51 protein-coding genes and 1 tRNA gene (2 of these 52 cut by a window edge) are annotated in these 57,671 nt (G+C 61.1%); 23 read left to right on the top strand and 29 right to left on the bottom strand.

Translation table 11 applies throughout. The features are described 5' to 3' along the window. The 3 genes in view from creB to creD are tightly spaced (at most 51 nt apart) and all read left to right on the top strand, a layout consistent with a single transcriptional unit that may run on beyond the window. On the top strand, nt 1-649 hold the 3' portion of the coding sequence (gene creB, locus HBR93_RS08715; RefSeq protein WP_057440276.1) for a two-component system response regulator CreB. Its footprint begins 29 nt before the window's first position; only the last 649 of its 678 coding nucleotides appear in the window; its start codon lies off the left edge, out of view; the stop codon is at nt 647-649. Further along, complete coding sequence (gene creC, locus HBR93_RS08720; protein WP_115129161.1) at nt 649-2,088, top strand: two-component system sensor histidine kinase CreC; 1,440 nt, start codon at nt 649-651, stop codon at nt 2,086-2,088. The genes creB and creC overlap by 1 nt, the downstream gene beginning before the upstream one ends. Nucleotides 2,089-2,139: 51 nt before the next feature. Next, on the top strand, nt 2,140-3,498 hold the full coding sequence (gene creD, locus HBR93_RS08725; protein WP_057440277.1) for a cell envelope integrity protein CreD: 1,359 nt from the start codon (nt 2,140-2,142) through the stop codon (nt 3,496-3,498). A gap of 170 nt (nt 3,499-3,668) precedes the next feature. Here creD and HBR93_RS08730 read toward each other — a convergent pair whose 3' ends face one another. The 8 genes from HBR93_RS08730 to HBR93_RS08765 all read right to left on the bottom strand — a co-directional run bounded on the left by HBR93_RS08730 (nt 3,669) and on the right by HBR93_RS08765 (nt 13,108). Further along, entirely contained in the window at nt 3,669-4,298 is a 630-nt protein-coding gene (locus tag HBR93_RS08730) for a glutathione S-transferase (RefSeq protein ID WP_057440279.1), read from the bottom strand. 449 nt (nt 4,299-4,747) lie between these two features. Then, entirely contained in the window at nt 4,748-4,927 is a 180-nt protein-coding gene (locus tag HBR93_RS08735; protein ID WP_057960823.1) for a hypothetical protein, read from the bottom strand. Continuing rightward, complete coding sequence (locus HBR93_RS08740) at nt 4,924-6,027, bottom strand: PepSY-associated TM helix domain-containing protein (protein WP_169960134.1); 1,104 nt, start codon at nt 6,025-6,027, stop codon at nt 4,924-4,926. Before HBR93_RS08740 ends, HBR93_RS08735 begins: the two co-directional genes overlap by 4 nt. 64 nt (nt 6,028-6,091) lie before the next feature. Further along, nucleotides 6,092-8,530, bottom strand: a complete 2,439-nt coding sequence (locus HBR93_RS08745) for a TonB-dependent siderophore receptor (protein WP_169960135.1) — start codon at nt 8,528-8,530, stop codon at nt 6,092-6,094. 236 nt (nt 8,531-8,766) lie between these two features. After that, nucleotides 8,767-9,762, bottom strand: coding sequence for a FecR family protein (locus HBR93_RS08750; protein WP_120734257.1), 996 nt, complete (start codon nt 9,760-9,762; stop codon nt 8,767-8,769). Then, nucleotides 9,759-10,277 carry an RNA polymerase sigma factor gene (locus HBR93_RS08755; RefSeq protein WP_057440283.1) on the bottom strand — a complete coding sequence of 173 codons (519 nt, stop codon included), beginning with the start codon at nt 10,275-10,277 and terminating at the stop codon, nt 9,759-9,761. The genes HBR93_RS08750 and HBR93_RS08755 overlap by 4 nt, the downstream gene beginning before the upstream one ends. 204 nt (nt 10,278-10,481) lie before the next feature. After that, the gene (locus tag HBR93_RS08760) at nt 10,482-11,189 is read right to left on the bottom strand and encodes a 3'-5' exonuclease (RefSeq protein WP_120734256.1); all 708 of its coding nucleotides are present in this window, start codon (nt 11,187-11,189) and stop codon (nt 10,482-10,484) included. Beyond that, nucleotides 11,186-13,108: a putative nucleotidyltransferase substrate binding domain-containing protein gene (locus tag HBR93_RS08765; RefSeq protein ID WP_057440285.1), complete on the bottom strand. Its 1,923-nt coding sequence runs from the start codon at nt 13,106-13,108 to the stop codon at nt 11,186-11,188. The genes HBR93_RS08760 and HBR93_RS08765 overlap by 4 nt, the downstream gene beginning before the upstream one ends. A gap of 247 nt (nt 13,109-13,355) precedes the next feature. Between HBR93_RS08765 and HBR93_RS08770 the strand changes: the two genes are divergently transcribed. Both HBR93_RS08770 and HBR93_RS08775 read left to right on the top strand, forming a co-directional pair. After that, nucleotides 13,356-13,802 carry a response regulator gene (locus tag HBR93_RS08770; protein WP_057440286.1) on the top strand — a complete coding sequence of 149 codons (447 nt, stop codon included), beginning with the start codon at nt 13,356-13,358 and terminating at the stop codon, nt 13,800-13,802. Nucleotides 13,803-13,932: 130 nt separating this feature from the next. Further along, nucleotides 13,933-14,319: a hypothetical protein gene (locus tag HBR93_RS08775; RefSeq protein WP_057960818.1), complete on the top strand. Its 387-nt coding sequence runs from the start codon at nt 13,933-13,935 to the stop codon at nt 14,317-14,319. Nucleotides 14,320-14,379: 60 nt separating this feature from the next. On the opposite strand, the gene HBR93_RS08780 is transcribed toward HBR93_RS08775, so the two are convergent. Then, entirely contained in the window at nt 14,380-16,557 is a 2,178-nt protein-coding gene (locus HBR93_RS08780) for a malate synthase G (RefSeq protein WP_169960136.1), read from the bottom strand. Nucleotides 16,558-17,077: 520 nt separating this feature from the next. Here HBR93_RS08780 and HBR93_RS08785 point away from each other — a divergent pair. Beyond that, nucleotides 17,078-17,596, top strand: a complete 519-nt coding sequence (locus HBR93_RS08785) for an ACT domain-containing protein (protein ID WP_057440288.1) — start codon at nt 17,078-17,080, stop codon at nt 17,594-17,596. Nucleotides 17,597-17,818: 222 nt separating this feature from the next. Here HBR93_RS08785 and rarD read toward each other — a convergent pair whose 3' ends face one another. The 4 genes from rarD to HBR93_RS08805 form a co-directional block, all read right to left on the bottom strand. Then, the gene (rarD, locus tag HBR93_RS08790; protein ID WP_057960816.1) at nt 17,819-18,703 is read right to left on the bottom strand and encodes an EamA family transporter RarD; all 885 of its coding nucleotides are present in this window, start codon (nt 18,701-18,703) and stop codon (nt 17,819-17,821) included. 115 nt (nt 18,704-18,818) lie between these two features. Beyond that, nucleotides 18,819-19,793, bottom strand: coding sequence for a serine/threonine protein kinase (locus tag HBR93_RS08795; protein WP_032858595.1), 975 nt, complete (start codon nt 19,791-19,793; stop codon nt 18,819-18,821). A gap of 172 nt (nt 19,794-19,965) precedes the next feature. After that, nucleotides 19,966-20,730: a TOBE domain-containing protein gene (locus tag HBR93_RS08800; protein ID WP_169960137.1), complete on the bottom strand. Its 765-nt coding sequence runs from the start codon at nt 20,728-20,730 to the stop codon at nt 19,966-19,968. A gap of 65 nt (nt 20,731-20,795) precedes the next feature. Then, nucleotides 20,796-21,533, bottom strand: a complete 738-nt coding sequence (locus HBR93_RS08805) for a ComF family protein (protein WP_169960138.1) — start codon at nt 21,531-21,533, stop codon at nt 20,796-20,798. A 92-nt stretch (nt 21,534-21,625) separates the two neighbouring features. Here HBR93_RS08805 and bioB point away from each other — a divergent pair, with 92 nt between their 5' ends. The 10 genes from bioB (at nt 21,626) to HBR93_RS08855 (ending at nt 33,970) form a co-directional block, all read left to right on the top strand. After that, complete coding sequence (gene bioB, locus HBR93_RS08810; protein ID WP_057440290.1) at nt 21,626-22,681, top strand: biotin synthase BioB; 1,056 nt, start codon at nt 21,626-21,628, stop codon at nt 22,679-22,681. Nucleotides 22,682-22,837: 156 nt separating this feature from the next. Next, nucleotides 22,838-24,016, top strand: a complete 1,179-nt coding sequence (gene bioF, locus HBR93_RS08815) for an 8-amino-7-oxononanoate synthase (RefSeq protein ID WP_057960813.1) — start codon at nt 22,838-22,840, stop codon at nt 24,014-24,016. Further along, the gene (locus HBR93_RS08820; RefSeq protein ID WP_169960139.1) at nt 24,009-24,740 is read left to right on the top strand and encodes an alpha/beta fold hydrolase; all 732 of its coding nucleotides are present in this window, start codon (nt 24,009-24,011) and stop codon (nt 24,738-24,740) included. The genes bioF and HBR93_RS08820 overlap by 8 nt, the downstream gene beginning before the upstream one ends. Next, entirely contained in the window at nt 24,733-25,545 is an 813-nt protein-coding gene (bioC, locus tag HBR93_RS08825) for a malonyl-ACP O-methyltransferase BioC (RefSeq protein ID WP_057444307.1), read from the top strand. Before HBR93_RS08820 ends, bioC begins: the two co-directional genes overlap by 8 nt. After that, the gene (bioD, locus tag HBR93_RS08830) at nt 25,542-26,222 is read left to right on the top strand and encodes a dethiobiotin synthase (protein WP_057440293.1); all 681 of its coding nucleotides are present in this window, start codon (nt 25,542-25,544) and stop codon (nt 26,220-26,222) included. The genes bioC and bioD overlap by 4 nt, the downstream gene beginning before the upstream one ends. Nucleotides 26,223-26,327: 105 nt before the next feature. Further along, on the top strand, nt 26,328-26,609 hold the full coding sequence (locus tag HBR93_RS08835; protein ID WP_057960810.1) for a hypothetical protein: 282 nt from the start codon (nt 26,328-26,330) through the stop codon (nt 26,607-26,609). 271 nt (nt 26,610-26,880) lie between these two features. Continuing rightward, a complete protein-coding gene (locus tag HBR93_RS08840; protein ID WP_057440295.1) occupies nt 26,881-28,686 on the top strand; it encodes a phenylacyl-CoA dehydrogenase in 1,806 nt (601 codons plus the stop codon). A gap of 206 nt (nt 28,687-28,892) precedes the next feature. After that, the gene (locus tag HBR93_RS08845) at nt 28,893-30,185 is read left to right on the top strand and encodes a GGDEF domain-containing protein (protein WP_057960809.1); all 1,293 of its coding nucleotides are present in this window, start codon (nt 28,893-28,895) and stop codon (nt 30,183-30,185) included. 90 nt (nt 30,186-30,275) lie between these two features. Further along, nucleotides 30,276-32,060, top strand: coding sequence for an acyl-CoA dehydrogenase C-terminal domain-containing protein (locus HBR93_RS08850; protein ID WP_115129147.1), 1,785 nt, complete (start codon nt 30,276-30,278; stop codon nt 32,058-32,060). A 131-nt stretch (nt 32,061-32,191) separates the two neighbouring features. Continuing rightward, on the top strand, nt 32,192-33,970 hold the full coding sequence (locus tag HBR93_RS08855; protein WP_057960807.1) for an acyl-CoA dehydrogenase C-terminal domain-containing protein: 1,779 nt from the start codon (nt 32,192-32,194) through the stop codon (nt 33,968-33,970). Nucleotides 33,971-34,197: 227 nt separating this feature from the next. Here HBR93_RS08855 and HBR93_RS08860 read toward each other — a convergent pair whose 3' ends face one another. After that, on the bottom strand, nt 34,198-35,118 hold the full coding sequence (locus HBR93_RS08860; protein ID WP_057960806.1) for a LysR family transcriptional regulator: 921 nt from the start codon (nt 35,116-35,118) through the stop codon (nt 34,198-34,200). A gap of 206 nt (nt 35,119-35,324) precedes the next feature. Here HBR93_RS08860 and HBR93_RS08865 point away from each other — a divergent pair, with 206 nt between their 5' ends. From HBR93_RS08865 to HBR93_RS08880, 4 genes are all read left to right on the top strand, one after another. Next, nucleotides 35,325-36,605, top strand: a complete 1,281-nt coding sequence (locus HBR93_RS08865) for an aminotransferase class III-fold pyridoxal phosphate-dependent enzyme (protein ID WP_169960140.1) — start codon at nt 35,325-35,327, stop codon at nt 36,603-36,605. 217 nt (nt 36,606-36,822) lie between these two features. Beyond that, entirely contained in the window at nt 36,823-37,203 is a 381-nt protein-coding gene (locus tag HBR93_RS08870) for a type II toxin-antitoxin system RelE/ParE family toxin (protein WP_346266847.1), read from the top strand. Beyond that, on the top strand, nt 37,187-37,507 hold the full coding sequence (locus HBR93_RS08875) for a DNA-binding transcriptional regulator (protein ID WP_169960142.1): 321 nt from the start codon (nt 37,187-37,189) through the stop codon (nt 37,505-37,507). Before HBR93_RS08870 ends, HBR93_RS08875 begins: the two co-directional genes overlap by 17 nt. 97 nt (nt 37,508-37,604) lie before the next feature. Then, complete coding sequence (locus HBR93_RS08880; RefSeq protein WP_081044318.1) at nt 37,605-37,763, top strand: YqaE/Pmp3 family membrane protein; 159 nt, start codon at nt 37,605-37,607, stop codon at nt 37,761-37,763. Between the two features lie 4 nt (nt 37,764-37,767). Here HBR93_RS08880 and pqqE read toward each other — a convergent pair whose 3' ends face one another. From pqqE to rpsU, 14 genes are all read right to left on the bottom strand, one after another. Then, a complete protein-coding gene (gene pqqE / locus HBR93_RS08885; protein WP_057440300.1) occupies nt 37,768-38,919 on the bottom strand; it encodes a pyrroloquinoline quinone biosynthesis protein PqqE in 1,152 nt (383 codons plus the stop codon). Continuing rightward, nucleotides 38,891-39,166: a pyrroloquinoline quinone biosynthesis peptide chaperone PqqD gene (gene pqqD / locus HBR93_RS08890; protein ID WP_032858571.1), complete on the bottom strand. Its 276-nt coding sequence runs from the start codon at nt 39,164-39,166 to the stop codon at nt 38,891-38,893. The genes pqqE and pqqD overlap by 29 nt, the downstream gene beginning before the upstream one ends. Further along, nucleotides 39,163-39,915 (bottom strand): pyrroloquinoline-quinone synthase PqqC, encoded by a 753-nt coding sequence (gene pqqC / locus HBR93_RS08895; protein ID WP_057960803.1) that lies wholly within the window; start codon nt 39,913-39,915, stop codon nt 39,163-39,165. Before pqqC ends, pqqD begins: the two co-directional genes overlap by 4 nt. 10 nt (nt 39,916-39,925) lie before the next feature. Next, on the bottom strand, nt 39,926-40,837 hold the full coding sequence (pqqB, locus tag HBR93_RS08900; RefSeq protein WP_057440302.1) for a pyrroloquinoline quinone biosynthesis protein PqqB: 912 nt from the start codon (nt 40,835-40,837) through the stop codon (nt 39,926-39,928). A gap of 70 nt (nt 40,838-40,907) precedes the next feature. Further along, the gene (pqqA, locus tag HBR93_RS08905; protein ID WP_003194766.1) at nt 40,908-40,982 is read right to left on the bottom strand and encodes a pyrroloquinoline quinone precursor peptide PqqA; all 75 of its coding nucleotides are present in this window, start codon (nt 40,980-40,982) and stop codon (nt 40,908-40,910) included. Between the two features lie 163 nt (nt 40,983-41,145). Beyond that, nucleotides 41,146-43,533, bottom strand: coding sequence for a pyrroloquinoline quinone biosynthesis protein PqqF (pqqF, locus tag HBR93_RS08910; protein WP_169960143.1), 2,388 nt, complete (start codon nt 43,531-43,533; stop codon nt 41,146-41,148). 50 nt (nt 43,534-43,583) lie between these two features. Next, nucleotides 43,584-44,378 (bottom strand): carbon-nitrogen hydrolase family protein, encoded by a 795-nt coding sequence (locus HBR93_RS08915; protein ID WP_169960144.1) that lies wholly within the window; start codon nt 44,376-44,378, stop codon nt 43,584-43,586. An 11-nt stretch (nt 44,379-44,389) separates the two neighbouring features. Next, nucleotides 44,390-46,081: an NAD(P)/FAD-dependent oxidoreductase gene (locus HBR93_RS08920; protein ID WP_057960801.1), complete on the bottom strand. Its 1,692-nt coding sequence runs from the start codon at nt 46,079-46,081 to the stop codon at nt 44,390-44,392. A gap of 146 nt (nt 46,082-46,227) precedes the next feature. After that, nucleotides 46,228-46,689 carry an Lrp/AsnC family transcriptional regulator gene (locus HBR93_RS08925; RefSeq protein ID WP_057440306.1) on the bottom strand — a complete coding sequence of 154 codons (462 nt, stop codon included), beginning with the start codon at nt 46,687-46,689 and terminating at the stop codon, nt 46,228-46,230. A gap of 112 nt (nt 46,690-46,801) precedes the next feature. Further along, nucleotides 46,802-46,878: transfer RNA gene (locus HBR93_RS08930), tRNA-Ile, on the bottom strand. Nucleotides 46,879-46,893: 15 nt separating this feature from the next. After that, a complete protein-coding gene (locus HBR93_RS08935; protein ID WP_169960145.1) occupies nt 46,894-50,637 on the bottom strand; it encodes a bifunctional diguanylate cyclase/phosphodiesterase in 3,744 nt (1,247 codons plus the stop codon). 124 nt (nt 50,638-50,761) lie between these two features. Then, on the bottom strand, nt 50,762-52,612 hold the full coding sequence (rpoD, locus tag HBR93_RS08940) for an RNA polymerase sigma factor RpoD (RefSeq protein WP_057444304.1): 1,851 nt from the start codon (nt 52,610-52,612) through the stop codon (nt 50,762-50,764). A 67-nt stretch (nt 52,613-52,679) separates the two neighbouring features. Continuing rightward, nucleotides 52,680-54,650, bottom strand: coding sequence for a DNA primase (gene dnaG, locus HBR93_RS08945; protein WP_115129134.1), 1,971 nt, complete (start codon nt 54,648-54,650; stop codon nt 52,680-52,682). Between the two features lie 445 nt (nt 54,651-55,095). Continuing rightward, the gene (gene rpsU / locus HBR93_RS08950; protein WP_002551877.1) at nt 55,096-55,311 is read right to left on the bottom strand and encodes a 30S ribosomal protein S21; all 216 of its coding nucleotides are present in this window, start codon (nt 55,309-55,311) and stop codon (nt 55,096-55,098) included. Nucleotides 55,312-55,514: 203 nt separating this feature from the next. On the opposite strand from rpsU, the gene tsaD reads away from it, so the two are divergent. Continuing rightward, entirely contained in the window at nt 55,515-56,540 is a 1,026-nt protein-coding gene (gene tsaD / locus HBR93_RS08955; protein ID WP_057960795.1) for a tRNA (adenosine(37)-N6)-threonylcarbamoyltransferase complex transferase subunit TsaD, read from the top strand. Nucleotides 56,541-56,573: 33 nt separating this feature from the next. Here the strand turns inward: tsaD and plsY are convergent, their stop codons facing one another. Next, the gene (gene plsY, locus HBR93_RS08960; protein WP_057440309.1) at nt 56,574-57,143 is read right to left on the bottom strand and encodes a glycerol-3-phosphate 1-O-acyltransferase PlsY; all 570 of its coding nucleotides are present in this window, start codon (nt 57,141-57,143) and stop codon (nt 56,574-56,576) included. A 74-nt stretch (nt 57,144-57,217) separates the two neighbouring features. Here plsY and folB point away from each other — a divergent pair, with 74 nt between their 5' ends. Next, nucleotides 57,218-57,571 carry a dihydroneopterin aldolase gene (folB, locus tag HBR93_RS08965; protein WP_057440310.1) on the top strand — a complete coding sequence of 118 codons (354 nt, stop codon included), beginning with the start codon at nt 57,218-57,220 and terminating at the stop codon, nt 57,569-57,571. Beyond that, nucleotides 57,562-57,671, top strand: partial view of a 2-amino-4-hydroxy-6-hydroxymethyldihydropteridine diphosphokinase gene (gene folK / locus HBR93_RS08970; protein WP_169960146.1) — the 5' end (the start) only. 409 nt of this gene lie beyond the right edge of the window; the window shows 110 of its 519 coding nt (coding positions 1-110); it begins with the start codon at nt 57,562-57,564; its stop codon lies off the right edge, out of view. Before folB ends, folK begins: the two co-directional genes overlap by 10 nt.

Raw genomic sequence — 57,671 nt, forward strand, 5'->3', positions numbered from 1 at the left:
AGCGGCGATAGCCGATACGCTGATTTTTGCCCTGCAGGGCGAAGGCTTCACCACCACCTGGCTGACCCTCGGCCAGGCCGCGCTGGAGCATCAGCGGCAGACCCCGGCCGATATGCTGATCCTCGACATCGGCCTGCCGGACATCAGCGGCTTTGAAACCTGCAAGCAACTGCGCCGCTTCAGCGAAGTGCCGGTGATGTTCCTCAGTGCCCGCGACGGCGAGATCGACCGCGTGGTGGGCCTGGAAATCGGCGCCGACGACTATGTGGTCAAACCCTTCAGCCCACGGGAAGTGGCGGCGCGGGTCAAGGCGATCCTCAAGCGCGTGGCGCCAGTGGCAGTGCCGGCCAGCGGCGGGCTGTTCCAGGTAGACCACGAGCGGGTGCAGATCCAGTATCGCGGCCAGTTGCTGGGCCTGACTCGCCATGAATTCCGCCTGCTCAATTGCCTGCTGGAACAGCCCGAACGGGTGTTCAGTCGCGAGCAGTTGCTGGATGCGGTCGGCGTGGCGGCCGATGCTGGCTACGAGCGCAATATCGACAGCCATATCAAAAGCCTGCGCAGCAAGCTGCGGGGCGTGGTTGCCGAGGCCGAGCCGATCCAGACCCATCGCGGCCTGGGCTACAGCTACAGCCCGAGCCACGCCTGATGCGCCTGGGGCTGCGGATTTTCCTGGTGTATGCGCTGTTTATCGGCCTGACCGGTTACTTTGTGCTCAACACCGTCATGAAGGAAATCCGCCCCGGCGTGCGTCAGTCCACTGAAGAAACCCTTGTGGACACCGCCAACCTGCTGGCGGAAATCCTGCGTGATGATGTGAAGAACGGCACCCTTGGCCAAAGCCACTGGCCCACCGTGCTCAAGGCCTACGGCGAGCGCCAGCCGGGGGCAACCATCTGGGGCCTGGCGAAAAACCAGGTCAACCACCGCATCTATGTGACGGACGCCAAGGGTGTCGTGTTGCTGGATTCCAGCGGTACGGCGGTGGGCCAGGACTACTCGAAATGGAACGATGTGTACCTGACCCTGCGCGGTGAGTACGGCGCCCGCTCGACCCGCAGCGATGCCGATGACCCGGCGTCCTCGGTGATGCACGTGGGCGCGCCGATCCGCGATAACGGGCAGATCATTGGCGTGGTCACGGTGGCCAAGCCCAACAGCTCGCTGCAGCCTTATGTCGACCGTACCGAACGCCGTCTGCTGTGGTACGGCGCCGGTCTGGTGGCGCTGGGCTTGCTGTTGGGGGCCCTGTTGTCCTGGTGGTTGAGCGCGGCGCTACGGCGCCTGACCACTTATGCCCAGGCGGTCAGCGAAGGGCGTCGCGCCGAGTTGCCGCATTATCGTGGCGGCGAGTTGGCGCAGTTATCCACCGCTGTGGAGCACATGCGCACGCAACTGGAAGGCAAGGCCTATGTCGAGCGTTATGTGCACACCCTGACCCACGAACTGAAAAGCCCGTTGGCGGCGATTCGCGGCGCGGCGGAACTGTTGCAGGGGGAAATGACAGTCGCCCAGCAGCAGCGGTTCGTCGGCAATATCGCCAGTGAAAGTGCGCGCTTGCAGCAGTTGATCGAACGCCTGCTGAACCTGGCCCAGGTCGAGCAGCGCCAGGGCTTGGAGCAGCAGATTTCGGTACCGTTGGCCGCCTTGGTCGATGAGGTCCTCAAGGCACAATGCGCGCGGATCGAGCAGGCCGGGTTGCAGGTCGAACGTCTGATCGAAGCCGACGTAAAGCTGTTTGGCGAGCCGTTTCTGCTGCGCCAGGCCCTGGGCAATCTGCTGGAAAATGCCCTGGACTTTACCCCGCCCGGCGGCACGCTGCGTTTCAGCGCCCAGGTGCGGCATCATGCTGTGGATGTGCGCCTGTTCAACCAGGCCGAACCGATCCCCGAATACGCCCTGCCACGCCTGAGCGAGCGTTTCTATTCCCTGCCGCGCCCGGTCAGTGGCCGCAAAAGCACCGGCCTGGGCCTGAACTTTGTCGAAGAAGTGATGAAGCTGCACGGCGGCTCATTGCAGATTGGCAACGTGCCGGGTGGCGTGGAAGTGGTGCTGCATCTCCACACAGTCTCCACATTGCCCTCATAAATCCCCCACAGGCTGCCGCCAGACTCTCCCCATCAAAACAGGGAGAGACCCATGAACCGCAGTCTGCTATTCAAACTGGGCGCCATCGCGCTGCTGATCCTGCTATTGCTGATTCCGTTGCTGATGATCAACGGCATCATCAACGAGCGCCAGGAACTGCGCGACGGCGTCGTGATGGACATTGCCCGCAGCTCCAGCTACAGCCAGCAGGTCAGCGGGCCATTGATGGTGGTGCCGTTTCGCAAGACCGTGCGTGAGTGGAAGCTCAACGAAAAACTCAACAAACGCTATGAAGTGCTCAGCGAAGAACAGGGCCGCCTGTACTTCCTGCCGGAGCAGTTCGAGCTCGATGGGCAGGTGCAAACCGAACTGCGGGCGCGAGGAATCTACCAGGCGCGGCTGTTCCATGCCGACAACCGCATCAGCGGCCGCTTTGTGCTGCCGGCGCAAATGGGCATCAAGGAGGACTTTGCCGATTACAAGTTTGGCCAGGCATTTTTGGCGGTCGGTATCAGCGATATCCGCGGCATTGAAAACGCCCTGAAACTGGAGCTGGGCAGCCAGCGCCTGGAGTTTGCCCCAGGCACCCAAGTGAGCTTTCTCGGCGCTGGCGTACACGTGATGTTGCCGACCCAGGACAGTAAGAACCCCGCGCCGCTGGATTTTGCCTTCGACCTGCGCCTGCAGGGCACCGAACAACTGCAGGTACTGCCGGTGGGCAAGACCAGCAAGGTCAAGCTGGCCTCCAACTGGCCCCATCCGAGCTTTGTCGGCAACTTCCTGCCGGCGCAGCGTGAGATCAACGACCAAGGCTTCAGCGCCAACTGGCAGACCTCGTTCTTCTCCACCAACCTTGAGGAATCGTTGTACGGCTGTGTGGTTGGCAGTCGCTGCGAGGACTTCAACGAACGTAGCTTTGGCGTGAACTTTATCGACCCGGTGGACCAGTACCTCAAGAGCGACCGCGCGATCAAATATGCGCTGCTGTTCATCGCCCTGACGTTCGCCGGTTTCTTCCTGTTTGAAGTGCTCAAGAGCCTGGCGGTGCACCCGATCCAGTATGCGTTGGTGGGGGTGGCCCTGGCGTTTTTCTACTTGCTGTTGCTGTCGTTGTCCGAGCATATCGGCTTTGCCCTGGCGTACCTGATCTCGGCCAGTGCCTGTGTGTTGTTGATCGGTTTTTACGTGTGCCATGTGCTGCGCAGCGTGGCCCATGGGCTGGGGTTTTCGACGGGGTTGGCGGCACTGTATGGCTTGCTGTACGGGTTGTTGAGTGCCGAGGACTACGCGCTGTTGATGGGCTCGCTGTTGCTGTTCGGGCTGCTGGGTACGGTGATGGTGCTGACACGCAAACTGGACTGGTATGGGGTGGGCAAGCGTAAGGCGGCCGAGTTGGAGGTGATGCAATGATCGGGCTACGGGAGGATCAGCGGGAGAAGGCACAACTGGTGGGGAAAATTAACGCGCTGTTTCCGGAGTGGCGCGACACCTTTGTGGCTAATGGCCTTGTTGTGGCGAGGAGGCTTGTCCCCTCGCCACAACAAGCCTCGCTTGCCACCCATAACGGGTTGCTACAGGAATCAGGCCGGCGGCTGGGTCGCCAACATTGACGGCCGCTGACTGACCTCGGCGTACCAGGCGGCCAGTTTGGGATTGCTTGAACGCCACTGCAGGTCGGGGTGGCGGAAGTCCACATACGCCAGGGCGCAGGCGACGCTGATCGCGGCGATGTCGAAATGGCTGGCCAGTTCAGCGATAGCGTCCTGTTCCAATTCGGCCAGGGCGCGGCGGATTTTGTTGCGCTGCTCCTGCAGCCAGCTATCCCAGTGTTTGTCGGCCGGGCGCATGGCGGTTTCATAGCGTACCAATACGGCCGCGTCCATGATCCCGTCGGCCATCGAGGCCAGGGTCAGGCGGCGCCAGCGGGCCGAACCGTCCCGGGGGATCAGCGGGTTGCCGACATGCTGGTGGTCGAAGTAGTCGAGGATCACCCGGCTGTCGTGCAACACATTGCCATCGGCCAGGCGCAGGGCCGGGATCTTGCCCAGCGGATTGCCCTCGTTCAACGCGGTGATCGGGTTGACCGGCGTGACCAGCACAGTCTCCAGGACAACGCGGTCTTGCTGGCCGGTTTCGTGGAGCAGCACCAGGACTTTGCGGACAAACGGCGAGGCAGGGTTGTGGAACAAGGTCATGCTGGGCGCGAACATGGGCAATCCTCGGAAAGGGTCGGCCATAGACTAGACAGTTGCGAGGTGACTGGCGAGGGGGATCTTGGTTGTTTTTGCGGGCCTCATCGCAGGCAAGCCAGCTCCCACATTTTGATGTGTGAACACTGCCAACTGTGGCAGCTGGCTTGCCTGCGATGGCGTCCTCACGGTCGCCGCAGCAACCCCCAGACCAACCCACACACATTTTGATGTGTGAACACTGCCAGCTGTGGCAGCTGGCTTGCCTGCGATGGCGCCCTCACGGTCGCCGCAGCAACCCCCAGACCAACCCACACACATTTTGATGTGTGAACACCGTCAACTGTGGGAGCTGGCTTGCCTGCGATGGCGCCCTTACGGCCGCCGCAGCAACCCCCAGACCAACCCACACACATTTTGATGTGTGAACACCGTCAACTGTGGGAGCTGGCTTGCCTGCGATGGCGTCCTCACGGTCGCCGCAGCAACCCCCAGACACCGATTGCCGCCGGGATCCCCAGCCCAACCCAGCTCAGGGAATCCCAACCCCCATCCCCCAGCAACGCCGCAAACAGTCCGGCAGCACTGAGCAGCCCGATCCCCAGCGGCACCCCGAACACCTTCCAGAAATTCGATTGCCTTGGCCTCATGGCTTGGCCGCCTTGCGCCGCACCAGCCACAGGTATACGCCGCTGCCCAGCACGATGATGGTCAGCACATCCAGCACCGCCCAGAGGATTTTCATCGGCATGCCGCCATAGTCGCCAAAGTGCAGGGGCTGGGACATGCCCATGGCGTCCATGTACCACGGCCGCCCGGCCACGGCGGTGACGCTCAGGTCGCTGGCGTCGATCAGCACCGGGGTCAGCAGGTGCGAGGTCAGGTGCGTGCTACCTTTCATAAACACTGCGTAATGGTGCTCGCTGGAAAAGCGCGTACCGGGGAACGCAATAAAGTCTGGGGTCATGCCCGGCGCGGCCTGCTCAGCAATCTTCAGCAGGTCGGTGGCCGGCGCCCGCGAGGTCAGCGGTGGCGCGTTCTTATAGGGTTCGATCATCGCGGTGAGGCTGTCACTGCGCCATGCGGCGATGATCAAGTCGGCACTGGCGCTGATCACCCCGGTGACGCCCACCACCAGGGCCCAGGTCAGGGTGACGACGCCGATCAGGTTATGCAGGTCCAGCCAGCGCAGGCGCGTGGACTTGTCCTGGCGCACCGTGGCGAACTTCAAGCGCCGCATAAAGGGCAGGTACAACACCGTGCCGGAAACAATCGCCAGCACAAACAGCACGCCCATAAAGGCCAGCAGCAACTTGCCCGGCAGGCCGGCGAACATATCCACATGCAGGCGCAGCAGGAACATCGTCAAGCCGCCATTGGCCGACGGCATCTCCACGCTTTCCCCGGTGCGCGCATCGAGCATAAAGGTGTGGGACGAATTGGGCTCGGTGCCGGCGGTGGCCGCCATGATCGCAACCACCCCGTTCTTGTCGTCCTCATCCCAGGCCAGGTACTGCATGGCTTCGCCCGGGCGATGGGCCTGGGCCTTGGACACCAGTTGCTCAAGGTTGAGCTGCGGAGTATCGGCCGGCATCTGCTTGAGCTCGGGTTCGTTGCCCAGCAGGTGATCGATCTCGTGGTGAAAGATCAACGGCAAGCCGGTCAGCGCCAGCATCAGCAGGAACACGGTGCAGATCAGGCTGGTCCAGGTGTGGATGAAGGACCAGCGGCGGATGGTTGTGCTTTTCATCACGGCTCCAAAAGGCAGAAGGGCCGCCATTGAGGCGGCCCTTCATCTGCGGTCTTTAACCGTCTTAGAATTTGTAGTTCACGCTGGCGACGACGTTACGTTGGTCGCCGTAGTAGCAGTAGAAACCATCGCAGGTGGCGAGGTAGTCCTTGTTGAAGATGTTCTTGGCATCGACCGCCACGGTGACACCTTTCAGAGAGCTGCTTACGCGGCCGAGATCGTAATGGGCTGAGGCGTCGTACACCGTATAGGAGCCCACATGGCCCCAGTCGGTATTGGCAGCGTTGCCGTAGGTATCGCCGACATAACGCACGCCTGCACCAACGCCAAAGCCGTCGAGCGGACCGCTGTGCCAGGTGTAGTCAGCCCAGGCGGTGGCTTGGTTACGAGGTACCTGATTCATGCGGTTGCCTTTTTCTCCGGCAGCGCCCTTGGTGATTTCGCTGTCGTTATAGGTGTACGAGCCTACGAGCTTGAGGCTTTCGGTGACGTCGGCGCTGGCTTCCAGCTCCAGGCCGCGCACACGTACCTCGCCCACTTGGCGAGTGATACCGCCCTCAGTCACTGAAGTGTTTGTCTGTGTTAGATCGAAGACGGCTGCGGTCAATAGAGCCTTGGTACCAGGTGGCTGGTATTTGATTCCTGCTTCGTACTGTTTGCCTTTGGTGGGTTTGAATGCACCAGTGCTGAGTACTTGTGTCCCCGAGCCCGCTTGGAACGATTCTGCGTAGGAGAGGTATGGAGTGACGCCATTGTCGAACACATAGCTTAGTGCCGCGTTACCGCTGAAGTTTTTGTCACGCTGGGTGTTGGTGGCGTCGTTCTGGTTGTGGAACGTGGTGCCGGTGTGCACCCAGTCTTCACGCCCGCCGAGAGTCAGGCGCCAGTTGTCGAGAGCCATTTGATCCTGTACGTACAGGCCGGTTTGCTGGGTCTTTTGGGTGTAGTCATACATGGTGAAGTATTGGACTTTGGAGAAGTCCTGCCCATACACCGGTCGATTGAAGTTGATGGTTGGAACACCGGCGGAACCCCATAACCAGCGCGCATCGGCATCAGAGCGCTGGTGGTCCAGGCCCAGCAGCAAGGTGTGGCTTACCGCACCGGTCTGGAAGTCGGCCTGGAAGTTGTTGTCGACGGCAAACTGCCCGATGTTTTCATCGACTTTGCCGGCTGAGCGTCTCACGTTGCCATCGGCGTCTACGGCCAACTCAGGCCCGTTTGGCCAAAAACTGCCACCTGCAGTGATGCCCTGGAACGACAGGTCATTTTTGGTATAGCGCAGGTTTTGGCGGAACTGCCAGGTGTCGTTCAGACGAGTTTCAAAGGCATAGCCGAGCGCATAGTAAGTGCGGTCGTAGAATTCCCAGTCCGGATCACCGAGGTTCTTGTGGTGGGAGATTTTGCCGGCAGGCGAAGACAATTTGGTGCCCTGTAGCGGCAAGAACTGACCAGTGATCCCGGTGTCATCGCGGGTGAACTGCGAGAGCAGGGTCAGCTTGGTGTCGTCGTTGATGTTCCATGTCAGGCTGGGCGCGACGTTGTAGCGTTTGTCAGGGATGTGATCGACCGCTGTATCGCTGTCACGCACTACGCCACCGATACGGTAGAGGAATTGTCCCTCGTCATCGATTTTCCCGGTGCTGTCGAAGTTGATCTGCTTGTGATTATTGGTGCCGGTTTGTACCTCGACCTCGTGACTGCTTTCAGCTTGTGGACGACGGCTGACCATATCCAGCAACCCACCGGGAGGCGTCTGGCCGTAGACGGACGAAGCCGGACCGCGCAGTACGGCGATACGCTCCAGGCTCCAAGTGTCGACTTTTGGCGTGGCATAGTTGCCCTTAGGCAAAGGCAGGCCGTCGAGGAATTGGGTCGGTACAAAACCGCGTACCAGTAACCAATCGCTGCGCGAGTCAGAACCATAGCCGCTGCTCTGCACCCCAGCGGTATAGCGCAGCGCGTCGTTGAGGTTGAGAACTGAGCGGTCTTCCATTTGTTTACGGGTGATCACTGTCACGGAGCGCGGCAATTCGGCAATCGGCGTATCAGTCTTGCTCCCCGCCGCCGTCCGCGTAGCAACATAACCCTCCACCGGCCCCCACGCGCTCTCGTAATTCCCCTGCCCGGTGATATTGGTCTCCGGCAGCGACACCACACCCTCTGGAATTGCCACCAGGGTGTAAGTGCCTGCGCTGCTCTGCTCCAACTGCAACCCCGTCCCACGCAGGGCCTCGCGCAGTGCGCCCGGTGCATCGAACTGGCCCTTGACCGGGGCCGAGGTCTTGCCGGCGGCCAGTGCCGGGCTGAGGGTCAGGGGGAGGCCGGCCTGGCTGGCGATCTGGTTCAGGGTGCTGGCCAATGGCGCAGCCGGCAGGTTGTAGGCGCGCACACTGGACGCCTGTTCGGCGGCGAACAGCGAGGTGCTGGTCAGCGGGGCGCTGAGGGCGATGGCCACGGCTAGCAGGCTGGGGCGCAACAAGGTGTCTAATGTGCGGGACATAGGGCGGCTCCGGAATGGAAATATTTCTCAATTGCCTAGGTGCCGGACGAGAATCAAAAAGTGATAGGGCCAAGTGAAAATAAATCTGTGAATGCTCACGCGCTCTTCGTAGCTTTTGCAGTCGGCGAAGCGATTGAGGTTGAGTGCACCGGCCACCCCGCAGCGCAGTCGGCATTCAGCGACCAGCGCCTCGGCAGCGGGGGCGCAGAGGGCTTTGTTTTCGACATTGCCTTTATTCAATTATTGCTAACGGAACCGTCTGGCACGGGCCTGGCGGCCACGTTAATCCACCACGGCGTATGTTGCTCGATCTGCACCGGCAGGGTCGGCAGCAGCGCGTTAAGCGCCAGCGTGGTGTCGTGCAGCGGGAAGCTGCCGGTGATGCGCAGGTCGGCGACGTTTTTATCCACACCCAGGTAGCCGGTGCGGTAGCGCGCCAGTTCCTCGACCACATCCCCCAGCCGCGCGTTGTCCACCACCAGCATGCCGCGGGTCCAGGCGTCGGCGCCGGGGGTTACGGCCAGCGACGGGCCGAGGCTGTTACGGCGCATCAGCACTTGCTGGCCTTCCTTGAACACCTGCTCCTGGTGCAACGCCTCGGGCTGCGCCGCAACCGCCGACTGCAACACGCTGAGCCGCGTGCCATCGTCCTCGCGCTTGACGATAAACCGCGTACCCAGGGCGCGCAGGCTGCCGTCGCGGGTCTCGACAACAAAGGGGCGCCCATCGTTGTGCCCGGTTTCGACGAAGATCTCACCTTCCTGCAGCACGATTACTCGGCGCTTTTCGTCAAAACGCACGTCAATGGCGCTGTGGGTGTTGAGGTTGATCAGGGTGCCATCTGCCAGTTTCAGCGTGCGCTGTTCACCGGTGGCGGTGCGTTGGTCGGCCAGCCAGTAGTTGATCGGCACGTAGCGCTGGCCGGCGAACACTGCCAGGCCGCAGACCAGCACCACACTGGCCAGGCCGCTGCCGAGCTTGCGCACCCGTTGCCGAATGCCTTCGCGCGATTGCAGCAGCGCCGCCCGTGCCGGGCCGCTGGCCACGCTGAAGCGCTGGTCGAGCATGCCCAGTTGGCGCCAGGCGCGGGCGTGTTCTTCGCTGCTGGCCAGCCATTTGTTGAATGCTTCATGCTCCACGGCGCTGCTGTCCCCGGAGTCCAGGGACAGTTGCCAGGCAATCGCCGCATCCAGCACCCGTGCGCTGACCGGTCTGGAACTGACCTGGCTCACAACGGCTGGCCATACAGGGCGATGTAGCACTGGCGGATCCCCTGGGCCAGATATTGCCGTACCCGGGGCACCGACACGCCGAGGCGCTGGGCGATTTCGGCGTGGCCCAGGCCGTCCAGGCGGTTATAGAGGAACGCGGCGCGGGCCTTGCTGGACAGCTTGCCGAGCAGGCGGTCGATGGCTTTGAGGTCTTCGAGGATCAGGTGCTGTTCTTCCGGGGAAGGCTGTTCGCTTTCCGGGATCAGCATCAGTTCGGTGAGGTAGGCCTGCTCCAGCGCGGCGCGGCGAAAGTAGTCGAACAACAGGCCCTTGGCGACAGCCACCAGAAACGCCCGGGGTTCGCGGGGTTCACGCAGTTCTTCACGGCCCAGCAGGCGCATGAAGGTGTCCTGGCTCAGGTCCTCGGCACGACTGGGGCAGGCCACGTTGCGCCGCAGCCACGCCAGCAGCCAGCCGCGATGGTCACGGTACAACGTGCCAACAAGCTCACTGTGGGGACTTTGGGCTGACGACAAGGCATCACCAATCGAGATGTTTAAACTAACGAGAATTATTCGCGATTGTGGCAGAGGTGGCGGATGGGTGCAATTGGCGTTGGTCGGGCGGGACGGATGTTGCTGAGGGGGCTTGCTCCCGTTTCAGGGCCGCTTCGCGCCCCAACGGGCGCAAGCTCCCTCGCCACAGGTTACCGATTGCCTCTCTTAACTGAGCGGCAGCCGTTAGAAGGAAGGGGCTTGTTTGCGACGTTTCCACTGGCTCAGGCGTTGTTGCAACGCGGCAGGGCTGTCCAGCCCTTGCTGGCGGGCACGGCTGAATAGAATCAACATCAATTCTGCGGTGGCCAGGGCATCGGCGCTGGCGTGATGGCGTTCGCCCACTTGCAGGTTGAAATGGGCAATCCAGTCATCCAGGCCGGCTTCGCGGATATGCGCCTGGGGGCACAGCATGGGTGCCAGGTCTGCCACGTCGAGGAACGGATGGGTCAGGCGATAACCCAGGCTGTCCTTGAGCGCTCGGCCAAGCATGTGCTGGTCGAATGGTGCGTGGAACGCCAGCAGCGGGCTGTCGCCGACAAAGTCCATGAAGTCCAGTAACGCTTCGGCTGGATCGCAACCGGCGGCGATCGCACTGGGGCCCAGGCCATGGATCAGCACGCTGGGGCTGATTTTGTTGTCGGCCCGTTGCAGGGTACGTTCGAACTGCTGGGAAAAGTCGACGGCGCCGTCTTCGATCACCACCGCGCCAATCGACAGCACCTGGTCGCGATTGAGGTTCAGGCCGCTGGTTTCCAGGTCCAGTACCACCCAGCGCTGCTCGCGCAGACTGTGTTCGCCGAGTGCCTTGGGGGCAGCCAGTTGTTGCAGGCGCGCCTGTTGCTGGGCATTCAGGCCTGGCCGGGCAGGGCGCAGCCAACTGAACAGGCTCACAGCTGATACCTCAGGGCCAGGCTGCTTTGCAGGCGTTGGGCCTGGCGCAGGGACTCACGCAGGATGCGCCGGTCCAGGTGGTTGAGGCTGTCGGGGTCGACCCGGTTGGAGTAGGGCTGGTTCTCGCGGGTTTGCAACTGGTGCTGCTGCATGCGGGTTTGCTGGATAAAGTGGTAGGCCTCTTCATAGGCCGCGCCGTCCAGGCGTTCGATCACCTCTTTATCCACCAACTGACGCAAGCGCTCCAGGGTGTTGTTGGTGGCGATGCCATTGGCCAGGGCCAGCAGGCGGGCACCGTCGACGAAGGGCGTGAGGCCCTGCACCTTGAGGTCGAGGGTGGCCTTGTCCGAGCCTTTACGCGTCAGCACGAAGTCACGGAAGCGCCCCACCGGCGGACGCTGGCGCAAGGCGTTCTCGGCCATCATCCGTTGGAACAGGCGATTGTCCGCCACTTGCTCAAGCATGCCCTGGCGCAGTTGCTCGCAGCCTTGCTCATCGCCCCACACCACCCGCAGGTCGAAATAGATGCTGGACTTGAGCAGGTTCTCTGGCGTCGCTTCGCGGATAAATGCGGCAAAGCGCCGGGCCCATTCGGCACGGGACAGGCACAGCTCGGGGTTGCCGGCCATGATATTGCCCTTGCACAGGGTGAAACCGCACAGCGCCAGGCTTTGATTGATTTGCTGCGCCAGGGGCAACAGCAGGCCACGAATCTCGGCGGCGTGGGCGGCGTCCCGGGCATCGAACAGGATGCCGTTGTCCTGGTCGGTGTGCAGCGTCTGCTCACGGCGGCCTTCGCTGCCAAAACACAGCCAACTGAATGGCACGCCGGGGTCGCCCTTGTCTGCGATGCTCAGCTCGATGACCCGGCATACCGTGTGATCGTTGAGCAGGGTGATGATATGGGTGATCTGGGTCGAGGACGCGCCGTGGGCCAGCATGCGCTCCACCAATTGGCTGATCTCGCCACGGATCGCCACCAGGTTTTCCACCCGTGGTGCATTGCGGATGGTGCGTGCCAGGTGGACCAGGTCAACCCGTTGCAGGGAAAACAGATCGCGCTCGGACACCACTCCACACAGGCGCCGGTCCTTGACCAGGCACACATGGGCGATATGCCGCTCGGTCATGGCAATCGCTGCGTCGAAGGCGCTGTGATCCGGGCTGAGGAAGAAGGGCGCCTGGGTCATATGCTGTTCGATGGCCTGGGTGAAATCGCTGGTGCCTTCGGCCACGACATGGCGCAGGTCACGCAGGGTGAAAATCCCCAGGGGCGCCTTGTGTTCATCGACCACCACAATGCTGCCGACCTGCTGCTCATGCATCAGTGTGACCGCCTCACGCAGCGGCGTCCGCGGGCTGCAGGTCACGGGGTGACGCATGGCCAGCTCGCCCAGGCGGGTGTTCAACGAATACTGGGTGCCGAGGGTTTCCACGGCCTTTTGCTGGACTTGCTGGTTGACCTGGTCCAACAGGCTGCTGACCCCACGCAAGGCAAAGTCGCGAAACGGCCCGGACAGGGCAAACAACTTGATAAACGCCGGCTTGTTCAATTGCAGGCAGAACGTGTCTTCGGCGGCCTTGTGCTCAGTTCGCGTCGCCCGTTCCCCCAGTAGCGCGGCCAGGGGGAAGCATTCGCCGGTGGTGATTTCGAAGGTGGTTTGCGCCGAATCCGGCCGCTCGCCGATCACCCGCCCCTGTTTGACGATGTAGAAGTGCTCCACAGGGCCTGCCGACGGTTTGAGAATGCTCTCGCCGGGGCCGTAGAAGCGCAACTGGCACTGCTCCACCAGAAACGCCAGGTGGGCGTTTTCCATCTGATTGAACGGAGGGAAGCGTTGCAGGAATTGCAGGGTGCCGTGAATGTTCTGCAATACCGCAGTTTTCCCTGCCTGGGTGAAAGCATCAGCTTTACTCATAACCATGACCGCAGTTTTTTTGTCGTTATCGTCCCTCATGGTCGACCCCCACGCGGCGGGTGCCCATTGGACGTAAGTCTAGGTAGCTATCCGGCCTTCAATGACTAGGGAAAAACCTTACATGAATATCGTCCAGACCCCGTAGAACGCCCACTAGGAAAACTATCCGACGAAGTGCACATTGTTCGCCCTTCCGGTGATGTCTGACTTCTGTGCTGGGAGATTGAGTGCAACTGCTGAGAAATATATGCCCGACCAAGATATTTTGAGCGATGCCGAGCGCGAGGCGCTAAGCGCCGTGATGCTGGAGCCTGATCTACCGCCGCAGCGGGTACTGATCGTTGATGACGATAAAGATGCCCGTGAACTGTTGGCGGAGATTCTTGGGCTGGATGGCATTCGCTGCATGACGGCAGACAGCGGCGAGGCGGCCTGGGAACTCTTGAATGCCAGCACATCCATTGGTTTGTTGATCACCGATTTGCGCATGGCGCCCAGCAACGGCCTGGAACTGATTCGCAAAGTACGCGAGTCCACCCGGGCTGCGTTGCCGATCATCATCATGTCGGGGGATGCCGAGGCACCGGACGTGATCGACGCGATGCACCTGAGCGTGGTGGACTTTTTGCTCAAGCCGATTGATAGCGTGAAGTTAGCGAAGATGGTCAAACGCGAGCTGGGGATGGCGCAGTAGGGGGTGTTTTTACCGTTGGTCAGTACTGTCAGATTTCACAGTATCGGCGGTTTGAGTGGCGCTTGTTTAATCGTTGGGAGGGAGCTGGTTTGGGATCAGCGCCTCTAAATGACGCGAACAGGAGTTCATTATGAGTACTGAAAAAAACAACCCGCAACACAGCGCTAATATTCACGCCTCTATCAATGGTCAGCAGGAGGTTTTTTCTCCGAATCAGTTTTTTGGTATCCCTTCCCAGGTCAGAATGGACACAGATATTACTACCCACCTGACAATTAATTACGGGCAGGACCTGAAGAACGGGACTCATACCCTGACGCATACTCAGTTTGGAATTGAATATTTAGATGCAACCGGAAGCACATTCACTCATCCAGTTGCAGGCACCATCGTTGTGAAAGTCGTCGGTAATAACCATACCGGTCAGTTGATCGGCTTGAAGGTTGACGGAACGGGCTCAGGGCAAGGCAGTAAGTTGGAGCTGTCGGGTAGTTACCTGATTGTAGTTTCAGGTTAAGCCTTGCAACATAAAAAAGCCCCGGTCATAGGACCGGGGCTTTTTCATTTCAATGACCAGTTACAAACCATTCTTGGCCTTGAACTCCCTACGCCGACGATGCAGCACCGGCTCGGTATAACCATTGGGCTGCTTGGTCCCTTCAATCACCAACTCCACCGCGGCCTGGAACGCGATATTGCTGTCGAAATCCGGTGCCAGCGGGCGGTACAGCGCATCACCGGCATTCTGCCGATCCACCACCGGCGCCATGCGCTTGAGGCTTTCCATGACCTGGGCTTCGCTGACCACGCCATGGCGCAGCCAGTTGGCAATGTGCTGGCTGGAAATACGCAGGGTGGCGCGGTCTTCCATCAGGCCCACATCGTTGATGTCTGGTACTTTCGAGCAACCCACACCCTGGTCGATCCAGCGCACCACATAGCCGAGGATGCCCTGGGCGTTGTTGTCCAGTTCGTTGCGGATTTCTTCCTCGGACCAGTCGGTATTCTGCGCCAGGGGGATGGTCAGGATGTCGTCCACCGACGCGCGTTCGCGCTTGGCCAGTTCGGCCTGGCGGGCGAATACATCGACCTTGTGGTAATGCAGCGCGTGCAATGCCGCGGCGGTCGGCGACGGCACCCAAGCGGTGTTGGCACCGGCCAGCGGGTGCGCGATTTTCTGCTCGAGCATGGCCGCCATCAGGTCGGGCATGGCCCACATGCCTTTACCGATCTGCGCACGGCCTTGCAGGCCGGTGCTCAGGCCGATATCGACGTTCCAGTTCTCGTAGGCGCCGATCCATTTTTCGGCCTTCATGGCAGCTTTGCGCACCATCGCGCCCGCTTCCATGGAGGTGTGGATTTCGTCGCCGGTACGGTCGAGGAAGCCGGTGTTGATAAACACCACGCGCTCGCTGGCCGCCTTGATGCAGGCCTTGAGGTTGACCGTGGTACGGCGCTCCTCGTCCATGATCCCGACCTTGAGGGTGTTGCGCGGCAGGTTCAGTACGTCTTCGATGCGGCCGAACAGCTCGTTGGTGAACGCCGCTTCTTCCGGGCCGTGCATCTTCGGTTTAACGATGTACACGGAGCCGGTGCGGCTGTTCTTGCGGCTGTTGTTGCCATTGAGGCTGTGGATCGCCGCCAGGCTGGTGATCAAGCCATCGAGGATGCCTTCGGGCACTTCATTGCCCTGGGCGTCGAGGATCGCGTCGATGGTCATCAGGTGGCCAACGTTGCGCACGAACAACAGCGAACGACCATGCAAGGTCACGGCATTACCATCGACACCGGTGTAGGTGCGGTCGGCGTTCATGGTGCGGGTGAAGGTCTTGCCGCCCTTGGCCACTTCTTCGGCCAGGTCGCCCTTCATCAGGCCGAGCCAGTTGCGGTAGATCACCACTTTGTCATCGGCATCGACGGCGGCAACGGAGTCTTCGCAGTCCATGATGGTGGTCAGCGCGGCTTCCATCAGGATGTCTTTGACGCCGGCGTCGTCGGTCTGGCCGACCGGGGTGCTGGCGTCAACCTGGATTTCGAAATGCAGGCCGTTGTGCTTCAACAAGAGTGCGATGGGCTGGGCGGCGTCGCCCTGGTAGCCGATCAACTGGGCGTCGCTGCGCAGGCCGCTGTTGCTGCCGCCCTTGAGGCTGACCACCAGCTTGCCGTCGACGATCTTGTAACCGGTGGAGTCAACGTGGCTGCCGGCGGTCAGCGGTGCGGCTTCGTCGAGGAAGGCACGGGCGAAGGCGATGACTTTGTCGCCACGCACCTTGTTGTAGCCCTGGCCTTTCTCGGCGCCGTTGGCTTCGCTGATGGCGTCGGTGCCATACAGTGCGTCGTACAGCGAGCCCCAGCGCGCGTTGGAGGCGTTGAGGGCGAACCGCGCATTCATCACCGGCACCACCAGCTGCGGGCCGGCCATGCGGGCGATTTCGTCATCGACGTTTTGGGTGGTCGCCTGGAAATCCGCCGCTTCTGGCAGCAGGTAGCCGATATCTTGCAGGAAGGCTTTGTAGGCCACCGCGTCGTGGGCCTGGCCGGCATGGGTCTGGTGCCAGGTATCGATTCGCGCTTGGAAATCGTCGCGTTTGGCGAGTAGGGCTTTGTTCTTCGGTGCCAGGTCGTGGATGACCTTGTCGGCACCGGCCCAGAACTGGTCGGCGGTCAGGCCGGTACCGGGAATGGCTTCGTTGTTCACGAAGTCGAACAGGACTTTGGCGACCTGCAGGCCACCGACTTGAACGTGTTCAGTCATTGCTTGCCTCACTCTGCGGAGCTAATTCGCTTTTCAGCTTTTCAATTTACCAATGAAGCCTCTGGCCATTTAAACCACAAACCCGGCACCAGTACATGCCATCACGGCGGCTGGGTGGTTCCAATCAACGGCGCAAGGCTTGCTGACGGGGTGTTCGGGGTTACGACGGCGCCTGGGCAGACATCGACCTAACGTTATGTAGTGCGCGCCGAGGCATACTACATGATGAGTTGCGGTTGTGAAAATTAGACTAAATACGTCGTTTAGCGACCCACTTTGGTTGTACGGTCACAGCGGGGTATGGGATGTTCTCAAAAAACCAATGGATTGTTCCAGATAAATATAAAAATGGTACACGATTTGTTTTTCCTCACCGCCATGCGATCAATGTGGGAGCTGGCTTGCCTGCGATGGCCTCTACACCGCAGCACCCGCATCGCCGGCAAGCCAACTGCCACATGAGCCAACCGATACCCGTATCTGCCTATACTGGCTAATCCACAACAAGAGGGCTGTTGCCATGGACCATCTCGTACTCACCGTGATCGCCGCCGACAAACCCGGCGTGGTCGAACGTGTTGCCCACTGCATTGCCGAGCGCGGCGGCAACTGGCTGGAAAGTCGCATGGCCCATATGGCCGGGCAATTTGCCGGGATCCTGCGGGTCAGTGTGCCGATGGAAAACCGCAGTGAGTTGGTCAGCGCCCTGGAGGACCTGTCCACCCATGGCATCCGCGTGCTGGTGGGCGAGAGCAGCGGCGCGCAAGCCTCGGCGAGCAAACCGATCCTGATGACCCTGGTGGGCAATGACCGGCCGGGGATCGTGCGCGAGATCACCGCGCTGTTGAGCAAGCAAGGGGTCAACCTGGAACGCCTGAGCACCGACGTGCGTCCGGCGCCCATGAGCAGTGACCCGTTGTTTCACGCCGAGGCCGCGTTGGCGGTGCCGTCCAGTCTGGCACTGGACACGCTGCAAGCCGCCCTGGAAACCCTGGCCGATGATTTGATGGTGGAACTGCAACTGCGCAGCGAGGAATAACCGTCCACAGGGTTGTTCATCTAAATCTTGCATGGGCCTGTGGATAAGCTGTAGAGACCCGGCGCCAGGCCACGCCGGCCGTGGCGTGTAGTGTATTGAGCAAAAAACGAGCAATTTCAACGGCTTGTGCACAAACGCCGGGGATCAGGTTGTGGATAACCTTGGGGTGAAACCCTGTAAGCCACGCCGGCCGTGGTCTACAGGGTTTTGTACGTTATTTGATCAGCGTTTGCGCAGGCTCAGCCATGCATCAACGCTATACACCGCCAGCCCGGCCCAGATAAACACGAACGCCACCAGGCTGGCGGGGCTCATGTGTTCGTCGAACAACAGCACCGCTTGCAGCAGCACCAGGGTCGGCGCCAGGTACTGCAAAAAGCCCAGGGTGGTGTAGGGCAGATGCCGTGCCGCAGCGTTGAAGCAGACCAGGGGAATCAATGTCACCGGGCCTGCGGCCACCAGCCACCAGGCCTCGGAAGTACTCCAGAATGCCAGGTTGGCGCTATGGGCTGTGGGGTTGAGCAGCAGCCACGCCAGGGCAATCGGCACCAGCATCCAGGTTTCCACCACCAACCCGGGTAGCGCCTTGACCGGCGCTTGCTTGCGGATCAAACCATAGAAACCAAAGGTCAGCGCCAGCACCAGCGACACCCACGGCAAGCTGCCGACCTGCCACACCTGTTGTGCAACGCCCACGGCGGCCAGCCCGACGGCCACCCACTGCAAGCGCCGCAGGCGTTCGCCGAGGAGCAGCATGCCCAGTAGCACGTTGACCAGCGGGTTGATGTAGTAACCCAGGCTGGCCTCCAGCATGCGCCCGCTGTTGACCGACCACACATAGGTCAGCCAGTTGCCCGCGATCAATGAGCCGCTCAACGCCAGGATCGCCAGGCGCTTGGGGTTGTCCCGCAGTTCGCGCCACCAGCCGGGGTGTTTCCACACCAGCAACAGCAAACCGCCGAACAGCGCCGACCACAGTACGCGGTGGACGATGATTTCGGCCGCCGGGACGCTGGCGATGGCTTTGAAGTAGAGCGGGAACAGGCCCCAGATGACGTAGGCACTCAGGCCCAGAATGTACCCGCGACGCGGGTTGGCGGCTTGCATGCAGAATCCTTGCTTAGGCAGCTAACAATGCCGCAATTGTAAGGATGTTTGTCAGGAAATGCGTGCTGACTTTTTGTGGCGAGGGCACAAGCCCCTCGCCACAGCGAGGCCAGTGTCAGAACAGTTTCAGGGGCTCTTCGTTGAGCGCCGACAATTGCTCGCGCAGCGCCAGCACCTGGTCGCCCCAATACCGCTCGCTGCCAAACCACGGGAAGCTGTGCGGAAATGCCGGGTCATCCCAGCGCCGTGCCAGCCACGCGCTGTAGTGCATCAGGCGCAGGGCACGTAGCGGCTCGATCAGCGCCAGTTCGCGGGGATCGAAGTCGTGGAATTCCTGGTAGCCATCCATCAGTTCCGACAACTGCCCCAGGCATTCCTGACGATCACCAGCAAGCATCATCCACAAATCCTGCACCGCCGGGCCCATGCGACAGTCATCGAGGTCGACGATATGGAACATCTCGTCGCGGCACATCATGTTGCCGGGGTGGCAGTCGCCATGCATGCGGATGTTCTTGTGCGGCGTGGCGCTGTACACATCCTCCACACGCTTGAGCAGGTCACGGGCCACGGATTCGTAGGCAGGCAACAGGCTCTTGGGGATGAAATTGCCTTCAAGCAAGGTGTTCAGGGAGTCGTGACCGAAGTTCTTCACGCCCAGGGCTTCGCGGTGCTCGAAAGGGCGGGTGGCGCCGACCGCATGCAAGCGCCCGAGCAACTGCCCGAGGCGGTACAGCTGATCGAGATTGCCCGGCTCCGGCGCCCGGCCGCCACGACGGGGGAACAGGGTGAAACGAAAGCCCGCGTGTTCGAACAGGCTTTCACCGTTATGGATCATCGGGGCGACGACCGGGACTTCGCACTCGGCCAGTTCGAAAGTAAAGCGGTGTTCTTCGAGGATCGCCTCGTTGGTCCAGCGCTGGGGGCGATAGAACTTGGCGATCAATGGCTCGGAGTCTTCGATGCCGACCTGATAGACGCGATTTTCGTAGCTGTTGAGCGCCAATACGCGAGCATCGCTGAGGAAACCGATGCTTTCGACAGCATCGAGAACCAGATCGGGGGTCAATGTTTCAAACGGGTGGGCCATGCGAACTCCTGCGCGCAGCAGGTCGCCGCGTCCGGCCGGGTATGGTATCGCACCGGGCCTTGGATAGGTGGCGCGTGTGCCATTGCTATCGCAGGCAAGCCCACACAATGTTTCTGTGTACACCGCTCAAATGTGGGAGCGGGCTTGCCCGCGATGAGGCCCTAAAGATCGCCTAAACCGGCGTACCCAACAGCACATTGCTCGGCGCAAACTGCACCTGAACCCGCGTGCCTTCATCCGCCCCCAGCGCCTTGAGCTGCTCGGGCGCCGCCAGCGCACACAGCACCAGGCCATTGGGCAAGGCAATGCGCACCTCACTGGGACCATCCTCTGCATCAAGAACCGCCTCGACCTGGCCGCCAAAGCAGTTAAACCCAGGCACCGGCGCCTGGTCGGCAGCGATCAGCTCCAGCCAACCGGCCTTGATCAATGCCACCACTTCAGTGCCGATTTCCAGCTCCAGGCGCAGCGTGCTGTCGTGGGTGATCTGTGCATCGAGGGTCAAGCCGCCAGCCAGCTCCAGGCGCACCCGGTCATTGCGACCATGGCTATCCATGGCGATCACCTGGCCATGCAATTGGTTACGCGCACTGGTGCGCAGCATCAGGCGGCCCAGCAGATTGAAGTCGCTGGCGTCTTCGGCGGCCTCCAGCACCTGGGCTTGCAGGGTTTGCAGGCGCTGATACAGGCGCAACACCCGCTCGCCCTCTGCCGAGAGTCGCGCACCGCCGCCGCCCTTGCCGCCGACGCTACGTTCGACCAGCGGTTTTTGCGCCAGGTTGTTCAGTTCATCAATGGCGTCCCACGCGGCCTTGTAACTCAAACCCGCGCTTTTCGCCGCCCGGGTGATGGAGCCCTGTTCGGCGATGTGTTGCAGCAAGGCGATGCGTTGCGGGCGACGGACAATATGTTGGCTCAACAGCGATGGTAAAGGCATGGAGAACGGCTGCACACTGATTTGGAATGCACCGGACGTTGCGGGCAGGCGGCGCCAGAGTCAAGTCATGTGCCGGGCTTGGGCGTGCGCGCCAGGCAGTACACGTCGACCTGGCGCGCGCCGGCGTGTAGCAGCAGGCGGGCCAGGCTGTGGGCGGTGGCGCCGGTGGTCAGCACATCGTCCACCAGCGCCAGGTGCTGGCCGCGCACCTGTGCGTCGGGGGCCAGGGCAAACGCCTTGAGCAAGTTGCGCTGGCGTTGTTTGGCAGCCAATTGTTGCTGGGCGATGGTGTCTTGAGGGCGCAACAGCACGTGTTCATCCAAGGCCAGGTCGAGGTCTTGGCTTAGCCAGCGGGCGAGCATGGCGGCTTGGTTATAGCCGCGCTGGCGCAGGCGTTTGGCGGCCATCGGTACGGGAAGCAGGCGGTCGGGGCGGGTCAGTTCGGCGTTGTCGAAGCCGTCTTGCAGACATTGCCCCAATAGATTGGCCAACAGATGGCCCAGAGGCCATTTGCCCTGATGCTTGAAGCGGCTGATCAGGCTGTCCACCGGGAAGCCGTAGGTCCAAGGTGCGGTCACCTGATGGAACGCCGGCGGTGAGCGCTGGCATTCGCCGCAGATCAGCCCGCTCATCGGCAGCGGCAGGGCACACACGCGACAGCCGTCCGTCAGCCACGGCAGATCGAGTTCGCAGGCGTTGCACACCGTTGAGGGCGAGTCGGTGGCTTCATCACAGATCAAGCAGGTTTGGTTGCTTTTTGACCAGATGTAAACTTCGTGTTTGTGCCTGGGTTGACAGTGCATGAATCTTCCTTAAATATGCCGAGCATCCGTGTCGTGCCTGTGGGTATTGCCCTGCCCACAGCGCTTGCCCAAGCATAAACAAGGAATCGCCCATGAGCGCCAGCCTCACTGCCACTCTGCGTCACGACTGGTCTTTGGCCGAAGTCAAAGCCCTGTTCGTCCAGCCGTTCAATGACTTGTTGTTCCAGGCGCAGACCGTGCACCGCGCGCATTTCGATGCCAATCGGGTGCAGGTGTCGACGTTGCTGTCGATTAAAACCGGTGCCTGCCCGGAAGATTGCAAATATTGTCCGCAGTCGGGCCACTACAACACCGGCCTGGAAAAAGAAAAACTGATGGAAGTGCAGAAAGTCCTCGAAGAGGCTGCACGCGCCAAGGCCATCGGTTCGACCCGTTTCTGCATGGGTGCGGCCTGGAAGCACCCGTCGGCCAAAGACATGCCTTATGTGTTGCAGATGGTCAAAGGCGTGAAGGCCATGGGCCTGGAAACCTGCATGACCCTTGGCCGTCTCGACCAGGACCAGACCGAGGCCCTGGCCCAGGCCGGCCTCGACTACTACAACCACAACCTGGACACCTCGCCGGAGTTCTACGGCTCGATCATCACCACCCGCACCTACAGCGAGCGCCTGCAAACCCTGGCTTATGTGCGTGATTCGGGGATGAAGATCTGCTCGGGCGGCATCCTCGGCATGGGCGAATCCCTGGATGATCGCGCCAACCTGCTGATCCAACTGGCCAACCTGCCGGAGCATCCGGAGTCGGTGCCGATCAACATGCTGGTCAAGGTGGCCGGTACGCCCCTGGAAAATGCCGAGGATATCGACCCGTTCGACTTTATCCGCATGCTCGCCGTGGCGCGTATCCTGATGCCGAAATCCCACGTGCGCCTGTCCGCCGGCCGCGAGGCAATGAATGAGCAGATGCAGGCCCTGGCGTTCTTTGCCGGTGCCAACTCGATTTTCTACGGTGACAAATTGCTGACCACCGCCAACCCGCAGGCGGACAAGGACATGCAACTGTTCTCGCGCTTGGGCATCCTGCCGGAAGCCCGCGAAGAGCATGCCGATGAAGTGCACCAGGCGGCGATTGAGCAGGCGTTGGTCGAGCAGAAAAGCAGCGAGCAGTTCTACAACGCCGCCGTCTGACCCCCATCTCCCTATTGGAATGCAATCCAAATGTGGGCGCTGGCTTGCCTGGGATAGCGATCTATCAGTCACCTGATGTATTGACTGACCCTGCGCTATCGCAGGCAAGCCGGCCCCTACAGTGGGTCGAGTTCAACCTGATCTACCGAGGCCAGCATGTCTTTCGATCTCGCCGCGCGCCTCGCTGCCCGCCGTACAGACCATCTCTATCGCCAGCGCCCACTGCTGCAAAGCCCCCAGGGGCCGCAGGTGGTGGTAGACGGCAAGCCGCTATTGGCCTTTTGCAATAACGACTACCTGGGCCTGGCCAATCATCCGCAAGTCATCGAAGCCTGGCAGGCCGGGGCTTCCCGCTGGGGCGTCGGCGGGGGGGCTTCGCACCTGGTGGTCGGCCATAGCACCCCGCATCATGAGTTGGAGGAGGCCCTGGCCGAGTTCACCGGGCGCCCGCGTGCCTTGCTGTTCACCACCGGGTATATGGCCAACCTCGGCACCGTCACCGCATTGGTGGGGCAGGGCGATACGGTGCTCGAAGACCGCCTCAACCACGCGTCCCTGCTGGATGCGGGTTTGCTCTCCGGGGCACGATTCAATCGCTATCTGCACAACGATGCGCTCAGCCTGGCCAAGCGCCTGGAAAAAGCCAGCGGCAATACCCTGGTGGTCACCGACGGTGTGTTCAGCATGGACGGCGACCTGGCGGACCTGCCGGCGCTGGCCCGCGAAACCCGGGCCAAGGGCGCCTGGCTGATGGTGGATGACGCCCATGGCTTCGGTCCGTTGGGCGCCACGGGGGGCGGGATTGTCGAGCATTTCGGCCTGAGCCAGGAGGATGTGCCGGTGTTGGTCGGCACCCTGGGCAAGGCCTTCGGCACCGCCGGGGCGTTTGTGGCTGGCAGTGAGGAACTGATCGAAAGCCTGATCCAGTTCGCCCGCCCATACATCTACACCACCAGCCAACCGCCGGCGCTGGCCTGTGCGACCCTGAAAAGTCTGGAGCTGCTGCGCAGCGAGCACTGGCGACGCGAGCATCTGCGCACGCTGATCCGCCAGTTCCGCCAGGGCGCCGAGCAGATCGGCCTGGAGCTGATGGACAGCTTCACGCCGATCCAGCCAATCATGATTGGCGACAGTGCCCGGGCGATGCGCCTGTCTCAGATGCTGCGCGAACGCGGGATCATGGTCACGGCCATCCGCCCGCCCACGGTGCCGGCCGGCAGCGCGCGCTTGCGCGTGACCTTGACCGCCGCCCACAGCGAGGCGCAGGTACGACTATTGTTAGACGCATTGGACACGTGTTTGCGTTTGTCAGGCCGGGAGTCCGACCATGCGTGATCGACTGATATTGCTCCCCGGCTGGGGCCTGGGTGTCTCGCCGCTGGAGCCTTTGGCCGCCGCCTTGCGCGGTTTGGACGAGCACCTGCGGGTAGCTATCGAACCGTTGCCGGCGCTGGCGGGCAGCGACCTCGACGAATGGCTCGACGAACTCGACGCCACCTTGCCCGATAACGCCTGGCTGGGCGGCTGGTCGTTGGGCGGGATGCTCGCCTCTGAGTTGGCGGCACGGCGTGGCGAGCGCTGCTGCGGCCTGCTGACTTTGGCCAGCAACCCATGTTTTGTGGCGCATGAGGACTGGCCCAGCGCGATGCAGGCGCAGACTTTCGATGCATTCCTGGCCGGTTGCCATGCCGACTCACAAGTCACCCTCAAACGTTTCGGCCTGCTGTGCGCCAAGGGCACGCAAGACCCACGGGGCATTGCGCGCTTGCTGGTCAGCAGCGCGCCGGCTACCCCCTCCAGTGTGCTGATGACCGGCCTTGAACTGCTCGCGCAACTGGATACTCGCGAGGCCTTGCAGGCCTTTCGTGGCCCGCAGTTGCATTTGTTTGCCGGCCTGGATGAGTTGGTGCCCTGTGAGGCGGCTATTGAGTTGTTGAAGTTGCTGCCAGATGTCGAAGTCGGTCTGATTGAACAGGCTGGCCACGCTTTCCTACTGGACAACCCCCACGGAGTGGCGGGGGCGATCCAGGCCTTTTTGCATGAGTGCGGTGATGACTGATTTGTCCCATCCTCCACTGCCGGGCGCCTTGCCCGACAAGCGCCAGGTCGCGGCGTCGTTTTCCAGGGCGGCGGCCAGTTATGACAGCGTGGCTGCGTTGCAGCGTGATGTGGGCGGCGAACTGCTGTCCCGTCTGCCGCCAGCCTTGCTTCCCCAGCACTGGCTGGACCTGGGGTGCGGCACCGGGTATTTCAGCCGCGCATTAAACAGTGTATTCCCCGAGGGCCAGGGCCTGGCGCTGGATATCGCCGAAGGCATGCTTAATCACGCCCGGCCATTGGGCGGTGCTGAGTACTTTATTGCCGGGGATGCCGAGCGCTTGCCGTTACAGGATGCAAGCTGCGAGTTGATCTTCTCCAGCCTGGCAGTGCAGTGGTGTGCCGATTTTGCCGCGGTGCTCAGTGAAGCCCGGCGCGTGCTGCAGCCTGGCGGTGTGCTGGCGTTTGCCAGCCTGTGCGTCGGCACCCTGGACGAACTGCGCGAAAGCTGGCGGGCGGCGGATGGGATGGTGCACGTCAATCGCTTCCGCCCGTTCAGTACTTATCAACAGCTGTGTGCGGACAGTGGCTTGCGTGTGGTCAGCCTGGAGCAACGTGCCCATGTGTTGCATTACCCGGATGTGCGCAGCCTGACCCACGAATTGAAAGCATTGGGCGCGCACAATCTGAACCCGGGGCGCCCCGGTGGCTTGACGGGCCGGGCACGGGTTGTTGCACTGGTGCAGGCCTACGAGCAGTTTCGCCAGACCCAGGGGCTGCCGGCAACCTATCAAGTCGTGTACGCCGTATTGGAGAAACCATTATGAGCGCCGCCTATTTCATTACCGGCACGGACACCGATGTCGGCAAGACCACCGTCGCCGCAGGCCTGCTGCATGCCGCACGGCAAGCGGGCAAGAGCACGGCTGCCGGCAAGCCGGTGGCCTCGGGCTGCGAAGTGACCTCCCGTGGCTTGCGCAACGCCGATGCCCTGGCCTTGCTGGCCGAGTGCTCGTTGCCGCTGGCTTATGCCGAGGTCAATCCACTGGCCTTCGAGCCCGCCATCGCGCCGCACCTGGCGGCCCGTGAAGCCGGTGTGGCGTTGACCGTGCAAGCGCTGCTCAAGCCAATGCGGCACATCCTCGATAAACACGCGGACTTCACCTTGATCGAAGGCGCAGGCGGCTGGCGCGTGCCGCTGGCCGATCAGCACAACCTGTCCGACCTGGCCAAGGCCTTGGGGCTGCCGGTGATCCTGGTGGTGGGCGTGCGTCTGGGCTGCATCAATCATGCATTGTTGAGCGCCGAAGCCATCGCCCGGGACGGTTTACCGCTGGCGGGGTGGGTGGCCAATATCATCGACCCGAAGACCTCCCGTCTGGAAGAAAACCTCGCCACCTTGGCCGAACGCCTGCCGGCGCCCTGCCTGGGCCGAGTGCCAAGGCTCAAGCAGCCCACGGCGGAAGCAGTGGCCGGGTACCTGCAACTGGACTTGCTTGATTAGTTTTTCCTAGCGATAAGGCATTATGCCATTAGTGTTATTGACGGGCCTTTTGCCAGATTGTCTGCTTCAATAAGGGTTCACGATTTATTGCAAGGCAGGTTCGCCATGGAAATCTCTGGAAGCAGTGCGTTTTATTCAGGCCTGAGCACTATTCAGGCCGGGCAGAACCGCGTCGACCAGGCCGCCGGAAAAATCGCCAGTGCCGCCACCGGCCAGCCTTCGGATGCCCAGAATGATCGCTTGCAGGCGGTCAATCGCGGCCAGCCGACCGACTCGGCGAGCAATATGGTGGAACTGGCCGAAGGCAAGTTTCAGGTGGAGCTGGGCGCGAAAGTCGCCAAGGCTTCCGACGAAATGCTCGGCACGTTGATCGACACCTACGCTTGATCCCCCCCTCGCCATATGGCGGGTGCTTTTCCTGTGGCGAGCCCGTTCGCCACAACCGCCTGATTCTCCCATCTTCTTCTCGTTGAAACGTTGTGCGGCATCACGCTGCAGGCCTCGTCGCGCCTGGCGTTGACCTACGTCATGACAAACGGCATCCGCTGGGCGCTTGACAAGGATTGGGCGTAAACGTATGTTTCAAACAACTGTTTGACCGCTACAACAAATCCACGCGGTTGTTCATTCCAGGATTCATCAGCAGAGGTTTATCGCTATGCCTGACTACAAGGCCCCCTTGCGTGATATTCGCTTCGTTCGTGACGAACTGCTCGGCTACGAAGCGCACTATCAGAGTCTGCCGGCTTGCCAGGACGCTACCCCAGACATGGTTGACGCCATTCTCGAAGAAGGCGCCAAGTTTTGCGAGCAAGTGCTGGCCCCGTTGAACCGCGTCGGTGACATCGAAGGGTGCACCTGGAGCGAGTCAGGCGTTAAAACCCCTACTGGTTTCAAAGAAGCCTACAAGCAATTCGTCGAAGGCGGCTGGCCGAGCCTGGCCCACGACGTCGCGCACGGCGGCCAAGGCCTGCCGGAATCCCTGGGCCTGGCCGTTAGCGAGATGGTCGGTGAAGCCAACTGGTCGTGGGGCATGTACCCAGGCCTGTCCCATGGCGCGATGAACACCATTTCCGAGCACGGTACCCCCGAGCAGCAGGATGCCTACCTGACCAAACTGGTCTCGGGCGAGTGGACCGGCACCATGTGCCTGACCGAACCGCACTGCGGCACCGACCTGGGCATGCTGCGCACCAAGGCCGAGCCTCAGGCCGACGGTTCCTACAAAGTCTCCGGGACCAAGATCTTCATCTCGGCCGGTGAACACGACATGGCCGATAACATCGTCCACATCGTACTGGCCCGCCTGCCGGATGCTCCGGCTGGCACCAAAGGCATTTCGCTGTTTATCGTGCCTAAGTTCCTGCCCAACGCCGATGGTTCGGTGGGTGAGCGCAACGCGGTGTCCTGTGGTTCCCTGGAACACAAGATGGGCATCCATGGCAACGCCACCTGCGTAATGAACTTCGACGCGGCCACCGGCTACCTGATTGGCCCGGCGAACAAAGGCCTGAACTGCATGTTCACCTTTATGAACACCGCTCGTCTGGGTACCGCACTGCAAGGCCTGGCCCACGCCGAGATTGGTTTTCAGGGTGGCCTGAAATATGCGCGTGACCGTCTGCAGATGCGCTCCCTGACTGGCCCGAAAGCGCCGGACAAGGCCGCTGACCCGATCATCGTGCACCCTGATGTGCGCCGCATGCTGCTGACCATGAAAGCCTTCGCCGAAGGCAACCGTGCGATGGTGTACTTCACCGCCAAGCAAGTGGATATCGTCAAGTACGGCACCGACGACGAAGCCAAGAAACAGGCAGATGGCCTGCTGGCGTTCATGACCCCGATCGCCAAGGCGTTCATGACCGAAGTCGGTTTTGAGTCCGCCAACCACGGCGTACAGATCTACGGCGGCCACGGTTTCATCGCCGAGTGGGGCATGGAGCAGAACGTTCGCGACAGCCGCATTTCGATGCTGTACGAAGGCACCACGGGCATCCAGGCCCTGGACCTGCTCGGCCGTAAAGTGCTGATGACCCAGGGCGAAGCGCTCAAGGGCTTCACCAAGATCGTGCACAAGTTCTGCCAGGCCAACGAAGGCAACGCAGCGGTCAGCGAGTTTGTCGCACCGTTGGCTGCCCTGAACAAGGAATGGGGCGAGTTGACCATGAAGGTCGGCATGGCTGCCATGAAGGACCGTGAAGAAGTCGGTGCCGCGTCCGTGGACTACCTGATGTACTCCGGTTATGCCTGCCTGGCGTACTTCTGGGCCGAGATGGCGCGCCTGGCTGCTGAAAAACTGGCTGCCGGCACCAGCGAAGAAGGCTTCTACACCGCCAAGCTGCAGACTGCGCGCTTCTACTTCCAGCGCATCCTGCCGCGCACCCGCACCCACGTAGCCACCATGCTGTCGGGCGCCAACAACCTGATGGACATGAAAGAAGAGAACTTCGACCTGGGCTACTAAGCCCCGGCGGGTTCCCTGCCAAGCCGCCGCTCTTCCGGGAGCGGCGGCTTTTTTGTGGGCGCATGAAAAAACCTGAGTAGCGCGCTCAGGGATTGCGCCTGGCTGCCGTTACAGTGGTGGCAATGTGATACAGGTCACATTGAGTGTGCTTAACTGTGTTCAGTGAAGGCACTATGCCATCTTTTTTGTGGGTCGGAGCTTTACCCTTGTCGCGCGCGTCTGCTGTACGTTTCAGTCATTTCCTACCGTCGTTGCTGTTATTGCTGGCGGGGTTGTCGGCTGCTTACGTCAAGGACCTCAACGTCTTCTTCACCTCCTTGTTCAATGTCCTGCCGACCTTGGTGCTGTTGCTCGGGGGGGCCTATTGCACGGTGTACCGTCGCCAGCGTGAGCTGTTCTTGATGGTGACGGTGTATGTCGCCTACTTCCTGCTGGACACCCAGACCGATTTCTACCGCGACCATGGCCGTGTGCGCGAAGACGCCGCCGTGGTGTTCCATCTGGTGTGCCTGCTGTTGCCGATGCTGTTCAGCATTTATGCCCTGTGGCAGGAGAAAACCCACCTGTTCCGCGACTTTGTCGCACGCTGCGCGGTGCTGCTCGCCGTAGGCAGCGTGGCCCTGGGCCTGGAGCAGAGTTACCCGGGGCCGTTGCTCAACTGGCTGGCGGAAATTCGCTGGCCGGCATTGCATGGCGCGTGGATGAGCTTGATCCAACTGTCGTACCCGATGTTCCTGCTGGGCTTTGTCGCACTGGCGGCCCAGTACTGGCGCGAACCGCGGCCGTTGCATGCGGCACAGCTGGTGGGATTGCTGGGGATGTTCTGGATGTTGCCGCAGACCTTTATCCTGCCGTTCACCCTGAACATCATGTGCAGCCAGGTGATGTTGATGATTGCTGCAGGTGTGTCCCACGAGGCCTATCAGATGGCCTTTCGCGATGAACTCACCGGCCTGCCCGGACGCCGCGCCCTCAACGAGCGTATGCAGCGCCTGGGGCGCAACTATGTGCTGGCGATGAGCGACGTCGACCACTTCAAGCGATTCAACGACACCCATGGCCACGACGTCGGTGACCAGGTGCTGCGGCTGGTCGCCAGCAAACTGTCGAAAGTCAGCGGCGGCGGCCGGGCCTATCGGTATGGCGGCGAAGAGTTTGCCGTGGTGTTTGCCGGCAAGACCCTGGATGAATGCCTGCCGCACCTGGAAGAAATCCGCGAGATCATTGCCAACTACCACATCAAGTTGCGTAACCCCGACAGCCGCCCCCAGGACGATCACCAGGGGCGCCAGCGCCGTTCGGGCACGGGGGCGAATAGTGTGTCGGTGACCGTGAGCATCGGCGTCGCCGAGCGCCAGGCCGAGCAGCGCACCCCCGAAGAAGTGCTCAAGTCCGCCGACCAGGCGCTGTACAACGCCAAGGGCGCCGGGCGCAACTGTGTGGTGGCGGCCGGCCAGAACCGCCGTGGCGCGGTGCGCATGCAGGGCGCTGCCGGTTGAGTGATGGTGGTGTATTCAGCGTCTGTACAGTGATTGTCCGGGGCTCCTGGCGGCAGTAGGTTTGAGTCATCTGCCGCCGGAGACATCACCATGCCTGCCTATAAAGCTCCCCTGCGCGATATGCGCTTTCTGATTGATCACGTGTTTGATTTCCCCGCTCACTACGCTGCTTTGGGCGCCACCGAGGCCAGCCCGGACATGGTCAGCGCAATCCTCGAAGAAGGCGCGAGGTTCTGCGAGAACGTGCTGGCGCCGTTGAACCGTCCGGGGGACGAAGAGGGCTGCCATTTCGACAATGGCGTGGTGACCACACCCAAAGGTTTCAAGGAAGCGTTCGCGCAATACGTCGAAGGCGGCTGGCACGGCCTGGCGGCGGATCCGGCCTACGGCGGGCAGGGCTTGCCGTCTTCCCTGGGCTTGGTGCTCAGCGAGATGATCGGCTCCAGCAACACCTCCTGGGGCATGTACCCCGGCCTGACCCACGGCGCCATGTCGGCGATCCACGCCCATGGCACTCAAGAGCAGAAAGACACCTACCTGACCAAGCTCACCGCCGGCCAGTGGACGGGCACCATGTGCCTGACCGAAGCCCACTGCGGCACTGACCTTGGCATCATCAAGACCCGCGCCGTGCCCCAGGCCAATGGCAGCTACGCGGTGACCGGCAGCAAGATCTTCATCTCGGCCGGCGAGCACGACATGAGTGAAAACATCATCCACCTGGTGTTGGCCAAGTTGCCGGATGCGCCTGCTGGCACCAAGGGTATTTCGCTGTTTATCGTGCCCAAGTTCCTCGCCGATAGCGGGGCGCGTAATGGCGTCAGTTGCGGCTCCATCGAGCACAAGATGGGGATCAAGGCTTCGGCCACCTGCGTGCTGAATTTCGATGGTGCCGAGGGCTACCTGATCGGCGAGGCCAATAAAGGCCTCAATTGCATGTTCACCATGATGAACCACGCGCGCCTGGGCACCGGCATGCAGGGGCTGTGCCTGGGTGAAGCGAGCTTCCAGGGCGCGATCAAGTACGCCAACGACCGCCTGCAGATGCGCGCCCTGACCGGCGCCAAGGCCCCGGACAAACCGGCGGACCCGATCATCGTGCATCCCGATGTGCGGCGCATGTTGCTGACCATGAAAGCCTTCAACGAAGGCAACCGCGCCCTGACGTACTTCACCGCGCAACTGCTGGACACCGCACACCTGAGCGACGACCCGCAGCAACGCCAGGAAGCCGAGGATTTGCTGGCGTTCCTCACCCCGATCTGCAAAGCCTTTATGACCGAGACCGGCCTGGAAGTGACCAACCACGGCATGCAGGTGTTCGGCGGCCACGGTTTTATCCGCGAGTGGGGCATGGAACAGTTGGTGCGCGATTGTCGCATCGCGCCGATCTATGAAGGCACCAACGGCATCCAGGCCCTGGATTTGCTGGGGCGTAAGGTGCTGGGCAGCCAGGGCAAGTTGCTGCGCGGCTTTACCAAGATTGTGCATAAGTTCTGTGCGGCGAATGCCGAGCACCCGCAACTCAAGGCCCAGGTTGCACAGCTCAACGAGCTGAACCAGCAATGGGGCGAGTTGACCACCAAGGTCGGCATGGCCGCGATGAAAAACCCTGATGAAGTCGGCGCCGCCGCCCTGGATTATTTGATGTACAGCGGTTACATCATCCATGCCTACCTGTGGTTGCGCATGGCCCTGGTGGCCCAGGCGCAATTGGATGCGGGCAGTGGCGATGGGGATTACGCCCGGGGCAAGCTGGTGACCTGTGAGTTTTATTTCAAGCGCCTGTTGCCGCGCACCAGTGCCCATCGTGCGGCGGTGGAGGCGGGCAGTGATTGCCTGATGAGTTTGCCCGCCGAATTGTTCGCCTTATAACTGTTGGCGTGACTGTAAAATACCAATTGGTCACAAGCAGACCCTATGTGTCACAAAAGTTGTTCGGTTACACTCTGGGTCTGTGAAACCGATCCTACCGAATCACTTTTAACGTTCTCACGAGGTTTGCCATGGCTGACTACAAAGCGCCGCTGCGCGATATGCGCTTCGTCCTCAACGAAGTATTCGAGGTTGCCAAGCTGTGGGCGCAATTGCCGGCCCTGGCCGAGACCGTGGATGCTGAAACCGTCGAGGCGATCCTTGAGGAGGCCGGTAAAGTCACCGCCAAGACCATCGCCCCGTTGAGCCGGAATGGCGACGAGGAAGGTTGCCGCTGGGACAACGGCGTGGTCACCACCCCGGCCGGGTTCCCCGAGGCCTACAAGACCTACGCCGAAGGCGGCTGGGTGGGCGTTGGTGGCGATCCTGCCTACGGCGGCATGGGCATGCCCAAGGCGGTCTCGGCCCAGGTCGAAGAGATGATCAACTCCTCGGGCCTGGCGTTTGGCCTGTACCCGATGCTGACGTCCGGCGCCTGCGTGTCGATCAACACCCACGCCAGTGACGAACTGAAAGCCACTTATCTGCCGAATATGTACTCGGGTGTGTGGGCCGGTTCCATGTGCCTGACCGAGCCCCATGCCGGTACCGATCTGGGGATTATTCGTACCAAGGCCGAGCCGCAGGCGGACGGTTCCTACAAGGTCAGCGGCACCAAGATCTTTATCACCGGTGGCGAACACGACCTCACCGAAAACATCATCCACCTGGTGCTGGCCAAGCTGCCGGACGCCCCGGCCGGGCCGAAGGGCATCTCGTTGTTCCTGGTGCCCAAGTTCATGGTCAATGCCGATGGCAGCCTGGGCGCGCGCAACCCGGTGACCTGTGGCTCGATCGAGCACAAGATGGGGATCCAGGCCTCCGCGACCTGTGTAATGAACTTCGACGAAGCCGTTGGCTATCTGGTTGGCGAGCCGAACCGTGGCTTGGCGGCGATGTTCACCATGATGAACTATGAGCGCCTGGGTGTCGGTATCCAGGGCCTGGCGACCGGCGAGCGCTCTTACCAGAACGCGGTCGAATATGCGCGTGACCGCCTGCAAAGCCGCTCGCCGACCGGCCCCAAGGCCAAGGACAAGATCGCCGACCCGATCATCAACCACCCTGACGTGCGTCGCATGTTGCTGACCATGAAGGCCGCGAACGAAGGCGGCCGGGCGTTCTCCACTTACGTGGCGATGCAACTGGACACCGCCAAGTTCAGCGAAGACGCCGCGACCCGCAAGCGCGCAGATGACCTGGTGGCGCTGCTGACCCCGGTTTCCAAGGCGTTCCTCACCGACCTGGGCCTGGAAACCACCGTGCACGGCCAGCAGATTTTCGGTGGTCATGGCTATATTCGCGAGTGGGGTCAGGAGCAGTTGGTGCGGGATGTGCGCATCACTCAGATCTACGAAGGCACTAACGGCATCCAGGCGCTGGACTTGATGGGGCGCAAGATCGTTGGCAGCGGCGGGGCGTTCTACACCCTGTTCGCCGATGAGATCCGCCATTTCATCGCCACTGCCAACAGTGACCTGGCCGAGTTCATTCAGCCGCTGAGTGCTGCGGTGGACGAACTCGACACCTTGACTGCCTGGGTCCTGGACCGCGCCAAGAGCAACCCGAATGAAATCGGTGCGGCCTCGGTGGAGTATCTGCACGCCTTTGGCTACATGGCCTACGCCTACATGTGGGCGCTGATGGCCAAGGCCGCCTTGGGCAAAGAGGCCGAGGAGGACTTCTACGCCAGCAAACTGGGGACGGCGCGCTTCTACTTTGCCCGCCTGCTGCCGCGTATCCACTCTTTGAGTGCTTCGGTGAAGGCCGGCAGTGAATCGCTGTTCCTGCTGGACGAAGCGCAGTTCTAAGCCGAAGAGGGCGTGTAAGCATTCTCTTACATGACGTGCTGCTAATCGTCCTCTATCGCCAGATTGGATCCACAGCTAATCTACTTCACATGGACGTCGCGCAGGAAGCGCAAAGCAACAACAGGGACACGTAGGATTCTGCCAGGATGGCGGAGTGAAATGGATGTCAGGGAAACAGTCTGCAAAGCCCCGCTTCGGCGGGGTTTTCTTATTGCCCGCGAAAAAGTTCAGGCCAGCCCGTCTACCGTGGCCGTCGGCCCATGTGGACCATTCATCACGTCTTCGAGCAAGGTGCGCAGCAATGCCAACGTTGCCTGCTGACGTTGTACATCCCGGCACACCAACCCCACCTTCAGCGGTACCCGTGGCTCACTCAAGGGCTTCCATAGCAGCGCCTGGCTGCTGTGTTCGTCCTGTGATCGGCCGGGCAGTACCGTCGCCAGTTTGGTATGAGGCAGGCTGTCGAGAATCCCCACCATAGTGTTCAGCTCGGCTTGCACCTGGGGCCGACGCCCCAGGTTCGCCAGTTGCGCTTGCCAGATCTGCCTGACCTGGAACTCTTCGCCCAACAACAGCATGGGCAACTCCGCCGCCTGCTTGAGGGAGACCTTCTTGAATTCACGCAAGGGATGGTCGGCCGGGATGACCACTTTCAGTTCATCTTCATACAGCAGCACACCGTGCAAACCGGGCTGGCGTGCCGGCAGGTAGCTGATGCCAATGTCCAGCGAGCCATTGAGCAGGCGGCGTTCGATCTCAAGGCCCGTCAGCTCGTAGATCTGCACCACCAGGTGCGGCTGGGCCTTGCGTACCCGCTCCAGCATCTGCGGCACCAGGCTGGTATGCACGGTTTGCAGCACGCCGATGGCCAGGGTGCGCAGCGCCTGGCCCTTGAAATGCCGCAGGGCCTCGACGGCTTGCTGCATACCATCGAGCAGCGGCAGGGCGTGGTTGTACAAGGTGTGGGCGGCCAGGGTTGGCAACAGGCGCTTGCTGCTGCGTTCGAACAGGCTCACATCCAGGTGCTGCTCCAACTGGCGGATCTGCTGCGACAGCGCCGGCTGGGAGATCGACAGGCGCTCGGCAGCCCGGCCTACATGGCCCTCTTCGTACACCGCGACGAAATAACGCAGTTGCTTGAAATCCATAAGTAACGCTTATCGAAAAAGCTGGAAAATCGAAATGGCTGTACGCCCCCAAGGCGCCTAGTCTAGCGCCTATTCACAAGGCTTACAGGGCCAGAAAGCGCGATGAATACCGTTTACAGCGATGGTGTTTACATAGGCAAGGCAAAAAACGACTTGCCGGGCTTCCGTCAATCGAGGGTTGCCAACAGCCTGCGGGGTGTGCAGGCATGAATCTGTTCAACCTGCGCCGCCCGGCACCGAGTCTGGATGACCTGTTACTGGACGCGAAAAAACCGATGCTGCGCGATGAGCTTTCCAGCCAATCCCTGATGCCCACCGTGGCCCGTCCGCCACAGGTTTTCGTACGCGGCCAGGGCTCCTGGCTGTGGGACAGTGAAGACCGTGCCTACCTGGACTTTACCCAGGGCGGCGCAGCCAACAGTCTCGGCCATAGCCCCTCGGTACTGGTGCGTGCGCTGGCTGACCAGGCGCAAGCGCTGCTCAACCCTGGCATCGGGCTGCACAACCGCAGCCAACTGAACCTGGTGGACCGCCTGTGCCACAGCACCGGTAGCGACCAGGCCTACCTGCTCAACAGCGGTGCAGAAGCCTGCGAAGCGGCCATCAAGTTGGCGCGCAAGTGGGGCCAACTGCATCGTGGCGGCGCCTACCGCATCATCACCGCCAGCAACGCTTGCCACGGCCGCAGCCTGGCGACACTGGCGGCCTCGGCAGGTGCTGGCGACAATCGTTTCGAGCCGCAACTGCCGGGCTTCTGCCACGTACCGTTCAACGATCTGCCGGCCTTGCATGCCGCCGTTGATGCGCAAACCGTGGCGATCATGCTGGAGCCGATCCAGAGCGACGCCGGCGTCGTTCCGGCCACCGAGCATTACCTCAAGGGGGTGGAGCGGCTGTGCCGGGAGCTGGGGATCCTGCTGATCCTCGACGAAGTGCAGACCGGGATCGGGCGTTGCGGCACCTTGCTGGCCGAACAGCGCTACGGTGTGCGCGCCGATATCGTCGCCCTGGGTAAAGGCCTTGGGGGCGGAGTGCCATTGGCGGCGTTGCTGGCCCGTGGCAAAGCCTGTTGTTTTGAACTGGGTGAGCTCGAAGGCACCCACCACGGCAATGCGCTGATGGCTGCGGCCGGCGTCGCCGTGCTCGATAGCGTGTTGGGGCACGGCTTCCTCGAACACGTACGTGATACCGCGCAGTACCTGGGCGAAGGCCTGGCCCGTGTTGCTCACCGCTATGGACAGGGCGAACTGCGAGGCCAGGGCCTGTTGTGGGGCCTGACCTTGTCGGATGATTCGGCAGATGCCGTGGTAAAGGCGGCACTGTATGAAGGCTTGATCCTCAATGCCCCACGACCCGACTGCCTGCGCTTTACCCCGGCGCTGACGCTAAGCAAGAGCAATATTGACGAAATGCTGCTGCGTCTGGCCCGCGCGTTTTCCCGCGTGCACACCGCCCAACTGCAATGCCGCAAGGGCATCGCTGTTTAACCCTTATTCCTGAACCGTCTCGCGTTATACGCGGCGCCTCCAGCCTGATTTTTTTGGCTGGGGGCGTTTTTTTGTGTGTCATTTTTGGATTGAAAAGGAGGCTTGAGATCCGTCGAAAAAAATGGCTTTTTTGCGGGCGCCGGCAGGGAGTGCCGGTAGGGGGCTGAGATTTTTGTGCGTGCCCTATTTTTAATGTCTACCACTGGGTGGTATGTTTGTGGGAAGGGATGCCTATGAATCTCAGACTGTTCAAAGCCGGCATTTTGCTGATGCCGCCAGCAAAGCCTGGACCTGCGATTCGGAATTGGGGGAGGCATTTGGCGAAATGCTCAGGGGCCAGGCGGATAACTTGGGTGGTGGAGTCTGGAAGAAACGCCTCAATCACAACCGGCATCGTTCCATCGTTTTGGCAAAGGGCAGGCATTACTGGGTTTATCAGTTTCTGTTCGCCAAGCAAGGTCAAAGCAATATCCGCCACAAGGAATTGGCTGGGTTTAGGGCATTGGCAAAGGCCTATGAAGGCTTAAACGAAATACAGATCCAGCAATTACTGGATCTCAGGGAGTTTGTGGAGATAGATCATGCGCAAAAAATATGAAACTGAAGCGCTGGAGTCCATTCACCAATCGGCCAGCGCGCGGCATTCGATTGGCGCCATCAGCAAGACCACCCTTCGGCAGTTCGATGAGCTATGCATTGCGCCTGTGCCGGCGCAGATACCTGCCGCCCAGATCAAGCAGCTGCGCGAACGTAGCCATGTCAGCCAGCCGGTGTTCGCCCGCTACCTGAACACCAGCGCCTCGACAGTCAAGCAATGGGAATCCGGCGAGAAGCAACCCAGTGGTATGGCGCTCAAGCTATTGAGCATTGTGCAAAAGCACGGGTTGGACATCCTCGCCTGAGGAGGATGGCCCGGTGCCAGATTCCACTGAACCCTCACGCGCGGCCAGGGTCGATTAGCTGTACGGCTCACACGAGCCGATTTTTTGGAGCTGACCCATGGACTTCATTCGTATCATCATCGCCATTCTGTTGCCGCCCTTGGGTGTGTTCCTGCAAGTGGGCTTCGCCGGCGCATTCTGGCTGAATCTCCTGTTGACCCTGTGCGGCTACATCCCAGGTATCGTGCATGCGGTGTACATCATCGCCAAGCGCTGAGCCGTCAGCCTTTGGCGATCAGCCGTGAGTTTCGCTCATTGCGAAAAGCCAATTGCTCGATGGTCTGCGTGGCGTGCTCGGCTTCGAGGCGGGCATTAAGGATGATGCCGTGATCGGCAGACTTGCTGCACACAGGGTCGGCGTTGCTGGCGTCACCGGTCAGCATGAACGCCTGGCAGCGGCAGCCGCCGAAGTCCTTTTCTTTCTCGTCGCACGAGCGGCACGGCTCGGGCATCCAGTCGTAGCCGCGAAAGCGGTTGAAGCCAAACGAGTCGTACCAGATGTGCTGCATGCTGTGGTCGCGCACATTGGGAAACTGTACCGGCATCTGTCGGGCGCCATGACAAGGTAGGGCGGTGCCGTCTGGCGTTACTGTCAGAAAGATACTGCCCCAGCCATTCATGCAGGCCTTCGGGCGTTCTTCGTAGTAGTCCGGTGTGACAAAGATCAGCTTGCACGGATGACCTTGCGCTTCCAGCTTGGCGCGGTATTCGTTGGTGATGCGCTCGGCGCGGGTCAGTTGTTCCTGGGTAGGTAGCAGGCCGACGCGGTTGAGCTGGGCCCAGCCATAGAACTGGCAGGTGGCAAGCTCGACAAAGTCCGCCTCAAGGGCGATACACAGCTCGATGATGCGGTCGATCTTGTCGATATTGTGTCGATGAGTGACGAAGTTCAGCACCATCGGATAACCATGGGCTTTCACTGCCCGTGCCATTTCCAGCTTCTGCGCGAAGGCCTTTTTGGAGCCAGCCAACAGGTTGTTCACCTGTTCGTCGCTGGCCTGGAAGCTGATCTGGATATGGTCCAGGCCGGCCTTTTTGAAGTCGCTGATCTTCTGCTCGGTCAGGCCGATGCCGGAGGTGATCAGGTTGGTATAGAACCCCAGCTTGCGGGCTTCACTGATCAGCTCGGCGAGGTCCTGGCGCACCAGCGGCTCACCTCCGGAAAACCCCAATTGCGCCGCGCCCATTTCCCGGGCCTCGCGAAACACCTTGATCCATTGTTCGGTGCTCAACTCCTTGCCCTGCTCGGCGAAGTCCAGCGGGTTGGAGCAATACGGGCATTGCAGCGGGCAGCGATAGGTCAGCTCGGCGAGCAACCAGAGCGGCAGGCCAATCTCGGGCTTGTCAGGCAAGTTCGATCCAGTGCTCTGCACGTGCGACCTCCATGAATTGCTCGATGTCTTCACCGAGTTCGGGCACGCCGGGGAATTGCTGCTCCAGCTCGCCAATGATGGCCGCCACACTGCGCTCACCGTCGATCAAGCCACCAATCAACGCCGCACTGTCGTTGAGCTTGATCATGCCTTCGGGGTACAGCAACACATGGCCCTTTTGCGCCGGCTCGTACTGGTAGCGATAACCCTGGCGCCACGTCGGTTTTTTGCTGCGGTCGAAACTCATAGGGTGATCCCTTTATGCCAGACCCGCTGCGCGGTCACGCTGTGATAGGGCGGGCGGTTCAGTTCGTAGGCCATGCTCATGGCATCGAGCATGCTCCAAAGGATGTCCAGTTTGAACTGGAGAATCTCCAGCATCCGCTCCTGGCCGGCGCGGGTGGTGTAGTGCGTAAGCGTGATCGCCAGCCCGTGTTCGACATCGCGCCGGGCCTGGCCCAGGCGGGTGCGGAAGTATTCGTAGCCGGCAGGGTCGATCCACGGGTAATGCTGGGGCCAGCTATCGAGGCGCGATTGGTGGATCTGCGGGGCGAACAGCTCGGTCAGCGAGCTGCTGGCGGCTTCCTGCCAACTGGCCCGGCGGGCGAAATTGACGTAGGCATCCACGGCAAAGCGCACGCCGGGCAGCACCAGTTCCTGGGAGCGCAGTTGATCCGGGTCCAGGCCCACTGCCTGGCCCAGGCGCAGCCAGGCTTCGATGCCGCCGTCTTCGCCGGGGGCGCCGTCATGGTCGAGCAAACGCTGGATCCACTCGCGGCGGATTTCCCGGTCCGGGCAGTTGGCCAGGATCGCGGCGTCCTTCAGTGGGATATTCACCTGGTAGTAGAAGCGGTTGGCGACCCAGCCCTGGATCTGCTCGCGGGTGGCCCGGCCTTCATACATCGCCACGTGGTAGGGATGGTGGATATGGTAGAAGGCACCCTTGGCCCGCAAGGCCTGTTCAAACTCGGCGGGGTTCAGCGGTGTATCGGTCATTGGGGCTCTCCTACAGTTCAATGCTCATGCCGTCGTAGGCTACTTCTACATTGCGCCGGGCCAACTCGGCGCGCTCGGGCGAGTCTTCGTCGAGGATCGGGTTGGTGTTGTTGATGTGGATAAGCACCTTGCGCTGCTGGGGCAGTTGCTCCAGGACCTCTAGCATGCCGCCGGGGCCGTTCTGGGCCAGGTGGCCCATTTCGCGGCCGGTGCGGGTGCCGACGCCACGGCGCTGCATTTCATCGTCATCCCACATCGTGCCGTCCACCAGCAGGCAGTCGCTGCCGGCCATGATTTCCAGTAGTGGCGCGTCCACTTTGCCCAGGCCCGGGGCATAGAACAGTTTGCCGCCGGTGCGCAGGTCTTCGACGATCAGGCCGATATTGTCACCGGGGTGCGGGTCGAACCGATGGGGCGAGTATGGCGGCGCGGCACTGCGCAGGGGTAGCGGGGTGAAGCGCAGGTTGGGGCAGGCGGGAATGGTGAAGCTGGCATCCAGCTCGATGCGTTGCCAATCCAGGCCGCCATTCCAATGGGTCAGCATGGTGAACAGCGGGAAACCGGTGCTCAGGTCTTCATGGACCATGTCGGTACACCATACCTGGTGCGGGCAGCCTTCACGCAAGCTGAGCAGGCCGGTGGTGTGGTCGATCTGGCTGTCCATCAAGATGATTGCGCTGATCCCGGTATCACGCAGTGCGCGGCCGGGTTGCATCGGTGCAAATCCCTGCAATTGGGCGCGGATATCCGGCGAAGCGTTGCACAGCACCCAGTTCACGCCGTCATCGGAGAGGGCGATGGACGATTGGGTGCGCGCCTGGGCCCGCAGGCTGCCGTCGCGAAAGCCGGCGCAGTTCACACAGTTACAGTTCCACTGCGGGAAGCCACCACCGGCGGCTGAACCTAGAATCTGGACAAACATCGCCGCTCCTTCACACAAGACTCAAAATAAAAACGCCCCGGCGAGCCGAGGCGTTGCAATACAAAAGCAATCAGCGGCTGGCGAAGTACATGGTGACTTCAAAACCGATACGCAGATCAGTGTAAGCAGGTTTGGACCAAGTCATATTCATACTCCTACGAAGGGATGGGACGTTTACTACCAAGTAATACATATAGTCCACCTCCTGGCGGAGATGTTCAGATGTGTGTGGGAATATTACCCATTTCTCGCTGAGCTAGCGCTGTCTTGGCAGAAAAAGCCTGTTGCAGCATCGGCAACGATCCGCTTCATTGCTGCCAGTAATCGCCCACCGCCGCACCATTGGCCAGGCACTGCCAGCCGCCGGCGGCTTGCTTGAGTTGCTGCGCCGCATCGACGAGGTTCTGACGGTTGCGGGCCTGGATCAGCTGTTGCAGTTGCTCAAGATAGTCCGCGCCATGCCCCGCCAAATGCGCCTGCCAGAGCAACTCGGCGGCTTGGGCGTTGGGCAGTGTCTGTGGCGAGAACTGCTGGGCCAGGATGGTGTTGCCCAAGTCGTCGTTCCCCTTGATCAAGGCTGGCAGTTGCGTGAGGAAGGCCTGGATGTGTTCGAGCAGGCTCGCAAGCGCGACATTGGGCGACTGCACGCCAAACAGCAGGCCGGTTTGCCCATTGACCTGTCGGATGCCACTGAATACTGCGTAGCCCACTTGCAACTCGACACGTAGGCGTTGGTAAAACGGGACCTGCGCCAGGTGAGCGAGCAACCGCCAGTCGGCTTCGTCTGCGAGGGATTGGCTGGGGGCCGGGCAAAACAGCAGCAAGGCGGCTTCGTCGCCATCGGTTGTGACGGTTTGCCAGCGATGTTGGCCGTTGATGGACAGGGCTTTGTGTTCACTGTCGGTGCAGTGTCCGGGTAGACGTGCCGCCGCATTTTTGATCGCCATTTCGCACGCAGCCGGCAGGCCAATGCCCAAGCCTTGCCAGCGAGCGGTGGCCCACCGGTCAGGTAGCGCGTTGCCGTTAGCGGTGTCGGCAAAACATGTCGGTAGTACCTTGAGCAGTTCGCGAATGGCCATCTGCGGCGCCGGGCTGGCGAGTGCGTTGTGCCAAAGGTTAGCAGCGGGCCGGGTCAGGTCCCGTGCCAGTTGCTCGACGATGGCCGGCATCGGTTCATGCAGCCCGCTCATTTTCAGCAGCCAGTCATTGCCTACGGCTTCGAAGGATAATTCCACTCCGGCCTGACGGGCGTTGGTCCGCAGTGTTTGCAGGCTGTTGCCCAAGCCCTGCGCGGGCGAATCCAGTTGCCAGCGCAGGTAAAGGGCGCCTTCGTCGCTATCGGCAGGCAATGCTTGGCTGAACGACAGGCCTGGCAGTTCGCGCCGGCCACGGGAGCGGTCCTGGGCAAAGGTACGCAAGCCGCGATGGGCGCTGGTCTGGCCACGAATCAGTCCGGGACGTTGTTCCTGGGGGGGCCGCTGCAGGAATGGATTGCTCGGCGGCAGTTGCCAGGCCTGTTGCGCGGGCGTCGGTTGTAGCGTATTCAGCATGGCCTTGAGGGCCTGGCAGTGGGGCTCGGAAAGTTGCGCCTCGAGGTGTTCACTGTCCTGGCGCGCCAGAGCCAGGGCACCACGGACTTGTCGCTGGCGGTCGACCAGCACGGCGTACTCTTCACGCAGCGCCGTCCAGTCGCTGTGAGCGAAAAAGCCCAGCCAGTCGTTTAACAGTGCTTCGATGGCCGGGGCCTGTTGTGAACCCTTTGGCCCCAGGGTGAATTCGATATCCAGCAGCGCCTGCCCGGCGAATTGGTACAGCACCTTGGCATGTAGCGCGCTGGCCCACTCCCGGCTTTTTAGCTCGGCGAGCAAACCACCGGCCGCTTCGGCATTCAGCCAGGTGCAGAGGAACTCCAAGGCTTCACGGGGTGCATTACAGGCGATGAGGTGGTGCAGATGCTGTTTGTCGAGGTGTTGATAGCGATGTTGATCGCCGTCCATCAATGCCGGTGGCGCCTGCTGCGGGCGTAGGTGGCCTGAGGGCAGGCTGTCGGCAAAGCACTGGGCCAGGGCTTGCAGCTCCTCGAGCGACTGTGGGCCGGCAAGGCTCAAGGTCATTTGCCCGGCTTGATAGAAGTCTTGATAAAACCCGCGCAACCCTTGTTGGAAATCCTCCTGTGGCACCGGCAGGCTGTCGCGATTACCCGCATGAAACCCCCGCAGCGGATGCCCAGTTGCTAGGCCTTCAAGTATCGCGACTTGAAGCTGTGCCTCGGCATCCTGGGACCAGGCGACAAACTCCGCCTGTAACACCTCACGCTCGCGCAGTTGCTCGTCCATGGCCAGGCGTGGGTGGGTGAGCATATCGCCCAGGCGCTGCAGCGCGTCGCCAAACACCGGGGTGGGCACTTCAAAGAAGAAGTCGGTGGTGCGTTCGCGAGTACTGGCGTTGACCTGCCCGCCGTGGCGCTGCACGTAAGCCATCAAACCGTCGGGTGCAGGAAAAGCCTCGGTGCCGAGAAACAACAGGTGCTCGAGAAAATGTGCCAGCCCCGGCCAGGCCAACGGCGCGTCATGGCTGCCAGCCGCTACCCGCAAGGCTGCTGCACAGCGCTTGAGGCGTGGGGCATGACGCAGGGAAACCCGCAGGCCATTGGCCAGGGTCAGTTGTAAATAATGAGGGTGGGCCGGCACAGGCATGAGCACTTCCAGAACGTAGGAAGTGCCTATGCTAGCGCAAAGCGCGGCGGTCAGTGCTTGTGCAGCGCTGCGTATAGCTCGGGGCGCCGGTCTGCCAAGTAGTGATTGGCCGCTTGCGCGTCGCGCATCGCCTGGCGGTCGAGGGTGGCGACGATCAGCGCTTCATCCAGGCCGGCCTGGGCGACACGTTGGCCATTCGGCGCCGCGATGCTGCTTTGCCCGCAATACTGGATCTGGTCCTCATGCCCGCAATAGTTGGCGTAGGCCACATAGCACTGGTTTTCAAAGGCCCGTGCCCGCACGGTGACATCCGCGACGAAGTCGAAGGGCACCATGTTGGCCGTCGGTACCAGGATCAACTCGGCGCCGGCCAGGGCCAGACGCCGGGTGTTTTCCGGGAACTCCAGGTCGTAGCAGATGAGGAATCCCAGCTTCCAGCCGTTCAACTCGACGATGGGGAATTCGTCGCCGCCGGCGCTGAATATCGAGTGATCGAGATCACCGAACAAGTGCGTCTTGCGGTAGTTGCACAGGCGCTGGCCATTGGCGTCGATCAGTTGCACGGCATTGTAGATCTGCCCATCTTCGGCGCGCTCCGGGTAGCCGTACAGAATTGCCAGGCCCGCGTTCTGTGCCAGTTCGGCAATGGTTTGTGCCGATGGCCCATCTTGCGCTTCGGCCAGCGCGCCCACTGCTTCAACACCGATGTTGTAGCCGGTGAGGAACATCTCCGGCAGCACCAGCACATCTGCATCGGACGCCTCATGGGCGACGCTATGCAGGCGCTTGAGATTGCCGGCCACATCCAGCGGCAATGGCGGGCATTGGTACAGGGCGACACGCATGGCTTGACTCCTTATTCGGCCAGGGCGATAGGGCCGATCTCGTCGAATACATCCCCAGGCCCTGGGTTTTGCGGGTGGGTACTGCCACCGAAGTGGGTCATGATGCCCCAAACCGCGTTCAGTGAGGTCTGCACTGCGCCTTCGACCCAGGCTGGGGTCCAGGATACGTCGTCGCCGGCAATGAAAATCCCGCGCTGCTCGGCCGGCATATCCTTTTGCATGAAGTGCGCGTACATGCGCTGGTTATAGCGGTAGTGGCCCGGCAGCGCGCCCTTGAACGCGCCGAGGAAGTGCGGGTCGGCCTCCCAGGAGACGGTGATCGGGTCGCCAATGATCCGCGCCTTGAGGTCGACTTTCGGGTAGATCTTTTTCAGCGCATCGAGGGCCAGCTTCACCCGTTTATCAATAGGCTGCGGCAGCATTTTCAGGGCGTCGCTCATCCACGAGTAGGACAGGCAAATAACCCCCGGCTTGTCGTCGCCGTTGTCGAACAGATAGGTGCCACGGGTCAGGCGGTCGGTGAGGGTCATGCTCATCAGGTCGCGGCCGGTTTCCGGATCTTTGTCCTTCCAGAAAGGCCGATCGACCATGACAAAGGTTTTCGACGACTGCATATAGCGCGTGCGATCCAGAGCCATCCACATTTTTTGCGAGAACAGGCTTTCGTCGCATTCGATCTGAGTGGTCAGCAGCCAGCTCTGGCAGGTGGTCAGCACGGCGGCGTATTCCCGGGTGTCGCCGTAATTGTCGGTGACCGCGAAACGCCCGTCGGCAGCATGGGCAATGCGCTTGACCCCAGCCCGGGGCGCGCCATGGTGCAGGGAGCTGAGGCTGGTGCCGGCTGGCCAATGGGCGCAACGCTCCGGCACGTGGCGCCAGATCCCCATGGGCACCTGCGCCACGCCACCGACCACCAGGTGCTGGTGGTCGTCGCAATTGGTCATCACCACCCGGAAGATTTCCAGCATCGAGTTGGGGAAGTCCGAGTCCCAGCCACCGGTGCCAAAACCTACCTGGCCGAACACCTCGCGGTGATGGAACGACAGCTTGGCGAACGCCTTGGACGTGGCGACGAAGTCGTAGAAGGTGCGGTCATCCCACAGCGGCACCAGGGTGTTCCACAGCTCTTTGAGTCGTGGTACATCGCGGTCGCGAATGGCTTGCTGGATATCGCTGAACTGCGAACCGGCCTCCAAGGCGTCGGCCCAGGCGTCAGCCACTTCCTGGAACAGCGCAGGAAGGTCGGCGAGTTTCTGTGCGTAATGGGTCTGGCCTTCCAGGTCGATCACGGTACTGCCGGAGGCAGGCGTCAACGGGTTGGGGAAGGGCTTGGTTTCCAGCCCCAGCTTATCTACATAGTGGTAGAACGCCGTCGACGACACCGGGAAACGCATGCCGCCCAGTTCGGCGATGATGCCTTCGGCTCCTTCAAACGCCTGGGAGCGCAGGCGCCCGCCCATTTTCGAGGCTTCATACACCACCGGCTTGAGACCGAGCTTCATCAGCTCGTAGGCGGCTACCAGCCCGGCAATACCCGCGCCGACAATCGCCACTTCGGCGCCGTGGTTGGCGGCAGGAATACTGCCCAGCCCGGCCGGGTGTTCGATCCAGTCATCGAAGGCGAACGGGAAGTCCGGACCAAAGATGGTGATAGGTTTTTTACCGTCTGCAGGGTGGCGATTGTTCTTGTGGGTGGCGTTCATGGCTGACCTTGCTGGCAACTCCGCGGGGCACGACCCGTGAAGTATAGGAAAAGATGGCAGCCATTCTAGGGAGCGTAGCGCTCGTTAATAAGACGCAATGTGTCGTCGGTTTGATTTGTTTTTAGTCGAAGTGACGAAGATGGCGGTCAGATTGGCTGGCCGCGATCCAGTTTGCTGCTGAGGATGATCGAGGTGGTGGTCTTTTCTACCCCATCGACACTGCCGATCTGGTCCAGCAGTTGATCCAGCTGCTCCGGTGAGTCGGTGCGCAGCCAGGCTACATAGTCAAACTCACCACTGACCGCACACAACTGCTGGACCTGAGCCATGGCACTGAGTCGGCGCAGCACTTCCTTGCCGGAACGCGGTTGCACCGTGATCCCCACATAAGCCTGCAGCCCCCCATCCACCACCCGCTGGCCAAGGCGCACGCCATAACCGGTAATCACCTGAGTCTTTTCCAGACGCGCCAGGCGCGAGGTCACCGTGGTGCGGGCAATCCCCAATTGCCGGGCGAGCATTGCCACGCTTTCACGGGCGTTGAGCTGCAAGGCGGCGATTAGTTGGCGGTCGATTTCATCGAGAACGGGAGGGCGGGTGGCGGACAAGATGGGCTCCGGCGTGGGCGGCAATGGGGGAGCATGTTACAGGCTCATGGCCAGTGGTGCTTGGGGGGACCGCCAGAAACGCGAAAGCCGCGCAGTGCGCGGCTTTTAGAGATGGTGGGCCCAGTAGGACTCGAACCTACGACCAAGGGATTATGAGTCCCCTGCTCTAACCAACTGAGCTATAGGCCCTCAGTAGGTCGCGGATTATAACGATGGTTTCTCCACTGTGCTATCCGAAAAATCCGAATGGGTCATGTGAAGGAAGGTCGCGGCGAATATGTCGGGGGGCAGGGGCAGGCTGACGATGTAGCCTTGCATTTGTTCGCAGCCTTCGTCAGTGAGGAAGGCCTGTTGGGCGAGGGTTTCTACGCCTTCGGCGATGATGGTGAATTGCATGCTGTGACCCAGGGCGATGATGGCGCGCACGATGGCGGCGTCGTGGGGGTCATCCGGCAGGCCGCGGACGAAGGACTGGTCGATTTTCAGGAAGTCCAGGGGCAGGCGCTTGAGGTAGCTTAAGGATGAATAGCCGGTGCCGAAGTCGTCGATGGCCAGCTGTACGCCCAGGCGCTTGAGTTTATGCAGCACTTCCAGGGCTTCTTCGGCCTGGCTCATGATGAAGTTTTCGGTGATTTCCAGTTGCAGGCAACCGGGCTCCAGGTGGTTGTCCCGGAGCAGTTGCTCGATGCGCCCCAGCAGGTTGGGATGGCGCAGTTGGGCACCGGCGAGGTTGACGGAGAGTGGGCCAAAGTAGTCATAGGACTTGCGCCACTGGTGCAGTTGTCGGCAAGCCTGTTCCAGGACCCAGTCGCCGATTTGCAGGATCATGCCGTTTTCTTCGGCCAGGGCGATGAAGTGTTCGGGAGGCACGTCGCCGAAGGTCGGGTGGCGCCAGCGGATCAGGGCTTCGGCGCCGATCAGTTGTTGGGTCTCCAGGCTCAGCTTGGGTTGGTAATACAGAAACAGTTCTTCGCGCTCTAAGGCGCGCCGCAGTTCGTGTTCGAGGGCGACGCGCTCGTTGGCCTGGGCGGTGAGGTCCTGGGTGTAGCGTTCGACCCGATTGCGGCCCTTGGCTTTGGAGCGGTACATGGCGGCATCGGCGTTTTTGACCAGGGTGGCAACGTCGATGCCGTCTTGGGGATAGAAGCTGGTGCCGATGCTGGCGCTGATAAAGAACTCGTGCTCGCCTGCCTGGAAGGGCAGGGTGAAGCAGGCCAGCAGTTTATTGGCCAGGTGCTGGGCGTCGCTGGCTTGTTGCAGGCCGGGCAGCAGGATGATGAATTCGTCACCGCCCAAGCGGGCCACGGTGTCGATATCGCGCAACTGCTCCTTGAGGCGCACGGCAATGTCCTTGAGCAGCAGGTCGCCAATCGGGTGGCCGAGGCTGTCGTTGATGTGTTTGAAGCGGTCGAGGTCGAGAAACAGCACCGCGCCCTGGCTGCCGGTTTCCTGTTGGTTATTGAGGGCGGCCTGCAGGCGATTCTCAAACAGAGTGCGGTTGGGCAGGCCGGTGAGCGGGTCGTGGTGCGCCTGGTAGTCAAGCCGCGCCTGGGCGTGCTTGAGGCTGGAGATATCGGCAAATACCGCCACGAAGTGGGTGATCGACTGGTCGCGATTGCGCACGGCGCTGATGGTCAGCCAACTGGGATACAACTCGCCGTTCTTGCGCCGGTTGGAGATCTCGCCTTGCCAGTGGCCGTTGGCGGTCAATTGATGCCACATCGCCGCGTAGAACGCGCTGTCGTGCAGGCCGGAAGCCAGCAGGCGTGGGGTGTGGCCCAGGGCTTCGGCTTCGCTGTAGCCAGTGATTTCGCTGAAGGCACGGTTGACGGCGCTGATGTTCTGCCGGGTATCGGTGATCAATACGCCTTCGGCGGTACTTTCGAAAACTGTTGCGGCCTGTTGCAGTTTTTCCTGCATCAACTGGCGTTCGGTAATGTCGCGGGCGATGGTCAGCATGCAATCGTCATCCCCGATGGGCAGTGGGCGGCTGGACACCTCGCACAAGCGAATCTGCCCGTCACTGCGTCGGATATGGCAGACGAAATCACGCACCAGGCCGTCGCGCTGCAGCAGCTCGAGCATGTGCTTGCGTTCGTTCAAGTCCACCCAGATGCCCAGGTCCAGGGTCGATTGGTCCAGGGACATCGCACTGTTGAACCCGGTGATACGGCTAAAGCCTTCATTGACTTCCAGCAGCAGGCCATCACTCTGGCGAGTCAGTAACAAGCCGTCCGGCGAGGCGTGGAAGGCCTTGGCGAACTTCTCTTCGGTAGTCTGCAGCAGTTGCTGGGTTTCCTTCAGTTGGGTGATATCCCGCACCACCACCACCAAGGCTGCGGTGGTATCGAGCTGGAAGGGTTCGGCAGAAATCAGCCCGGTAAACGCCTGGCCGTTGCTGCGCAGGAACGGCATCTCCAGGTTACGGATACTGGTGCTCTGCACGCGCTTGAGCAGGTTGGGCCCCACACCCTGGATACCCCAGATGTTCAGCTCGGTAGCGGTCTTGCCAATGACGTCTGCGGCGCTCAGGCCAATCTGGTCCTCGAATGCCTTGTTGACCTCCAGCAGACAGCCATCGGACAGGCGGGCGATTACCAGGATGTCCGGGCACTGCTGGAACACCGAGGCGAACTTCTCCTGCGAGAGCCGCAACGCTTCCTCGGTGCGCTTGGCCTCGCTGATATCAATCATCAGACCACGCAGAACCGGCTCATGCCCATACTTGATCAGGCTGACAATGTCCCTGACCCACAGGCAGCGGCCGTCAGCGGTGATCACCCGGTAATCAATGCTGTGGTCGCGGTTGGCGCGGGTTTCCTGCTTGCAGAAGCTGTCGGCGCGGGTCAGGTCGGCGGGGTGAATGATGTTGCGCCAGAAGCCGGGGATCAGCCAGTGAGCCCGTGGATAGCCCAGTAGTTCTTCGGCGTGGGGTGACACGTAGCTGTAGGTGAAATCGTTGATGTCAGCTTCCCAGGCTATGGCGGAGAGGCTCTCTACCAGCCCACGGTAATGGTATTCGCTGCTGCGCAGTTTTTGCTCCAGGGCTACCCGGCGGGAAATTTCCGAACTGAGCCGGCGGTTGATCCGAATGACGATGGCCAGCACGGTACTCAACAGCAGCACGGCAGGCAGGCCGTAGAGCAGCAAGTCGGCCCAGAAGGCCCGGTGATCAATGACATTGCCGACCCAGTGCTCCTGGATCTCGTTAATTTCGCTGGGGCTGAGGTCGGCGAGCACTTTATCCAGAATGCCAATCAGCAGTTTGTTCTCTCGAGGCACGCCCATTGCCAGTTGGTAGCGATAGGGCGTTTCGCCACTGACATACAAGCCGTCGAGCTTGAGCTGGCGCAGGCTCCAGACGCTGGAGGCGAGGTCGCCGACGACGGCGTCCACCTCATCGGTGGCCAGGGCCTGCAACGTCGAGCTGACATTGGGCATCGCCACCAGGTTCAGGTCGGGATGGTGGGTGCGCAGCAATTCGTGGGGGGCATAGTTCTCCACCACGGCGATCTTCAGGCCATACAGGTCCTTGAGGGAGCGGGGCTGGGCACCGCCTTCATGGGCGAGAATGACGATGGGGAAGTCGAGGTAAGGCCGGGAAAATGCGAGGAAGCCCTGGCGCTCCGGGGTGGACATGATGCCCGGCAACAGGTCGAGCTGGTTGTTCCGCGCCTGCTCCAGCAATGCGCTCCAGTTGGCCGGCTCTATAAGCTTGATCTTGATGCCCAGGCGTTCCTGGAGCAGCCGCACATAGTCAGCGGCCAGGCCCTGATAGCGACCTTCTTCATCGCGATATTCAAACGGCGGCCACGAGGCATCAACGCCCAGGCGCAATTCTGGGTGGTCCGCCAACCAGCCCTGCTCTTCATCTGTGAGAGTCAACGCGCCAGCCGTCGCGGTCCAGGTCAGCAGCGACAGCAGTAGCACGGCCGGCAGTCTGGGCATAACGGTCTCGTTATGGCACGGGGAATATTTCGAGTGTAGACGGGCATTGCGAGGGGGGGTGATGCGGGGAGGATTTAATCTGCACAAAGCAAAACCCCCAGGCCTGGGCCTGGGGGTTTTGTGATCACTCGTCGAGGAAGGAGCGCAAATGCTCGCTTCTCGTCGGGTGGCGCAACTTGCGCAGCGCCTTGGCTTCGATCTGACGGATCCGCTCGCGGGTCACGTCAAACTGCTTACCGACTTCCTCAAGGGTGTGGTCGGTATTCATGTCGATGCCGAAACGCATGCGCAGTACCTTGGCTTCACGGGCAGTGAGGCCGGACAGTACATCGCGCGTCGCTTCTTTAAGGCTCTCAACGGTGGCGACATCGATTGGCGACTGCATGGTCGAGTCTTCGATGAAGTCACCCAGATGGGAGTCTTCGTCATCACCGATCGGGGTTTCCATGGAGATCGGCTCTTTAGCGATCTTCAATACCTTGCGGATTTTATCCTCAGGCATTTCCATGCGTTCGCCCAGCTCTTCCGGGGTCGGTTCACGACCCATTTCCTGCAACATCTGCCGGGAAATACGGTTGAGCTTGTTGATGGTCTCGATCATGTGCACCGGAATACGGATGGTGCGGGCCTGGTCGGCGATCGAGCGAGTGATCGCCTGACGGATCCACCAGGTGGCATAAGTCGAGAACTTGTAGCCGCGACGGTATTCGAACTTGTCCACAGCCTTCATCAAGCCGATGTTGCCTTCCTGGATCAGGTCGAGGAATTGCAGGCCACGGTTGGTGTACTTCTTGGCGATGGAGATCACCAGACGCAAGTTCGCTTCAACCATCTCTTTCTTCGCGCGGCGGGCCTTGGCCTCGCCGATCGACATGCGACGGTTGATGTCCTTGATCTCGGCAATCGTCAGACCGGTTTCGGTCTGCAGTGCAGTCAGCTTCTGCTGGCAACGAACGATGTCGGCCTGGAAGCGACCAATGGCTTCAGCGTATTTGCTTTTGCCCTTGGCCAGTGCGTCGGTCCAGCTTTCGTCAACTTCATTGCCCGGGAACTGGCGCAGGAAGTCGGCACGCGGCATGCGCGCATCACGGACACAGAGCTGCATGATCGCACGCTCTTGTGCACGCAGACGCTCAAGGGCGCTACGAACCCGCTCAACCAGGCCTTCGAATTGCTTCGGTACCAGTTTGATCGGCATGAACAGCTCAGCCAGGGCCAGCAGTTCGGCGGTTGCCTGCTTGCTGCCACGACCATGCTTCTTCAGGGCCTTGCGCGCCAGTTCCATCTGATCGGAGACCGCGCCAAAGCGCTGGGCTGCGATGATGGGATCCGGACCGCTTTCGACTTCTTCGTCGTCGTCGGTGCTGGCTTCAGCTTCGTCGTCGTCGGTTTCGTCGTCCGCTTTCACGGCTTTCGGGTCGACAGGCGGCGGTATTTCTGCAGCCGGCGGAGTAATGCCGTCGTCCGGGTCGATATAACCGCTCAGGACGTCGGACAGGCGGCCACCCTCGGTGGTCACACGAGTGTACTCGGACAGAATATGGTCAACCGTGCCTGGGAAGTGCGCAATTGCGCCCATCACTTCACGGATGCCTTCCTCGATACGTTTGGCGATTTCGATTTCGCCTTCCCGTGTCAGGAGCTCTACCGTACCCATTTCGCGCATATACATGCGCACAGGGTCAGTCGTGCGACCGATGTCGGTCTCCACTGCTGCCAACGCGGCGGCTGCTTCTTCAGCGGCTGCTTCGTCGGTATCAGAGTCGGCCAACATAAGGGCGTCCGCATCCGGAGCACTCTCGTGTACGGGGATCCCCATGTCGTTAATCATGCGGATGATGTCTTCCACCTGCTCAGGATCTGAAATATCCTCAGGCAGGTGGTCATTGACCTCTGCGTAAGTCAGATACTTCTGCTCACGACCCAGGAGGATCAAATCTTTGATACGAGACTGCTGTTGCGCTTTTCCGGACATAACACCCTATCCACTGAAGGTCTTGGCGGGCAAAAAACAAGCCGAGGATTATACCCGAGCTATGACCTCACACGCCAGCTGAGGTCGGGTTTGATGCGGAAACATTCTGTTTTAAGAGGTCGCGCATCTGTTTTGCTATCTGAATTTGCTCTTCAGCCGACAATCCCGGCTGCCTTGCTCTCTTGATGAGTTCATCGAGGGTCTGCGTGTGCTGGCCCGCGGATAACCTAGTAATGGTGTCTAAAAACTGTTGTTCAAGGTTATCGCCGTCAATTAGCCACTCCTTTTCCGCGAGAGCCTTCAACAAGCGGCCTTGTTCCGTGCCGTGCCAGCGAGCCATAAGCTGAATAGAGTTTAGCTTAGGATTTTTCTGTACGGCCTCGATCAGGGCAATTAGCACCTGGGCATAGGTGTTGCTTTCGTTGGCAAAATGTTCGGCGCTTTCCACTTTTCCCGCCAGTTGCGGATGGTGGATCAGGGTGCGCAGGGCAATCAGCGTCGGCGCCTCCACGGCCACCGGCGTGCGCGGGGCGTAGGCCTCGTCGCGATCGCCGCGCTTGCCGTTTTTACTCCAGGGCTTCTTGTCCCATTTCTTGCCGCCGGCGCCGGGTTTCTTCGGCGTCCAGTCCTGTTGAGGCACAAAGGCTTCTTGGGGCTGGTGGAAGTCAGCGTAGTCCGGCATGGCATCGTAGTCGAAGCCCGGGTCATAGGCCGGTGGCGCGTCCTGGGGCGCGCTGTGCACCAGCTGGCTGACCGCTTCGCCGCTCAGGCCGGTGATTTCCAGCAGGCGCTGGCGCATCAGGGCCTTGAGGTTGGCGCCGGGCACCTTGTCGATCAGCGGTGCTGCGAGGGTGGCCATGTGGGCCTTGCCTTCGAGGGAGCGCGGATCGGCTTCTTCGGTCAATTGCTGGAAAAAATAATCGGCCAGCGGCTGTGCGTGCTGGTGGATGCGCGCGCGAAACGCGTCGGTGCCTTCGGAGCGCACCAGGGTGTCCGGGTCTTCGCCTTCGGGCAGGAACAGGAAGCGTGCGCGGCGGCCATCCTGCAGGCTCGACAGGGTGGCCTCGAGGGCACGCCAGGCCGCATTGCGCCCGGCCTGGTCGCCGTCGAAACAGAACAATACGCTGGGCACCACACGAAACAGGCGCTTCATGTGCTCTTCGCTGGTGGCGGTGCCGAGGGTCGCGACGGCATTGCGCAGGCCTTGCTGGGCCAGGGCGATCACGTCCATATAGCCTTCAACCACGATGATTTCATCGAGGTTGCGGTTGTTTTTGCGCGCTTCAAACAGGCCGTAGAGTTCCTGGCCCTTGTGAAAAACCGGGGTTTCCGGGGAGTTCAGGTATTTGGGTTTGTCGTCACCCAGTACTCGGCCGCCGAAGGCGATGATACGGCCACGGCTGTCGCGGATCGGGAACATCACCCGGTCGCGGAAACGGTCATAGCGTTTGCCGGTCTCGGCGTTTTCCACCAGGAGGCCGGCGTCGATCATGGCTTTTTGCTGCAGGGTGTCGCTGCTCAGGTGCTTATACAGGTTGTCCCAGCCCGGCGGGGCGAAGCCCAGGCCGAAGTCGCGGGCAATTTCCCCGGTCAGGCCGCGGCCCTTGAGGTAGTCCACGGCGGCCTTGCGCTGCGGATGGCTTTTCAGGGCCTGGCGGTAGAACTCGGCGGCGGCGGTGAGCAGCGGGTACAGCGGCGAGTCGGTGGGCTGGCGTGGTTTGTGCGGCCGGCCACTTTCTTCGCGGGGGATTTCCATGCCGGCGGCTTTGGCCAGTTCCTCGACGGCCTGGGGGAAATCCAGGTTGTCGTGGTCCATGATAAAGCCGAGGGCATTGCCGCCCGCGCCGCAGCCGAAGCAGTAGTAGAACTGCTTGTCGGGGCTGACGCTGAACGATGGGGTCTTTTCTTTGTGGAATGGGCAGCAGGCCGTGTAGTTCTTGCCGGCCTTTTTCATTTGCACGCGTGAGCTGACAACATCGACGATGTCGGTGCGGTTCAGAAGGTCGTCAATAAAGCTCTGGGGAATTAGCCCGGCCATGGCGTTCTCGTCATCACTGCGTGTAAATGAGAGCCCGTGACGCACTCAAGGCGCGCATGTTGGCGGCTTGATCATCAAATGTCTGTTTGGGCTGTCAGGAAGTGTATCTGTCGAGTGTTCACTGACGGTAGTTCCAATCAGTCTTCGACGTGTTTGAAAGTGTTGCCCTGGAGTCCGGTCGCGGCCAGTGCGGCCTCGGGAGCTCATCATGGGGCACAGTCGACCTATTGATCGCCTGCTTGGAAAATAAGTGTGCTCGTCAGTAGCCTTGATAGGCTCGTCAGAAGAGACGCGCACCGCTGGCAAAAGAGCCAGTCCTGACGTGTGAAGCTTTGTCTCGGTCGCATGTGCGGCGTCGACGGTGAAGCATCAAGCGATATCCGCAAATGCCAACAGCCCGGCTGAGGGCCGGGCTTGGCAGAAGCTTGCTACGAACGTCTGTGTATTAGTACAGACGAACGGCGCGGCGCTGCTCGCGCTGAACTTTCTTGGCGTGACGCTTAACAGCGGCTGCTGCTTTGCGCTTACGCTCAGAAGTTGGCTTCTCATAAAATTCGCGGCTACGAACTTCAGCCAGAACACCGGCTTTTTCGCAGGAGCGCTTGAAACGACGCAGAGCTACGTCGAAGGGTTCGTTCTCTTTTACTTTGACGGCTGGCATCCAGAGCTACCTTCTTTCATTACCGGGAATCAACGTTCTCGTCGCAAAAAATTCGCGGCTGAGGTCGTCGGTTTTTAAGGGTTGCGGATGTTAACCCCTCATTGCCCGGAATGCAAAGCCTCTGATCGAAAACCGCTAGTCGGGAGGGGAAGTGGCGACTATTATGCGCGCCTTCGAATTCAGCCTCTACAAGGCGCAAACCCATGTTAGTACTGGGCTTAGAAACCTCCTGCGACGAGACCGGCGTCGCGCTTTACGACAGTGAACGCGGGCTTTTGGCCGATGCGCTGTTCAGTCAGATCGACCTGCACCGGGCCTACGGCGGCGTGGTGCCCGAGCTTGCCAGCCGGGATCACGTCAAACGCATGCTGCCACTGATTCGTCAGGTGTTGGACGAGGCCGGTTGCGTCGCCACCGAGATTGATGCCATCGCCTATACCGCCGGCCCGGGATTGGTCGGGGCCCTGCTGGTTGGGGCCTCCTGCGCCCAGGCGCTGGCGTTTGCCTGGGGTATTCCAGCCCTCGGCGTGCACCATATGGAAGGCCATTTACTGGCGCCGATGCTGGAAGAAAACCCGCCTGGGTTCCCGTTCGTCGCTTTGTTGGTTTCCGGTGGCCATACGCAGCTGGTTCAGGTCGATGCAATCGGCCAGTACACGCTGCTGGGGGAGACCCTGGACGATGCTGCCGGCGAGGCTTTCGACAAGACCGCCAAGATGATGAACCTCAATTATCCCGGTGGTCCGGAAATCGCGCGTCTGGCGGAAAAAGGCGTGGCCGGGCGCTATACCTTCCCGCGCCCGATGTGTGATCGCCCTGGCCTGATGTTCAGCTTCAGTGGCTTGAAAACCTTTGCCTTGAACACCTGGCAGCAAAGCGTCAGCGCCGGGGACGACAGCGAGCAAGCCCGTTGCGACATCTCTCTGGCGTTCCAGCAGGCGGTGGTGGAGACTTTGACCATCAAGTGCAAGCGTGCCTTGAAACAGGCCGGCATGAAGCGCCTGGTCATTGCAGGCGGCGTCAGCGCCAACAAGGCCTTGCGTCTGTCATTGGAAAAAATGCTCGGCGACCTCAAGGGCGAGGTGTTTTACGCTCGCCCCGAGTTCTGCACCGACAACGGCGCGATGATCGCCTTCGCCGGTTGCCAGCGATTGCAGGCTGGCCAGCATGAAAGCCTGGCCATCAGCGTGCAGGCGCGTTGGCCGATGGAGCAATTGCCGCCGTTGTGATCGACGAACATGAGGCGGGTTCAGCCGGCGTATTTAAAAATGCCGTTCGCGCCCGGCAAACAGGTCGCGTAAATTGCCGCGATGGCGCCATACAATCAGCAGGGTGAGTACGCTCATCGGCAGCAGGGCCGCCGGCTCCTGCCAGGCCAGCAATGGCAGGGTCAGGGGCGTGGCGATCAATGCGGCAAGGGAGCTGGTGCGGGTCAGGTAGAACGTCAGCAGCCAGGCGGCCACCGCTAGCAGGGCTGCCGGTGGGTAGATCCCCAGCAGCATGCCGGCCGCCGTCGCGACGCCCTTGCCACCGCGAAAGCGAAAGTACAGCGGGAACAGATGGCCGAGAACGGCGCATACACCGATCCAGGCTTGTTGTTGCAGGGAGAGGCCGGCGAGATCGGCGATCAGTACGGGCAAAAGGCCTTTGCACACGTCGCCAAGCAGCGTGAGTACGGCGAGCTTCTTGCCGGCCAGGCGCAACATATTGGTGGCGCCGGCATTGCCTGAGCCACTCATTCGCGGGTCGGGATTTCCCGTCAGGCGGCTGAGCAAGATGGCAAAGGACAGCGAGCCGAGCAGGTAGGCGAGGGTCGCCAGTAACCAAGACATGCTAACTATTCCGGGCGAGGACGCCTTGATTCTAACGGGGCATTGCGCCCTTGTCGTGCTGTGGAGAAGAGTGCTTGGACAGAGTGTTTATCGAAGGCCTGGAAGTTGACACCGTAATCGGGGCCTACGACTGGGAGCGCGGTATCCGTCAGTGCCTGCGCCTGGACCTGAGTTTCGCCTGGGACAATCGCCCCGCCGCAGCCGGTGATGACCTGACCCTGGCCCTCGATTACGCCAGTGTTTGCACACGCATCCAGGCGTTTGCCGAGCAGGCGCAGTTCCAACTGGTGGAAACGTTCGCCGAGCGCCTGGCGCAAGTCTTGATGGAGGAGTTCCAGATCCCCTGGCTGCACCTCAAGTTGACCAAGCCCGGTGCCGTCCCGGCCGCCAAGGGCGTGGGCGTGGAGATCGAGCGCGGATGTCGCTAACTCAGGTTTACCTTGGTCTTGGCAGTAATATCGAGCGCGAGCCCCATTTGCAGGCGGGGCTTGAGGCGTTAGATGGCTTTTTGACCGATATGCGTTGTTC

Source organism: Pseudomonas sp. WS 5411 (assembly GCF_012985595.1).
GTDB lineage: Bacteria > Pseudomonadota > Gammaproteobacteria > Pseudomonadales > Pseudomonadaceae > Aquipseudomonas > Aquipseudomonas shahriarae.

Coding starts and splice junctions, on each gene's coding strand:
- creC (WP_115129161.1), top strand. CDS start 649: ATGCGCCTGGGGCTGCGGATTTTCCTGGTGTATGCGCTGTTTATCGGC.
- creD (WP_057440277.1), top strand. CDS start 2,140: ATGAACCGCAGTCTGCTATTCAAACTGGGCGCCATCGCGCTGCTGATC.
- HBR93_RS08730 (WP_057440279.1), bottom strand. CDS start 4,298: ATGTTCGCGCCCAGCATGACCTTGTTCCACAACCCTGCCTCGCCGTTT.
- HBR93_RS08735 (WP_057960823.1), bottom strand. CDS start 4,927: ATGAGGCCAAGGCAATCGAATTTCTGGAAGGTGTTCGGGGTGCCGCTG.
- HBR93_RS08740 (WP_169960134.1), bottom strand. CDS start 6,027: ATGAAAAGCACAACCATCCGCCGCTGGTCCTTCATCCACACCTGGACC.
- HBR93_RS08745 (WP_169960135.1), bottom strand. CDS start 8,530: ATGTCCCGCACATTAGACACCTTGTTGCGCCCCAGCCTGCTAGCCGTG.
- HBR93_RS08765 (WP_057440285.1), bottom strand. CDS start 13,108: ATGAGTAAAGCTGATGCTTTCACCCAGGCAGGGAAAACTGCGGTATTG.
- HBR93_RS08770 (WP_057440286.1), top strand. CDS start 13,356: ATGCCCGACCAAGATATTTTGAGCGATGCCGAGCGCGAGGCGCTAAGC.
- HBR93_RS08775 (WP_057960818.1), top strand. CDS start 13,933: ATGAGTACTGAAAAAAACAACCCGCAACACAGCGCTAATATTCACGCC.
- HBR93_RS08780 (WP_169960136.1), bottom strand. CDS start 16,557: ATGACTGAACACGTTCAAGTCGGTGGCCTGCAGGTCGCCAAAGTCCTG.
- HBR93_RS08785 (WP_057440288.1), top strand. CDS start 17,078: ATGGACCATCTCGTACTCACCGTGATCGCCGCCGACAAACCCGGCGTG.
- rarD (WP_057960816.1), bottom strand. CDS start 18,703: ATGCAAGCCGCCAACCCGCGTCGCGGGTACATTCTGGGCCTGAGTGCC.
- HBR93_RS08795 (WP_032858595.1), bottom strand. CDS start 19,793: ATGGCCCACCCGTTTGAAACATTGACCCCCGATCTGGTTCTCGATGCT.
- HBR93_RS08800 (WP_169960137.1), bottom strand. CDS start 20,730: ATGCCTTTACCATCGCTGTTGAGCCAACATATTGTCCGTCGCCCGCAA.
- HBR93_RS08805 (WP_169960138.1), bottom strand. CDS start 21,533: ATGCACTGTCAACCCAGGCACAAACACGAAGTTTACATCTGGTCAAAA.
- bioB (WP_057440290.1), top strand. CDS start 21,626: ATGAGCGCCAGCCTCACTGCCACTCTGCGTCACGACTGGTCTTTGGCC.
- bioF (WP_057960813.1), top strand. CDS start 22,838: ATGTCTTTCGATCTCGCCGCGCGCCTCGCTGCCCGCCGTACAGACCAT.
- HBR93_RS08820 (WP_169960139.1), top strand. CDS start 24,009: ATGCGTGATCGACTGATATTGCTCCCCGGCTGGGGCCTGGGTGTCTCG.
- bioC (WP_057444307.1), top strand. CDS start 24,733: ATGACTGATTTGTCCCATCCTCCACTGCCGGGCGCCTTGCCCGACAAG.
- bioD (WP_057440293.1), top strand. CDS start 25,542: ATGAGCGCCGCCTATTTCATTACCGGCACGGACACCGATGTCGGCAAG.
- HBR93_RS08835 (WP_057960810.1), top strand. CDS start 26,328: ATGGAAATCTCTGGAAGCAGTGCGTTTTATTCAGGCCTGAGCACTATT.
- HBR93_RS08840 (WP_057440295.1), top strand. CDS start 26,881: ATGCCTGACTACAAGGCCCCCTTGCGTGATATTCGCTTCGTTCGTGAC.
- HBR93_RS08850 (WP_115129147.1), top strand. CDS start 30,276: ATGCCTGCCTATAAAGCTCCCCTGCGCGATATGCGCTTTCTGATTGAT.
- HBR93_RS08855 (WP_057960807.1), top strand. CDS start 32,192: ATGGCTGACTACAAAGCGCCGCTGCGCGATATGCGCTTCGTCCTCAAC.
- HBR93_RS08860 (WP_057960806.1), bottom strand. CDS start 35,118: ATGGATTTCAAGCAACTGCGTTATTTCGTCGCGGTGTACGAAGAGGGC.
- HBR93_RS08865 (WP_169960140.1), top strand. CDS start 35,325: ATGAATCTGTTCAACCTGCGCCGCCCGGCACCGAGTCTGGATGACCTG.
- HBR93_RS08875 (WP_169960142.1), top strand. CDS start 37,187: ATGCGCAAAAAATATGAAACTGAAGCGCTGGAGTCCATTCACCAATCG.
- HBR93_RS08880 (WP_081044318.1), top strand. CDS start 37,605: ATGGACTTCATTCGTATCATCATCGCCATTCTGTTGCCGCCCTTGGGT.
- pqqD (WP_032858571.1), bottom strand. CDS start 39,166: ATGAGTTTCGACCGCAGCAAAAAACCGACGTGGCGCCAGGGTTATCGC.
- pqqC (WP_057960803.1), bottom strand. CDS start 39,915: ATGACCGATACACCGCTGAACCCCGCCGAGTTTGAACAGGCCTTGCGG.
- pqqB (WP_057440302.1), bottom strand. CDS start 40,837: ATGTTTGTCCAGATTCTAGGTTCAGCCGCCGGTGGTGGCTTCCCGCAG.
- pqqF (WP_169960143.1), bottom strand. CDS start 43,533: ATGCCTGTGCCGGCCCACCCTCATTATTTACAACTGACCCTGGCCAAT.
- HBR93_RS08915 (WP_169960144.1), bottom strand. CDS start 44,378: ATGCGTGTCGCCCTGTACCAATGCCCGCCATTGCCGCTGGATGTGGCC.
- HBR93_RS08920 (WP_057960801.1), bottom strand. CDS start 46,081: ATGAACGCCACCCACAAGAACAATCGCCACCCTGCAGACGGTAAAAAA.
- HBR93_RS08935 (WP_169960145.1), bottom strand. CDS start 50,637: ATGCCCAGACTGCCGGCCGTGCTACTGCTGTCGCTGCTGACCTGGACC.
- rpoD (WP_057444304.1), bottom strand. CDS start 52,612: ATGTCCGGAAAAGCGCAACAGCAGTCTCGTATCAAAGATTTGATCCTC.
- dnaG (WP_115129134.1), bottom strand. CDS start 54,650: ATGGCCGGGCTAATTCCCCAGAGCTTTATTGACGACCTTCTGAACCGC.
- rpsU (WP_002551877.1), bottom strand. CDS start 55,311: ATGCCAGCCGTCAAAGTAAAAGAGAACGAACCCTTCGACGTAGCTCTG.
- tsaD (WP_057960795.1), top strand. CDS start 55,515: ATGTTAGTACTGGGCTTAGAAACCTCCTGCGACGAGACCGGCGTCGCG.
- plsY (WP_057440309.1), bottom strand. CDS start 57,143: ATGTCTTGGTTACTGGCGACCCTCGCCTACCTGCTCGGCTCGCTGTCC.